The sequence below is a fragment of the Castellaniella sp. S9 genome (assembly GCF_027257175.1).
In the GTDB taxonomy this organism is placed as follows: domain Bacteria; phylum Pseudomonadota; class Gammaproteobacteria; order Burkholderiales; family Burkholderiaceae_B; genus Castellaniella.
In genome coordinates this window covers 1-55081 of record NZ_JAPFGD010000009.1, presented here as the reverse complement: position 1 = coordinate 55081, position 55081 = coordinate 1, and the positions used below count along the sequence as shown (strand labels likewise).

Sequence of the window (55081 nt, the reverse complement as noted above, 5' to 3'; positions counted from 1 at the left end):
TTCGCCGCCCAGGACCGCCTCGGACAAGGACACCGGCAACTCCACGATGACGTTGGCGCCATCCAGCCGGAACCGCGGATCGGCAAGGACCTGGACCTGGATGAGCGCATCGCCCGGCCCGCCGGTGCCGCGCCCGGGCGCGCCCTTGCCCTTCAGGCGCAGCATCTGTCCATCGAGCAGGCCGGGCGGGATCGTGACGTCCAGCGTGCTGCCATCGGGCAGCGTGATGCGCTTTTGCGTCCCCGTCACGGATTCGACGAAGGCAATCGACAGGCGATAGAGCAAGTCCTCGCCCCGCTGGTTGGCGCGCGCCTCGCGGCCGCGGCGCAGGATCTCGGCAAAGACATCGTGATCCGCGAAGTCGGCGAAATCCGCATAGCCCGCGTCGCTGGTGTAGGGGTTTGCACGGTCCTCGGACGCGAAGTCGCGGTAGAACCGGTGCTGGGGCTGCTCGACCCCGGCGGCGTCGATTTCGCCCGCGTCGAAGCGCTTGCGTTTTTCCGGGTCGCCGAGCAGGCCGTACGCCACGGAAACCTCTTTGAATTTTTCCTCGGCCGCCTTGTCGCCCGGATTCAGGTCTGGATGCAGCTTTTTGGCCAGGTGCCGATACGCCTTCTTGATCTCGTCGATCGTCGCTGTCCGCGCCACGCCCAGAACCTCGTATGGATCGCGCATGATGAGCCCCTATTTCGCGTCAGCCTCGGCGGACATCGCGGCACGCCGAACGCAGACGCATCGAACGCAGATCCATAGTGTACCCCGGCCCACAGGCGCCCCAGGCCGCGCCCCGGCAGGCCGGCCGGCGTATAATGCACGTCGGCATTTCCCCTATGGGTTCCCTCACCCCATCCATCAAAAAGGCCTCCATGTCATCCGTATCCCTTCCGCGTTCGCGCGCGTCCTTCCACCTGGCCCTGCTGGTCGCCTTCCACATCCTGGTCATCATCGCCAGCAACTATCTGGTGCAGCTGCCCATCGACCTGTTCGGCTTCCACAGCACCTGGGGCGCCTTCAGCTTTCCCTTCATTTTCCTGGCGACGGATCTGACCGTGCGCCTGATCGGCAAGGCCGAGGCGCGCCGGGTGATCCTGCGCGCCATGATCCCGGCGCTGTTCGTCTCCTACATCGTGTCGGTGCTGTTTCACGACGGCGCCTTCAACGGCTTTGCCGCGCTGGGCGAATTCAACACCTTTGTGTTTCGCATCGCCTTCGCCAGCTTTGCCGCCTACGTCCTGGGCCAGTTGCTGGACGTGCAGGTGTTCGACCGCATGCGTCGCGGCTACGCGCAGTGGTGGGTCGCGCCGGCGGCCTCGTCGGTGGTCGGGCAGGCGCTGGACACGGCTGCATTTTTCAGCATCGCCTTCTGGCGCAGCGACAATGCCTTCATGGCGGCGAACTGGGGGGAAATCGCCCTGGTGGACTACGTCATCAAGCTGACCGTCAGCCTGCTGCTGTTCGTGCCGATGTACGGCATCGCCCTGAACGCCCTCGTGCGCGCCATGAAGCGGCGCGAGGCCCTGCCCGGCGCCGCCTGAACCCGCCTCCGCCTCAAGGCGCCTGCCGCAGTTTCCGCACCGTGTCCGCCGTCACGGCGGGCGCCTGCCCGCCCCATTGCGCCCTGGCCCAGTTCGCCAGGCGGGCGATGTCCTCGGCACTCAGTGAATCCGCGAATCCGGGCATGGCATCCATGCGCTGGTCGCCGGCAAACCGCTGCGTGGGAATGCCCCGCAGCACGACCGCGATGAAGTTGCGCGGGTCGTCATTGATCAGTGTGGCATTGCCACGCATGGCGGGGGCGACGTTGGGGATACCCTCGCCGGCCACGCCGTGGCAGCCCGCGCAGGCGGACAGGTAGTTCAGCCGTCCCGCCGCCAGGCCGGCGCTGTCGGCCGATGCCGCCGCGGCCCGCGGCTGCGGCGGCGGGGACGCCGATACGATCCGGCCGTCCTCGCCCGTCAGCAGGTACACGGCCATGGCCTCGAGATCCTGCGTCTGCAGATGGCTGGTCGAGGCATGCGTCACGGTGTACATCCCGGCAAACGAGGTGCCCTGTGGCGAGATCCCCGTCCCCAGGAACCGCGCCAGGGACTCGACGTCGTAGCCTTGCGCGCCCAGGGTTGCGGCGCGGATGTCGGGCGCCTGCAGGCCGTCGATGACCGCGCCCTCGAAGTGGCGCGCGACATCCGTGCCCATGGTGAGATTCATGGGCGTGTGGCAGGCGGCGCAATGCGCCAGGCCCTCGACCAGGTAGGCGCCGCGCACCCACTGCTGCGCGTGTTCCGGCGCGGCCGCGGCAACCGCCGGCGGCGGGGCGGTCACGGCATCCTCGCGGGGGAAGTTCAGCAGGTTCCAGAAATTCATGAAGCCGCGCACAGGGAGCCGATAGACGCCGGTATGGGGCACGTTGGCCACGGCGATCGGCGGGATGCTCATCATGTAGGCATACAGGGCGTCCGCGTCGGCCGCGGTCGTGCGATGCGTGAACACGTAGGGCATGGCCGGATACAGGTTGCCGCCGCGCCCGACGCCGTCCAGCAGTGCGCGATGGAAATCGGCGCGGGTGTAGCGGCCGATGCCGTGTTCGGGATCGGGGGTGATGTTGGTGGAATACAGCGTGCCGAACGGCGTGTCGATCGGCACGCCGCCCGCCGCCCGGGGGCCTTCGGGCCTGGAGTGGCAGCCGAAGCAGTCGCCGGCCATGGCCAGCTGCCGACCGCGCGGCAGCAGTTCGCGCATGTCGTCGGCGGACAGGGGACGATCGACGGCGTCAGTGACGCTGGAGCCGCGGAACGCGCCCAGGAAGACCGCCAGCCCCGACACGAGGAGCAGGGCCAGGACCAGCCACAGGACGCGCTGCGGACGTCGGGATCCGTGCATGGCGTGCCCCTCCTCAGCCGATGACGCAGCCCGGCGTAGCCAGGGCGACGTCCTTGACGGCCTCGTAATAGCGCACATAGCCGGTGCAGCGGCAGATGTGCGCATTCAGCGCCGATTCGATGGCGGATTCCAGTTGGGCGCGTGGAACGGGCTTGTGCTTCAGTGTCTCGATGAAAACCGTGGCCCCGGCGACGAAACCCGGCGTGCAATAACCGCACTGGAACGCGAAATGATCGATGAAGGCCTGCTGTACGGGCGACAGCGACTGCGGTTCGCCCTGCGCGTTGAGCGGGGCATGGCCCTCGATGGTGACGATGGACTTGCCGTTGAAGAAATGCGCATCGAATATGCAGGTCCGATGCTCGACGGGCGGCGCACCGTCGCGCTGTACCATGACCACGCAGGCGTGGCAGACACCCTGGCCGCAGCCCAGGCGCGTGCCGGTGAGGTCCAGGGTTTCGTGCAGAAAATCGATCATGGGCATGCCGACCGGCACCTCCACCGGGCCGACGGCCTGGCCGTTGATCGTCATGGACACGGGGCGCTTTTCAAGCGTCATGCCAAAGCCCTCCTGATTTTCTCGGCCGTGATGGGAAACTGATAGAACCGCCGGCCGATGGCATGGTGAACCGCATTGGCGATGCCGGCGACCACGGGAATCATCACGACCTCGGCCACGCCCTTGGGCGGCGAGGTCTCGGTCGACGGCGGCAGGTATTCCGCAGTCTGCCGCCAGACCGCCACGTCGCTGGCACGCGGCAGGACGTAGCGGTTGAAGTTCCAGGTCCCGTTGCCCGGGCCGTCATCGTACAGCGGCAATTCCTCCAGCAGCGCATGGCCGATACCCATGGCCAGCCCGCCCTGCTGCTGGCCCGACACCAGCTGGGGCACGATGACCGTGCCCGTGTCCAGCAGGCTGTGCAGCTGCAGGATGCGGACCTCGCCCGTATGGGTGTTGACGTCCAGCTCGACGAAACAGGCGGCCGGTGTATAGGTGGTGACCCCGGCATTGTTGCGCTCGGCGGCGGGGAAATGCACCTGGCGGCGCGCGATGAAATCATAGCCGCCGGTCGTCATGCGGCGCTGCAGCGCCTCGGGGGCGCCGTCGCCATAGCGCACGGCCAGGGCATCCAACGGCAGCTCCAGCCGGCCCGCGCCCGGCACCTCGAACTGTGCGCGGGCCCATTCCCAGCGGCTGAAGCAATGCAGCGCGACGCCCGTGACCAGACCCATGGCGTGCGCCTGGCGGGCGACGTCTTCGAAGGGCAGCGGCGCCATCCCGCCGCCGCCGATGCCGCCGGGCACGGCGCGCAGGTCGGTGGCCCGCATGGCGCCGCTGGCGATCTGCCCGCCCCCGGGGCCGGCGCTCCAGAGGGCGCGTGCGGCCGGCCACAGACTGTGCTCCAGCAGGAACCGGGCCGCCTGTTTGGTGCCGAAACCCAGGAAGTACGCGCTGTTCGAGGCGCTCATGGCCGGCAACAGGCTGGGGACCCAGTACGGGTTTCCGGACAGCGCGTCCTGCTGCGCCTGGTCGATGGTGAACGGCAGCTCGTTGCTGACCAGCGGCAGCTGCTCGAATTCAGTGACGCCAAAGACCGCGACATCCGGCGCCTTGCCGAGGAGCCGCTGGATCAGGATCTGCTGCGCGGTGGTGGCGCCGGTGCCGATTTCCTGCGCGCAGTGGCGCAGGGTGATCGTGCCCCGGGCATCGAATTCCAGCACCAGGGCGCTGGTGTCGGCGCCCGACCCATAATCCTTTTGCACCTGCGCGAAACCCAAGCCATAGCGATGGCCGGGATGCTGCTCGTCGTAGGCTTTCTTGTGGGCCTCGCGGTTGCGCCACAGCGGGTTGCGGGCGGCGCGCGCCAGCATGTCGAGGTTGCGCGGATCGCCCATCGGCACCGCGCCCTGGGTATTGGGCTCGCCGGGACGCAAAGCATTGCGGCGGCGCAATTCGATGGCGTCGATGCCCAGTTCGGCGGCCAGCTCGTCGACCATCGCCTCGGTCATGCTCATCGACTGCAGGGTGCCGTAGCCACGCATCGAACCCGCCTCGACGGCGGTCGACGAGACGGCGACGCCGGCCAGGTCCGAGCGTGGGAAATAATAGATGGACTGCGCCGCGGTCGCCGCCACCTGGGCCACGGAAAATGAAAAATTGGCGCGGCCGCCGCCATTACAGGTGTACTCGCCCTTGAGGATGTCGAATTTGCCGCTGTCGCGATCGGCCACGAGGGTGACGTCCATGTCGACCGAATGCCGCTTCATGCCCATCTGGAATTGCTCGTAGCGGTCGTTGGCCAGGCGCACCGGCCGGCCGCCGCCATAAAAGGCCGCGGCGATGGCATACAGCGGAAAAATGGAATGGTCCTTGGAACCATAGCCGACGGTGGTGCCGGTCAGCAACTGGATGCGCTCGACCGGAAAGCGCGCGTTGTCCTTGACCATCAGCGCCGCCAGGCGCGCGACCTCGTAGGGCGATTGCGTGGCCGTGATCAGGTGCAGGGTGCGCGTGCCCGCGTCGTACCAGGCATTGCCGTTGTCCGCCTCCATGGCGCAGGGGTCGATCGATTGCGAGAATCCCTGGCGCCGCAGGACGCATTTGGCCGGATCGGCGCGCGCATCCTCGATGGCCCGCGCGATGGCCTGCGCGGCGTCCATGCCGCGGCGCATGGCATCGCCCGTGTCGCGAGCGACCTGGGCGGGATCGCGCGGGGCGCTGCCGCCGCGGTGCTTCAGCGTCACGGCCTGCGGCAGGAAGGGGTTGTCCGGATCCGCGGGCGGCCAGACCGGCCCGCGATCGTCGAAGGCGCCCCAGATGACGGCGTCCTGCATGGGCGAGAACACCGGCGGCGCGCCGGGGGATTCCCCGGCAATACGGACATAGCGCGCCGCCCCGTAGTCCGCGGGCGGCCGGGGCCCGGTCTGCGCCCCATAGCGCACGGCCTCGGGGGCAAACCGCAGCCGCCGCTTGGCCGCCTGGAAACGTTCGAAATCCTCGTACACCAGCAAGGCCACCGGCTGGCCCAGCATGGGCGGCGTCTGGCCTTTCGGCGTCAGCAGCGTGCGGCCATAGAAATCCGGACCCAGGTCGTCAGGCTGCGGGACCTCGATGCCGTCGCGGACCAGGTCCTCGTGCAGCACCAGACGGTCGGGCTGCAGGTCCGCGCCCAGCGGCGACAGGTCAACCCCTTCGAAACCGCGGTCGGCGCGCGTGGCCTTGATGAAGAACGCATGCGCCTGCTGGCGGGGCCAGCCGGGCAGGTCCTGCGCGCGAAAGTCGCGCGCAAAGACCTTCTGGCCGGTCACCTTGCGCACCGCATCCCAGCGGTAGCGCGCCGTGCCGTCGGCGGCCAGCCAATCTCTGGCGTGGCGGCCGGAGTCGACCTCGACCACCTGGGCATTGGACAGCCGGCCCAGCACGACCGTAATGCCGCTGAATACACCAAGCTTGATGAAGCCGCGCCGAGAAAAGCCACCGCCCATGTCCCCCTCCTGTTGATCAGCCCCCAAGACCTTAACCCAAACTTAACGCAAGGTCACAAAAAGTGAGTCGGCAAGGGCGGCCGACTGGCCGATAATCAAAAACAGTTCGGCATGGCTGTCCCGCAAGGCGCTTTTCCCGAATGCCCGCGCCGGGCGCACCGCATGTCGTTTGGGTTTCTTTCACGAAGGCACAAAGTATCGACATGAACAGTGATCGCACACTGGGCCTGGCCGTTGCCCAGATGGGGCCGGTGCACCTGGCGGACTCGCGCGAGGCCGTCGTCCGCAGACTGATCGAGATGCTGCGCGAGGCCAAGGGCCGCGGCGCCGGATTCGTCGTCTTTCCGGAACTCGCCCTGACCACGTTTTTCCCGCGCTACTGGATCGAGGACCAGGACGAACTGGACCGGTTCTATGAACGGACCATGCCCAATCCGCAGGTCCAGCCGCTGTTCGACGAGGCCCGGTCGCTGTCAGTCGGCTTCTACCTGGGCTATGCCGAGCTCACCCCCGAAGGCCGCCGCTTCAACACCGCCATCCTGGTGGACAAGGCCGGCGCCATCGTCGGCAAATACCGCAAGATCCACCTGCCGGGCCATTCGGACCACAAGCTCGACGCCCCCTTCCAGCACCTCGAAAAGAAATACTTCGAGGTCGGCGACCTGGGTTTCCGGGCGTTCGACATGGACGGCACGCGCTTTGGCATGTGCCTGTGCAACGACCGGCGCTGGCCCGAGACCTATCGCGTCCTGTCGCTGCAAACCGCCGAGATCGTCGTCCTGGGCTACAACACGCCTTCGGTCAACATCCACTGGAACGAACCGCTGCACCTGCGCACGACCACGCATTTGATCTCGCTGCAGGCCAATGCCTACCAGAACGCGCTGTGGGTCGCCGCGGCCGCCAAGTGCGGCTCCGAGGACGGCTTCCACATGATCGGCAGCTCGGTCATCGTCGCGCCCACCGGCGAGATCGCCGCCCGCGCCCTGTCCGAGGACGACGAGGTCATCACGGTCCAGGCCGACTTGCGCATCGGCGACAATTTCCGCCAGCACGTGTTCAACTTCGCCAAGCATCGCAGCCCGGAACACTACCGCCTCATCGTAGAGCGCGTCGGGGCGGGCGAGCCCCTGGCGTAAGAGCATCGGGACAGCCATGGCACAGCCTTTCGACCTGACCATCCGCCACGGGCGCATCGTGACCGGCGAGGCCATCGTCGAGGGCGACGTGGGCGTGCGCGACGGCCGCATCGCCGCGATCGGGACAGACCTGGCGCCGGGTGCACGCGACGTCGATGCGGCCGGGCGCTGGGTGCTGCCGGGCGGTATCGACAGCCACTGCCACGTCGAACAGCTCTCCGGCATGGGGGTCATGGGGGCGGATGATTTCTACTCGGCCACCGTGTCGGCCGCCTTCGGCGGCACCACGACCATCATCCCCTTTGCGGCGCAGCATCGCGCAAAGGCGGTGCCGGACGTGGTGCGCGACTATGCCGAGCGCGCACGCGCCAAGGCGGTCATCGATTACGGCTTTCACCTCATCCTCGCCAATCCCGACGAGCGCACCATGGCCCACGACCTGCCCGAGGCCATCCGCGGCGGGATCACCTCGCTGAAGGTCTACATGACCTACGACGCCATGCGGCTGGACGACTACCAGCTGCTGGACGTGCTGGACCTGGCCCGCGAGCACGGCGCGCTGGTCATGGTGCACGCCGAGAACAACGACATCATCAAGTGGCTGGCCAAGCGCCTGATCGCGCGCGGCCACACGGCGCCCAAGTTCCACGCGGTGGCGCACGACCCGCTGGCCGAGGCCGAGGCGGCCAACCGCGCCATCGCGCTGGCTCGCCTCGTCGACACGCCGATCCTCATCGTCCACGTGGCCGGCGGCAGCACCGTCGAATTGATCCGCAGCGCCCAGAACCTGGGCGCGCACGTGCTGGCGGAAAGCTGCCCCCAATACCTGTTCCTGACCGCCGACGACCTGGACCGCGCGGGCCTCGAAGGCGCCAAGTTCTGCTGCTCGCCGCCGCCGCGCGACGCCGCGTCGCAGGAATCGGTCTGGCAGGGTTTCATGGACGGCACGCTGCAGACCTATTCCTCCGACCATGCGCCCTACCGGTTCGACGAAACCGGCAAGCTGCCCAAGGGCGACCAGACCACCTTCAAGGACATGGCCAACGGCGTCCCGGGGCTGGAGCTGCGCATGCCGCTGCTGTTCAGCGAGGGCGTGCTCAAGGGCCGGATCGACATCCATCAGTTCGTCAGGCTGACCGCCTCGAATCATGCGGACCTGTACGGCCTGTCGCCGCGCAAGGGCCGGATCGCGGTCGGCGCTGACGCCGACCTGGCCATCTGGAACCCGGACCGGGAAACCCGCATCACGCACGCGGCGCTGCACGACCAGGTGGGCTATACGCCCTACGAGGGCAAACGCATCAAGGGCTGGCCCGAGGTGGTCGTCTCGCGCGGACGTGTGGTCGTCGAGGACGGGCAACTGCACGCGGAACGCGGCAGCGGCCAGTACCTGCGCCGGGACGCGCCGCGCCTGGCCTGGCCGCTGCGCCGCCCCGGCACGTCGCAACGATCGACCAACCCCCTGTCCAAGGCGCTGGCCGACCATGGCTGTCTACCTGACTGACGACGCGGTTGCCGACCTGTTGCCCATGGCACAGGCCATCGACTGCGTGGACGCGGCGTTCCGCAGCCTGGCGCAAGGCGAGGCCCTGAACGCAGTCAGGACACGCATGGCGGCCGATCCGGCGGTGCTGAACGTCATGTGGGCCTGCGCGCCCTCGGCGGGCGTGATGGGGGTCAAGAGCTACGTGACGGCCGGCCGTGGAACGACCCGGGGAACGTCCCTCGCGCTGACCCTGTATTCGATGCGGACCGGCGAGATGCTGGCCCTCGTCGAGGCCAATCGCCTGGGCCAGATCCGCACCGGCGCCGCGACCGCCGTCGCCAGCCGCGCGATGGCCAACGACGCGCCGGCCGCGCTGTCCGTCTACGGCACGGGCTTCCAGGCCGAATACCAGATCCGCGCGCTGCTCGAGGCCCTGCCCACGATCGTCGAGGTGCGCGTGGTGGGCCGCGACGCGGCGCGGCGCGATGCCTTCATCGACCGATTGGCGGGCGAATACCCCGGCCTGCGCTTTTTACCGGCCGACGCGCGGGCGGCGGCGTCCAGCGCCGACATCCTGGTGACGGCGACCAACGCGGCGACGCCGCTGTTCGAGGCGCAATGGCTGCGGCCCGGCACCCATATCAACGCCATCGGATCGAACGATCCGCGCAAGGCGGAAATCGGCCGGCCGGTCCTGGAACGGGCCGGCCTGATCCTGGTGGACGACCTCGAGGTCGCCCGCCGGGAATGCGGCGACCTGCTGGCCAACGACTGGGACCTGGACGGCGTCGGGACGCTGGGCGAGCTGCTCGTCGGCGCGCGCCCCGGGCGCACCAGCCGCGATCAGGTCACCGTTTTCGAGTCCCAGGGGCTGGCGGTGCAGGACGTGATGTGCGGCGCCGCCCTCGTGGCGCGAGCCCTGGAGCACGGAGTGGGAATCCGGTTGACGCGCTGATCCGCGGCGGCGGACAGGTCGGCGCAGACCGGTCGGAGCAGGAAAAATGCGGTACTGCATTTAACCGGGGTGTTTTTCACCTCAACAGGAGACAAGATCATGGCGAAGACAATATTCAGAGTACATCGCGACACCGGCCACCGGCTGAAGCTCGCGGCGGCCGGCCTCGCGGCGGTGCTGGGGCTGGCCTGCCCGGCCGCCAGCAGCCTGGCCGCCAACCCGGAGACCATCACCATCGGCACGATCCTGCCGCTGACCGGGGCCACCGCGCAGAACGGCGAAAATTCCCTGCGCGGCATCCAGTTGGCGGTCGAGCAGATCAACGCCGAGGGCGGCATCAAGTCCATGGGCGGCGCACAGTTGAAGCTCACCATCGCCGATGCCACCAGCAACCCGGCCAAGGCGGCCTCGGCGGCCATCAACTTCCTGTCCAAGGGCGACAAGCCCCTGGCCATGGTGGGCGCCTACGCCAGCGGCCTGACCGAGACCATCGCACGCGTCACCGAGCGCGCCGGCATCCCCTTGCTCAGCACCTCGTTCGCGGACACCCTGACGCACCAGGGCTACAAGTATTTCTTCCAGTTGCCGGCCGCGGCCTCGAAGATGGGCACGGCCCAGTTCCGCTATGCCTCCGAGGTCGCCAAGGCCAACGGCCACCCGGTGCAAAAGGTCGCGATCGTCTACGCGAACAACGCCTATGGCGCAAGCCAGGCCGAATCGCTGAAGAAACAAGCCGAGGAAAGCGGCGCCACCGTGGTGCTGTTCGAAGGCTATTCGCCCGAGATCACCGACGCCAACCCCATCGTCGCCAAGATCAAGGCGTCCGGCGCCGACAGCACGTTCTCGATCGCCTACGTGACCGACGGCGTCCTGCTGATGCGCGCCCTGAAGTCCGCGGGCAGCACCCTGCCGATGTTCGGCGGGACGGGCGGCTACGTGACGCCCGACTTCCTGAAGGTGCTGGGCCCCTCGGTCAACGGCGTCTTCAGCGTCACCACCTCCAACCCGGATGGCTACGGCGCCATCGGCGAGGCCTATCAACAGAAGTACGGCCAGTTCATGCCCCAGGAGGCGCATGACAACGCCGCCGCGGTCTATGTGATCGCCCAGGCCCTCGAGGAACACCCGACGACCGATCCGGCCGAACTGGCCAAGGCCATCCACGCGGGCAAATTCACGCGCGGCGCGGCGGGCTCGATGCCGGGCGGCGTGGTCGAATTCGACGCCTCGGGCGTGAACATCCACGCGGCGCCGCTGATGGTGCAATGGCAGGACAGCAAGCTCGTGGGCGTCTGGCCCGCCGACCTGGTCAAGGGCAAGCCCCAATGGCCGGCCCAGGCCAAGTAGGGTGAACAGGCCCTAGAACGCCGGACCGGCCGCCGCGCCCGTCGATGCGCGCGGCAGCCGGTCCCCGTCGAACGGTCCCGGACGCCGGCAACGGCACGCGCCGCCGGCGTCCGGCGACACCCGCATAGGATGGCCACGATATGCTGCAACTGATCCTGCAGTCGGTCGCGAACGGAGTCCTCATAGGCAGCGTCTATGGGTTGATCTCGGTCGGGCTGACGCTGATATTCGGCGTCATGAACATCGTCAACTTCGCCCAGGGCGAATACCTGATGATCGGCATGATGGCCGCGTACTTCCTCAGCACCTACCTGGAGCTGGACCCTTTGCTGCTCGCGCCGCTGGTCGGGGTGGGCGGCTTCCTGTTCGGCATGCTCAGCGAACGGCTGGTGATCGAGCCCATCATCAAGGCGCCGCAATCGGCCCAGATCATCGCCACCGTGGGCCTGAGCCTGATCCTGGCCAACGGCGTCGCCGTGCTGTCGGGGAACAACTTCCTCAGCGTCAACACGGCCTACCAGAACCAGACCTTCCATGTGCTGGGCCTGTCCTTTCCGGCCAGCTTCGTCTATGCGGCGGCATTCGCGCTGGTCATGGCGATCCTGCTCAGCCTGTTCCTCAACCGCACCCGCTACGGCAAGGCCATGCGGGCCACCTCGCAGAACCGCGCGGCGGTGCAGCTGATGGGCATCAATCCGCGCTGGATGTACATGCTGGCCTTCGGCATCGGCTCGGCGCTGACCATGATCGCCGGGGCGGTGATATTGCCGTACACCCTGACCTACCCCTACATCGGCCAGCACTTCATCCTCATCATGTTCACCGTCGTGGTGCTGGGCGGCCTGGGCTCGGTCCGGGGCGCCATCATCGCCGGCCTGGTGGTGGGCGTGATTCAGTCGATGTCCACCCTGGTCCTGCCGATCGAAATCCAGAACCTGCCGGTGTTCGTGGTGTTCTTCTTTGCGCTCGTGCTCATCCCCGGGGGCGGATTCAAACGCATTTTCCGGCGGAGGACGACCTGATGGCCACGCACAAGACCCTTCACGCGCCGGCTGCGCGCCTGCCCTCGGCCGTCGGCTGGATCGTCTTCCTGATCGCGGTGTTCACGGCACCGATCTATCTGGACAATCAATACGACCTGCGGCTGGCCGTCCTGGTCTGCCTGCTGGGCGGCGCCTCGATCGGCTGGAACCTGCTGGGCGGCTATGCAAACCAGATTTCGCTGGGCCACATCACGTTCTTCGGGATCGGCATGTACACCGTGGCGATCTTCCAGACCTCGCTGCAGCTCAGCCCATGGCTGGCGATCCCGGTGGCGGTGCTCCTGTCGGTGGCCGTCGCGGTCCTCATCGGCTGGCCCAGCTTTCGCCTGTCGGGCCACTATTTCGCCCTGGCCACGCTGGCGCTGCTGCCCGTGTCCGAACTGGTCGCCAGCGGCTGGGAAAGCCTCACCGGCGGCGCCCGCGGCCTGTCCGTGCCCATCCTGCCCTCGGGCCTGGCGACGCTGCAGTTCGACACGCCAGAGCCGTTCTTCTACGTGGCCGCCGTGTTCCTGGTGATCGTGCTGGTGATCGCCCGGGTCGTGCGCTTTTCCACCCTGGGCCTGCGCCTGTCGGCCATCCGCTCCAACCCCGAGGCCGCCACCCTGGCGGGCGTCAACCAGTTCCGCTCGAAAATGACGACGCTGATGATCAGCGCCGCCATCGTCGCCGTGGCCGGATCCCTGTACGGCGCGTTCCTGCAGTACGTGGATCCGCGCACGGCATTCTCGTGGGACACCACCTTGAGCCTGGTGCTGTTCGCGATCGTGGGCGGGCTGCAGTTCTGGTGGGGGCCGCTGCTGGGTGCCGCTATCCTGATTCCCATCAATGAGTACGCCTCGCTGCAGCTCAGCGGCAACCTCTCGGCGCTGGGCCAGCTGGCCTACGGCGTCATCCTGCTCGTGCTAATCATCTTTCAGCCGCGCGGCCTGGGCGGCCTGCTCCAGGCGCTCTTCCAGCGGTTCGACGGGGGATCCCGGACATGAGCACAGCCATCCTGAAAGTGGTCGACGTCGACCAGCGCTTCGCCGGGCTGCATGCCCTGAAACACGTCAGCTTCGAACTGATCGAGGGCGAGATCCTCGGCATCATCGGGCCCAACGGCGCGGGCAAATCCACGCTGTTCAACGCCATCGTCGGCACGGTGCCGCCCGCCTCGGGCTCCATCTGGTTCGACGGTCGCAACATCGTCGGCCTGCCCACGCACCGGATCGCCGAACTGGGCATTGCCAAGACCTCGCAGACCGTGCAGGTGTTCGACGAAATGACGGCGCTGGACAACGTGGCCGTGGCGGCCCTGCTGTCCCAGACGACCGTGGCGGCGGCGCGCGCGGCCGCGCGCGGGGAACTGGAATTCTGGGGCCTCGACGGCCATGCCGGCACGCTGGCCCAGGACCTGCCCCTGGCCCAGCGGTCCCTGCTGGAGCTTGCGCGGGCCATGATGCTGCATCCGCGGGTGCTGCTGGTCGACGAAGTCATGGCCGGCCTCAACGAAATCGAGGTCGACGACATCCTGGACCGCCTCATGCGCGTGAACCGCGAACGCGGCGTCACCCTGATGGTGATCGAGCACAACATGCGCGCGCTGATGAAGATCTCGTCGCGCATCCTCGCCCTGGACTACGGCGCGGTCCTCGCCCTCGGCAAGCCCGAGGACGTCAGCCGCCACAAGCAGGTGATCGAAGCGTATCTGGGAGTCGAATAAATGGGCCTCGAAATCAAGGAACTGCATGCCGGCTACGGCAAGATCGAGGTCCTGCACGGCATCTCCCTGGAGGTCGCCGACGGGGACTACGTGGCGGTGGTGGGCGCCAACGGCGCGGGCAAGTCCACGCTATTGAAGGCCATATCCGGCACGGTGCGCTCGTTCAGCGGCACGGTCTCGTTCGACGACAGGACGCTGACGCGCATGCCCGCGCACCAGATTCCCGTCTGCCGGATCGCCCACGTGCCCGAGGGCCGCCAGATCTTTCCGGGCCTGAGCGTCCTCGACAACCTCATGCTCGGCGCCTGGCTGGTCAAGGACGAGGACCAGCGCGTGCAGCGCCTGGACCTGGTGTACGACCTGTTTCCCCGGCTGAAGGAACGCGCCACCCAGATGGCCGGCACCTTGTCGGGCGGCGAACAGCAGATGGTCGCGGTGGGCCGCGCCCTGATGCTGGGACCCAAGCTGCTGATGCTGGACGAACCCTCCCAGGGGCTGGCCCCCAAGCTCGTCAACGAGATGTACGAGCAGCTGCGCCAGGTCCACCAGCTGGGCACCAGCGTGCTGCTGGTCGAACAGAACACGACCTCGGCGCTGAAGTATTCCACCCGGGCCTACGTGATGGAGCGCGGCAAGATCATCCTCAGCGGTCTGTCCGAGGAACTGCGCGACAAGGACGAGATCCGGCGCGCCTATCTGGGGATCTGAAGGAGGAACACATGTCGCAGCCAGCCCTACTGGATCGCGCGGTCGGCATTGCGGCCGACATCAACCTGGCCCACGTCCCGGCGGCCTCGCTGGAACGCGCCGGACACATCATCGCGGACACGGTCGGCGTCAGCCGCGCCGGCCAGCGCCAGGACGAGATGCGGCGCCTGGTCGACATCGAGTCCCGCCGCGGCCAGGCGGGCGAAGGCCCGCGATACGGATCCACGGTCTTCGGCGAGGCCGCCGTCCGCGCCGAGCCCGAGCGCGCGGCCTTCCTCAATGCGACCGCGGGCAGCTTCGTCGAACTGGACGAGGGCATGCGGCCCACCGGCCACCCGGGGATGCAGGTCGTCATCCCGGCGGTCGCGACCGCCGAGGCCGAGAAAGCCCACGGCCAGTCCCTGCTGCGCGCGGTCATCGCCGGCTACGAGGTCACGGCGCGGCTGTTCACGGCCTACCGGCTGCGCTATCCCGCGCATCCGCACGGGCATTTCGGCGCCGTCGGCGGCGCGGTCGCCGTGGCCATGATCCTGGACCGCGACCCCCTCGAAGCCGCCCGCATCGCGGCCACCAGCCCGATCCTCTCGGTCTGGGACGCCTGCTTCGAAGGGGCCACGGCCCGCAACACCTGGATGGGCAGCGCCGCCGAACTGGCGGTCCGCGCGTCCCGGCTGGCCGAGGCGGGCTTTGCGGGTTCGCCGACCAGCCTGGAGTCGGCATTCGGCCTGCTGGCCGGCACCCTGGCCGACGCGGACGCGCTGTCCGCCCCCCTGGACTACGCCGGCCTGGGGCTGACCCGCAACTACTTCAAGATCCACAGCGCCTGTGCGCTCAGCCACGCGGCCGTCGATGCCGTCGGCCAGCTGCCGGCCCTCGACCCGGTGCAGATCGCGCAGGTCGACGTCGAGACCGTCAACAACAACATGAAACTCGCGCGCCAGTCGGCGCCCAATGCGCTGTCGGCGCGGTTCTCGCTGCCCTACGTGGTCGCGGCCGCCCTGCTGGGCCGCGCCATCGAGGCGGACAGCTTCCGCTACGAGGCGGACGTCGCGCAGCTGGCCGAGCGCGTGCAGGTGCGCGTGGCCGACGACCTGGAGGCCCAATGGCCGGGGGCCTCGCCCGCGCGGGTCACCGTGCGGACCACGGACGGGCACACCTACGGTGCGCAGGTCGACAATCCCCACGGCCATTACCGCGATCCCCTGACCGCGGACGAGGTCCGGCTGAAGTTCCATAGCCTCGTCGGCAACGAGGCGCTGGCGCGGGCCTGGTGGGGCCGGATGACGAATCTGTTCGACGTGCCGGATTGCTCGCGCCTGTTCCTCGGGGCCGACGGCCATGCGCATTAGCCTGCTCGCCACCGGCGGGACGATTTCCAACCAGGCGGGCGCCGGCGGCGCCACGCCGGGACGCGATGCGCAGACGCTGGCGGCCGCCGCGCAGGCCGCGGGCCGGGACATCGTCTTGACGACGCGCGACGTCTCGCAGCTGTCCAGCCGCAACATGACGCCGGCCGCCATGTGGACGCTGGCGCGCGCGGTCGACGAGGACATCCAGGCCGGCGCCGAGGGGATCATCATCACCCATGGCACCGACACCCTGGAGGAAACCGCCTACGCGCTGTCGCTGCTGGTCCCCACCCCGGTTCCCGTCGTGCTGACGGGCGCCATGCGCGTGCCCGGCTCGCCCGGCGAGGACGGCCCGGCCAACCTGGCGGCGGCCGCCGCCGTGGCCACGACGCCGCGGTTCGCGGCCTACGGGCCGCTGGTCGTCCACCAGGACGAGATCCACCTGGCCCGCTGGGTCGCCAAGGTCCACAGCACCCGCGTGGCCGCCTTCGGCTCGCCGCCGGCCGGCCCCGTGGGCATGGTGGCCGAAGGCCGGGCGCTGGCGTTTTTCGGGCCGCTGCCCTCGGAACGCCTGCCGCACGCCGCCGCACCCGGCAAACGGGTCGAGATCATCTGGGCCGCGGCCGGATCGGACGGCCTCCTGGTCGAGGCCATCCGCGACCGCGTCGACGGCCTGGTGGTGGCGGCCCTGGGCGGCGGCCACGTCCCCGCCCCGCTGGCCGAGGCCCTGGTCCGGGCCGCCGCCGACGGCCTGCCGGTGGTGCTGGCCAGCCGCTGCGCCGCCGCCCAGATCCTGCACCACACCTACGGCGGGGTCGGCGGCGAAATCCATCTGCAGGCCGGCGGCCTGGTGTCCGCCGGCGCCCTGTCGGCGGCCAAGGCGCGCCTGCGGCTGCTGTTCGGGCTGTCGGCCGGCCTGAGCGCGGCCGAGCTGTTTCCCCCCGCCGACTGAATTTCCCTTGGACGAACCCTCATGAGCACAGCACCAGACATCCGCATCGACAGCCACAGGCGCTATCCGTATTCCGCCATCGACGACCGGCCGACCTATGAATGGCCGGGCGGCAAGCGCCTGGCCGTGCACCTGAGCCTGAATGTGGAGCATTTCCGCTTCGGCGCGGGCATCGGCAACGACTATGCGGTCCCGCAGCCCGGCCTGAACGTGCGCAGCTACGGCTGGCGCGACTACGGCAACCGGGTCGGCGCCTGCCGGCTGCTGGACCTGGCCGACGCCTACGACCTACGCTACGGCCTGCTGGTGAATTCGGACGTCTACGCCTACTGCCCGGGGTTGGTCGAGCGCTTTTCCGCCGGGGGCCACGAGATCGTCGGCCACGGCCGCACGAATTCGGAGCGGCAGATCGACATGTCCGAGGAGGAGGAGATCGCCTGCATCCGCGAGGTCACCCAGACCATACGCGACCGCGAGGGCGCCCCGCCCAAGGGCTGGCTCGCGCCCTACATCTGCCAGACGGCGCGGTCCCTGGACCTGCTGAAGGAACACGGCTATGACTACATGATGGACTGGCCGATCGACGACCAACCCGTGTGGCTGCGCACCCGGCACGGCCGCATCCTGTCCATCCCCTACTCGCACGACCTGAACGATTCCATCGAGTGCGTGTCGCGGCGCACGCCCTCGCAGCTGTACTGCGACAACCTCATCGACCAGTTCGACGAGATGCTGGAGGAATCGCAACGCCGGCCGCTGGTCATGAGCCTGGTCCTGCACACCTTCATACTGGGCCAGCCCTATCGCCTGCGGCAGTACCGCAAGGTCATCGAGCACATCGTCCGCCACCGTGGCGACATCTGGATCGCGACCCCGGGGCAGATCGCGGACCACGTCAAGACCCTGCCCGCGGGCACGCTGCCGGGCGACCAGGATTGAGGCGCCTCAGGCGACGACCGGGGGTTCGAGGCCGCGCTCGGCCAGCACGCTGTTGAACGCCTTGACGAAGGAGGCCGCCGCGGGCGACAGCGGCTCGGTGCGCAGGTATACGAGGTCGGCCACGATGGGCGGCGCGTCCCTGACCGGCACGACGACGAAATCGGCCGCCGGCCAGGCCTGCAGCGAAAACTCATCGACCAGCGCAACCCCCGCGCCCGCGCCGACCAGCGAGCAGGCGTTCTGCGGCGAACCGACCTCGATGGCGATCTTCAGCGGCACGTTCGCCTGGACGAACAATTGCTCGATGCGCGCGCCGAACGGCGTGTCGGGCGGATAGGTGATCAGCGGCCAGGGCCGCAGGTCGCGGGGCGCGACCGATGCCTGTCCCGCCAGTGGATGCTCGCGCGGACAGATGCACAGCAGGCGGCCCCTGGCGATGGGCACCGTGGTCAGGCCCGGATGATCCACCGGCAGGATCGACACGCCCACCTGCGACTGGCGGCTCAGCAGGCGTTCCTTCAGCAATTGATACTGCAGGCAATGGAAATGCACGCGCACGCCCGGGTACTTGGCGTGGAAACGGGCGATGGCCAGCGGCACCAGGATATGGCCGATGCTGGGGCTGCTGACGATGCTGAGCATGCCGTGGCGGCGCTCGGCCAGTTCGTGGGTCAGGCGGTCGATGCGCTGCACGCCGCGATAGACCAGTTCGATCTCATGGTACAGGCGGCGCGCCTCCTCGGTGGGGTACAGGCGGCCCTTGATGCGTTCGAACAGCAGGAAATCCAGCTGGCTTTCGGCATGCGACAGGACCCGGCTGACGGCCGGCGCCGACACATGCAGCAGGCGGGCCGCATCGCTGACCGATCCGGTCACCATGATGGCCCTGAAAACCTCGATCTGCCGTAGATTCATGCGTTTCCTCTGTGCCCGCCGGCCGGGGCGCCGGGCGACGCGGGCGCCAGCGCCAGCGCGATCGTCGCCAGGGCCAGCGGCGCGAACGAGACCCACAGCACCATGTCCCAATCATAGACCGCCAGCAGCCCGCCCGAGGCGAACGAGCCGAACGTCATCGTGCCGAACACGATGAAGTCGTTGAGCGACTGCACGCGCGTCTTTTCCTCGGGGCGGTGGCATTCCAGGACCAGCGCGGACGCGCCGATGAAGCCGAAATTCCAGCCCACGCCCAGCAGGATGAGGGTCAGCCAGAAATGGGCGATGTCGATGCCCGTCAGCCCCACGGCCGCGGATATCCCCGTCAGCGCCAGGCCGGCCGCGACGATGCGCTTGGCGCCAAAGCGCGTGATCAGCCGGCCGGTGAAAAAGCTGGGCGCGTACATGGCGATCACGTGCCATTGCAGGCCGAGGTTGGAGTTTTCCTGGGAATGGCCGCACAGCTGCATCGCCAGGGGCGCGGCCGTCATCAGGAAGTTCATGAGCAGGTACGACACCGCGCCGCAGATCACCGCGGTGACGAACAGCGGCTGGCGCACGATCACGCCCATCGGCCGGCCCCCCGCCACGTCGGCCGCCGAGGGCATGGGCAGCCGCACCCCCAGCAGCACGAGGCCGGACAAGGCGGCCGCGGCCGCCTGTGCGATGAAAGTCGCCGCGAACATGTGCGGCGGCCACAAATGCATGGTGTAGGTGACCAGCTGCGGGCCGATCACCCCGGCCACGACGCCGCCGCCCATGACGAAGGACAGCGCGCGCGGACGCAGCGCCGGGGTCACGCCGTCCGCCGCCGCGAAGCGAAACGACAGCACCACGGCCGCATAGGCGCCGCCAAAGAACGTGGCCAGGCAAAACAGCCAGAACGAACCGAGGATCACCGCGGGCGCCGCCAGCAGGCCGGCCAGGACCCCGCAGGCGGTGCCGGCCAGGAAGGCCGCGCGCCGGCCGTGGCGCCGGGCCACCGCGCCGGCCGGCAGGATGCAGGCGGCCATGCCCACCACGAAAATCGAAATCGGCAGGGTCGCCAGCGCCTTGTCGGGCGCCAGCATGTGGCCGATGATGGCGCCGGTCGCGTAGACCACGACGGAATTCGCCCCGGCCAGCGCCTGGGCCACCGTCAGGCGGGCGATGTTGCCGCGCTGCTCGCGCGCGGACAATGCGGGTGAAGCCGCCTGGGACGGCGAGGATTCGGTGACTGGCAAGATGGTCCTCGGTCGATGGCCGGGCCGGCGGATAAAGCGGCCCGCCCGCCGCCCCGGCAAGGATGCCGCAGGCTGGCCATGCGGATCATTGCGGGGAGTGCTGGCTACTGTAACCCGATGCCGCCCGCTGCGGGAATTCTTGCAACCGAAGCCCTTGCTAACATACGAGGTCCCAAGCAACACGCTGTATCCAAGGACCTCATGCTGCCTTTCATCACCGGAGCCATCTGGCTGTACGTCGTCTGGCGTTTCGTCTGGCCGCTGCCCTGCGGATGGGCCGGCCGGATCGGCCTGGCCCTCGTGCTGCTGCTGGTGGCCCAGCAGCACCGCATCACGCGGCGGTTTTTCGGCTCGATGGCCTCGCCCGAGCTGCCCTACGAGGTGCTGGCCGGCCTGAATTGGATTTTTGGCGCCTTCCTGCTGCTGGCGCTGTTGCTGTTGCTGCGCGACGTGGCGGGCGGGCTGGTGTATCTGGCCGCGCCCGGCGCGGGGCGCGCGATCCTGGCGGGCCCCGCCGTACTGCTGTCCCTGGGGCCGCTGGCCCTGCTGCTGTCGGCGATCGGCGTCTGGCAGGCCGTGCGGGTGCCCGACGTCAAGACGCTGGAAATCACCGTGCCGGGCCTGCCGCAGGCCTTCGACGGCTATCGCGTCGTGCAGCTGACCGACCTGCATGCCAGCCGGCTGTTGAACGGCGCCTGGATGGCGGCCGTCGCCGAACGGACGAATGCGCTGGATCCCGACCTGACCGTCATCACCGGCGACATCGCCGACGGCACGCCCGAGGCGCGCGTCGCCGACGTGCGTCCGCTGGGCGAGCTGCGGGCGCGCGACGGCGTCCTGGCGATTCCCGGCAACCATGAATACTATGCCGACTACCGGCGCTGGATGATCGCCTACCGCGCCCTGGGCCTGCGCATGCTGGAAAACGAGCACGTGCGCATCGAACGCGGGGACGCGGCCCTCGCGGTCGCGGGCGTCACCGACCGCCAGGCGGCCGCGTTCGGCCAGGCGCAGCCCGACCTGGCGGCGGCGCTGGAGGGCATCGACCCGGACATCCCCGTGATCCTGCTGGACCACCGCCCAGGCAACGCGGGGGAAAACGCCAAGGCGGGGGTGAAGCTGCAGTTGTCGGGCCATACGCACGGCGGCCAGATCCTGGGGCCGCACGTGCTGACGCAATGGGCCAACAACGGGTACGTGTCGGGCATGTACCGGGTCGGCGACATGCAGATGTACCTCAGCAACGGCACGGGGCTGTGGAACGGCCTGGCGATCCGCCTGGGACGGCCGTCGGAAATCACGCTGATCGTTCTACGGGCGCGCCGCTGAGCGCGATTTCTTATATAGTGTGGCAGGTTACAGCGTCCACCGGAAACACAGCATCGACACCCCAGCCGAACATTCGCCCGCGGCCCCCGCATCCCAGGCCGCCATCGCATGGCTGCTGGGCGCCTGCTGTTTCGCCAGCATCGCCTCGATGCGGGCCTGTGACACGCTGCTGCCCGCGCTCGCTGCGGAATTCTCGGTCACGGTGGGCCAGGCCGCCCGGGTGATCTTCGTCTTTGCGGTGGCCTACGGGGTGTTCCAGCTGGGCTTCGGCCCCCTGGGCGACCGCTACGGCAAGCTGCGCATCATCGCGCTGTGCGCACTGGCCTGCGTGATCGGCAACGCCGGCGCGTTCTTCGCCTCCTCATTGGACTGGCTGGTGGCGGCGCGCACGGTATCGGGCGCCTTCGCGGCGGGCATTTTTCCCTTGGCGATGGCCTGGCTGGGCGACAACGTGCCCTACGACCAGCGCCAGGTCGCCCTGGCGCGGCTGGTCAGCGCCGGGGTCACGGGCATGCTCGCCGGGCAATGGCTCAGCGGCCTGATCGCCGAATGGATCGGCTGGCGCCCGGTGTTCGCCCTGATCGCCGTTGTCTTTCTCGCCGCCGGCGGCCTGCTGCTGCGCACCGCGCGCGGCGACGCGCCGCCCACGACGGCCGGTCGCAAGGGGCGCCCCGCAATGCTGGGCATCCTGGCCTTGCCGCGCGCCCGCTGGCTCCTCGCCGTGACCACGATCGAAGGGGCGTTCGCATTCGGCGCCATCGCCTTCGTGCCCAGCCTGCTGCAGGGCCACCATGCGGTGTCGCTGTCGATGGCCGGCGGCATCGCGGCGTGCTATGGGGTCGGCGGATTCCTCTACACGCGGGTGGCCGGGCGGCTGCTGCGCCGCATCGGCGAATCGGGACTGGCGCGCCTGGGCGGCGTGCTGCTGTGCGTGGGGTATCTGTCCCTGGCCTATGTCCCGGTGCTGGCCTGGGCGCCGGCGGCCTGTGTGCTGGCCGGCTTCGGCTTCTATTGCCTGCACAATACCTTGCAGACGAACGCCACCCAGATGGCGCCGTCGGCGCGTGGCGTCGCCATGTCGCTGTTCGCCTGCGTCCTGTTCCTCGGCCAATCGGTAGGCGTGCTGGCGGGCGCCTGGATCGCCGACCATCTGGCCGATTCGCTGATCTTCGCCACGGCCGGCGTGGGGTTGCTGGCGCTGTCATTGGTGGCCGCCCGGCGCTTCCAGACACGTGACAACAGGGGGACGTCCACATGAGCGATTTGCGGGACCGCTACGGCATCCAGGCCGTCCTGCTGTTGTCGATGGCGATCTGGGGACTGAACGTCACCATCGTCAAGCAGCTCACGAACAGCCTGGACCCGACGATGATCGCCATGCTGCGCATGCTGGTCGCCAGCGCCACCCTGACCACGATCTGGCTGATCCGCCGCCCCGTCCTGGCCCGTCTGGACCGGCGCCAATGGATGGGCCTGGCCGCCTGCGCCTTCCTGATGGTGTACATGAACCAGATCCTCTTTACCGAGGGCATGGTGCGCACCACCGCCACCAACGGCGCCCTGATCATGGCGCTCAGCCCACTGGCTTCGGGGATCATCGCGGCCATTGCCTTTGGCGAGCGGCTGGGGCCGGTGCGCCTGCTGGGGGTGCTGCTGGGGTTTGTCGGCGTCGCCATCATCATCCTGGGCCACGCCGGCGCCAACCTGGCGGAAATGGGTATGGGCGACCTGCTGGTGGTGGCCGGCATCCTCAGCTTTTCCAGCGGCGGCGCTTTCATCCAGGGCATCGCACGGCGGCTGGATGCCCTGACGATCAGCGGCATCATTTATGTCATGGGCGCGATGATGCTCATCGCCCATACCGGGCTGTGGGGCCCCGGATACGGCGGCGCCCTGCCCGGCAGCGCCTGGATCTGGTTCCTGATCATTTTTTCGGGCTCGGTGTCGACCGCCATCGTGAACCTGATCTGGAACAACGCGATCGCCCGCATCGGCGTGGCGCGCGCCGCGGTGTTCCTGTACTGGGTGCCGGTGTTCGGCGGCGCCTTCGCCGCCCTGCTGCTGGACGAGCACCTGGGCTGGAACCACCTGGTGGGGCTGGTTGCGGTGATGGCGGGCACCTACCTGGGCACACGGACGCGGAATCCCGTATAATTGCAGGCTTTCCCGTTCCTTAGGACGGGGACGTCAGCGCCCGGTCACGGGCACATGCACACCGGCGCAATGGCAGAGTGGTGATGCAGCGGACTGCAAATCCGTATACGTCGGTTCGATTCCGGCTTGCGCCTCCAGGATTCCTGCGGCTTTCCAGCCCTCAGTCGCCATCAAGAATTTCCGCAATTCTGGAACATTTCCGCAAAAGCCCGCGACAGCCCGCCCCAGCGCGGGCATTTTTATGCGCTGAACGGCATGGCGCCACCAGAGGTCGCCGCGGCCGCGGCCGTCCGCTTGCCGGTCTCGGTGAGCGAGCGATTCAGCGAGTCGATATCAGACGCGCCCTTCCGAGCATCCCTTCCGACACCGACAAGCGACTTGCCAGCCGCGTCGGTCGATCGTCCCGCCTTGCCTGCCGTGCTGACAACGCGCACGCCGGCCGTATCCATCGCATCGAGGGCCTTTTCGAGGTCCTTCGCCTTCTGCTCGGCGCTGCACGAGTCGATGACGATTGAGAGACGGGATTCGCTCATCTCTTGCGCCCATGAAAAAGGCCCGCTGTTGCGAGCCTGAAATCTTTCTTGTGTCTATTTATAGCTTAAACTATAATTAAGCTATACAAGTAAGGGAAAATCCATGTACGCGATCAACTGGTCCAATAAGGCGAAAAAGCAGCTTCGCAAGATCGACCGAAAGGAACAAGGAACGATCATTGGCGCAGTGGACGAACTGGAAAACTTCCCCAATGCAAAAAATGTGATCGCGCTCACAAAACACGAGTATGGATTCCGCATGCGAGTCGGAAACTATCGCGTGCTGTTCGATGCCGACACCACGGTCAGAATCATCGAAATCCAGCAGGTTAGGAAGCGCGACGAACAAACCTATTGAACAGCACCACGGACCCCATTATGAATACCTCTCACACCATCCTCGAAGCCAACGGCAAGCCGGCATTCGTCGTGCTGCCCTATGACGAGTACCTGAAACTCACCGGCGGCCAGAAGCCCGCTGGTCGTATCCCTGCGGATGGCACAACCCCTCACGAGGTCATGCGCCTGTATGTGAAGAACGGCTGGAGCATGATTCGCGCCTGGCGCGAACATCTTGGCCTAACCCAGACCGAAATGGCTCAACGACTGGAGATTCGGCAGCCCAGCTATGCCGCAATGGAAGCGCCCGACGCCAAGCCCAAGAAAGCGACCCGGGAACGCATCGCGGCCGCGATGGGGCTGTCGCAGGAACAATTGGACTCCTGACCTGGGCAGAGCCGCCCGTAGGCGGCTCAGTGGTTATGCGAACTATGTCTTGAGTATGTCACTGGCCTTGGTGATCAGGGCCTCAAAGTTTTTGGCATGACGCCAGCACGCACGCACCAGGCAGCCGGCGATCCACGACCGCACCATGCGCGTCGGCTACCCCCTGGTATTTGGTGATGAGCTTCAATGGCAAACAACCCGCACATGCTGACCTACCACTACACCCTGACGCCCGACGACAATGGCACGCTACTGATCCAGTTCCCAGACATGCCAGAAGCCGCCGCCGTGGCCGAAACGAAAGCCGAAGCTCCAAGCCAAGCCGCCGAGGGGCTGGAAGCCGCTCTACAGTTGTACATGGATGCGCGTCGCCCTATTCCCGCCGTTTCCTTCGATTCTGGGGCAACGGTCATGCTGGGTACGTCGGCTACGGCAAAGTTGCTCCTTGCCAATGAAATGGTCCGCCAAGGAATGCGCAAGGCCGACTTGGCCCGAGCTTTGGGTGTTCATCCGCCGCAGGTTGATCGGTTACTCGACTTGGGCCACGCATCTAAGATCGAGGCCGTCGATGCGGCACTGTCTGTCTTGGGACGACGCCTTGATGTCGCCCTGGCCTGACGGCTTTAATTAATCCATCGCCCGGTGATCAACCCGGGCGGCCTGCTGCGGCAGGACTTCGGCCGCACCCTAGTGTCGTGTCTCAGAAATACGCATCCATGAAATCGTGTCTTCGCGCCCGGGGCGGCGTTGCAAATGCTCGCGATAGCACGGGCTATCGCTGCGCTTTGCGCCTTGCCCCGGACACGAATCCACCGATTTCATCATGGCTACGTATTTCTGAGACACGACACTAGAAGGGCCGGAGATGAAAAGCCTCGCCCTTTCGAAGGCGAGGCACATTTTTACTTGCTGAGCGCTACCGCTTGGCGTGCTTGAATGCCGCCACTGTCAACTGAGCGGCGACCTCGTCGAGGTCGTCGACCTCATCGCCACCCGCCTCGGCTTGCTTCAGGCTGGCTCTGATCGCAAGGAACTGGCCCACGACATCGGCCGCTCGAGCGCGATGCTTCCTGGTGATCCTGCTTTCCTGGATCTTGCTTTGTGCCTCTGACATACAGACCTCCGATTAGTCGATGGAGTCAGTATGCCAGAAACGCCCCCCTCTCTTGACACGTTCTACGAAAGCCTACTGCTGAAAAAGGGGGATTACTCCTACCCTGCCAGGCCTCGATTCAATGTTGTGTATTATTGTGTATAATTTATAGATGAACAGCGCAGACCTCATCAGGAAGCTGAAGGCCGATGGCTGGTACCTAGTGCGCTGTTTGGCTAGTTCGCATACTTAACTTCGGCGCCTGAACTTGCCATGCGGCGTTGCAAATCCTCGGGATAGCCACGGCTATCCCTGCGGTTTGCGCCTTGCCTGACAAGTCCATGCATCCGAATTTAAATGCACGAACTAGCCAAACAGCACACTAGCGCACACAGTGGGCTCCCACCATCAGTTCAAACACCCAACCACGCCAGGCAAGGTGACGGTGCCGCATCCTAAAAAAGATCTCCCGGCCCCGACCGTGCGCAGCATCTTGAGGCAGGCTGGACTGCGATAAGCGCGCTGATCGTAAAAATGGAGGACTCAATGCTTTATCCAATCCATGTACACAAGGACCGTGACAGTGCCTATGGTGCGTCCTTTCCTGACTTCCCCGGCTGCTTCGCGGGTGCCGACGAACTGCAAGACCTGCCCCGTGCCGCCCAGGAGGCCGTCGAGGCGCACTTTCATGGCGAAACACACGCGATCCCCGGCCCTAGCGCGCCCGAAGCCTGGAAAGGAAAAAAGGACTTTTCGGGTGGCTTTTGGATGATGGTGGATATCGACCTCTCCAAGGTCAATACCAAGGCCGTTCGGCTGAACATCAGCCTGCCGGAGAACCTGGTGCATCGCATCGACGCGGTGGCCAAGGCCCAACGCCTGTCGCGCTCCGCCTTCCTGGCGAAGGCGGCAGAGCGGGAAATGACGGAAGCCTGAAACAGAAAACCCGCCCCGGATCAAATCGAGCGAAGACCCGCGCCGTAGGCGTGGGGGCACAGCTGGTCAGGGGGCTCAGCCCGTGCTTACTGGCCCGCCCCGCAGGGGCCTCTAGTAGCGTGCGGAACGAGGCGGGCGTCAATCTTGTCCGCACTGGCGTTCACGGCAGCGGCTGTTATCAAGTAAGCCAATACCTGCGACTGCCTCAGCGGCCCCGTATCCGCTTGCCCCGCCAGAACACCAGCAGGCCGATCATCACCACGATCCAGAATACGATGCCCTCCGCAGAGGCCAATAGCTGGAGGAACACTCTGAAGGCGCCCTCTGCGCAAGTGCCGCCGTCGGCTTTGCTTGCGCACACGTAGGACGCCCGCCAGAAGGCGGCCACCAGCGACCCGACAGCGATGTTCGCACCCAGTATCATCAGGATGGCGCCTAGCCTGTGCATTCTTCCTCCTCGGCCAGATCGGCGCCATGCGGCCGACGCCCATTCCGGCCGTGCGGCCGCCGGCTATTTGCGGCGCCGCGAACCCACCCCGGGATCCTCATCCGGGGCGACCTGCCGGCCCTGGACCAGGTTCGGATCGCTTTCATCGCCGGGGATGTTGTCGGATTCGTCCGGCAAGGGATCCTCGTCGGGATGGCGCTGCGGGTGGACGTCGGACTCAAGTTCGGGTTTGGGGCCCGGCCGCTCCACGAATATCGACTCCACAGACTCATCCGGCGGCTCGCCTGGCTGCTTTTGCTGATTCATTCCTGCCTCTCTTGAAAGGTGGACCCACCGTGCATGGCATCCAGACACCCTAACAAATAATCGCGCCAGCGCCCTGTCCGAATGGCTCGCGGTGTAAGCAGATGCTGCCCCGACGCCCATTACGACACACTCGCCTCCATCGTCTCGGGCTGCAGGACATCGCGCAAGGTCTTGGGCACTATGCCCTTGCCGCCGAAGTCGCAGGCCTGGCGATGATCGACTCGGCCCACGCAGTGCGCCATGCGGGGGCAGTGTTCGAACAGTTCGCTGACCCAGTCGACGAATACGCGGACTTTGGATGACAGGTGGCGGTTGTGCAGGTAGGCCTCGGAATCGTTGACCGAGACCACGCTCTTGACCGGCACGTCCACGACCTGGCCGTCCACCAGGAAACTCCAGTCCAGCCCCTTGCCCGAGGCGTCGGCGAAGTGATGCACGGCGCGGTGCCGGCATGGTCTTGCAGCAGCGGCGCGCCGCCGTGCACCTCGACGGCGAACGCGCACGGACGGTGGTGGACCTGATACGCACGATCGGCGGCGGGTGGGATGAAACGAGTTGACTTCAGATATCCAATTGGGCCAGGGATATGCCAAGCGCGACCGCGATCTTTATGTTTCGCTCCATGATTGCGGGTCGGGCGGCATGACGCCAGGCGTAGAATCCAGGGTCATGGATTCAGAAGTCATCGCCGCCATGGCCCGCTGGCCGGACGTGCCCGACGTCTATGGCTGGTTGTCGCTGTCGTCCCAGGGCGCCTGGCGCCTGCATCCGCGGGGGCACGGGTGGGTGGTGGACCGGGCAGGCGCATCCGGTGCCGCCGACGCAGCCGCATCGGCCAACGACGCTTCGGGCGCCGACGATGTTTCCCTCGACCCCGGCGAGGCGATCACCAATCCCCGGATCCTCGAATTCATCGGCCGCAATTACGCAGCCGACGCGCAAGGCCGCTGGTATTTCCAGAATGGGCCGCAGCGCGTCTACGTGAGGTTGGACGGGGCGCCGTGGATCCTGCGCACCGACCGGGACGCGGAACGCGGACTGGTGTTGAGGACCCACACCGGACAAATCTACGGGCCGGTCCTGCGCTGGTGGCTGGACGAGGACGGCCACCTGTACGCCCAGGCGGACGCCGGCGCCGGCCTGGTGGCGGGGCGGGACGTGGGCGAGGTCATCGATGCGCTGCACACCCCCGACGGGCGCGCACTGACCGCACTGCTGGAGGCCGACATACAGGCCGTCCCCGCCCTGCAATTCGGTGGAACGGAACCGTCGCCCGACGACGGTCGGACGGCCGATGCAGCGGGAAAATCCCCTGCGACAACTGCCTCTTTGGACAGGATACCGCCTGGCCGGCTGGAAGCTACACTCGGATTCGTTCGCCGGCCGTTGCCGTAACTACGCTATCGGATAAAAAGGTTTGCGCCTGCAACCGACCGATTCCCGCACATACAGCCTCTAGCGTCGTAATGTCGTGCTCCGGCTATTTTTCATTGCTAATGATACTATTTTTTAGTACCATATCATGAACAGAGGAAGAAATCGCAAAACGCTGGAATTGATTTTTTCCAGACCAACCCCCTCCGGTGTGAGATGGAACGACGCGGTTGCCCTGTTCATTGAACTCGGCGCAGAAATCACCGAGCGCGAAGGATCCCGCGTAGCGATCTTTCTATTTGGACAAGTGAAAGTGATGCACCGCCCTCACCCATCTCCGGATATCGACAAAGGCGCCGTTGCGTCGATCCGCCGATGGTTTGAGGAAAACGGAGTCAAGCCATGAAGAACATCATGTCGATTGACGGACACCGGGCTGTCATTCATTACGATCCGGACATCGAGATGCTTCGAGGCGAGTTCCTGGGCCTGAACGGCGGCGCGGATTTCTACGCTGCGGATATCGCCGGATTGCGGCGCGAAGGCCAGCTCTCGCTCCAGGCCTTCATCGACGAGTGCGCCAAGCGCAATATCGAGCCCCGCCGGCACTTTTCCGGGAAATTCGTGTTGCGGGTCGCACCCGAGATCCATGAGGCGGCCGCCGTTGCGGCCGCCGCCCAGGGGGAAAGCCTGAACCAGTGGGTTTCCGGTATCATCGCAGAGGCGGCCCACGCGTAGCCCGCACTGACAAAGCCGCGCGTCGTCATCGGGATCGCCCAGGCCGTGCAACCCACATCCTCCCCCAGAATCCTTCAAGGCGCCCTGCCGGGGCTGATCTGGCGCCACCGGCTGGCGCTGTTCTGCGTCTGCCTGGCGGTGTTCTGCTATGGCGTCTTCCGGCCCGAATCGCCGCCCGAGCTGTTCTATGAGTCAGACAAGGCGATGCATGTACTGGCCTTCATGGGCCTCGGGCTGTGCGCCGCACTGGCCGCCTGCGGACATCGATGGGCATGGGCAGTGTGGCCGGCGCTGATCGCGGCCGCGCCGCTGGTGGAATGGCTGCAGCACGCTCTGCAGCCCGCGACGCGGGACTTCAGCCTGGGCGACATCACGGGTAATTTGATCGGCGTGGCGCTGGCGGCCCTGGTCTGGGGGCTGGTGCTCCGGTGGCTGAAGCTCGCTGCGAACAACGACACATCAGATTCGTAGCAACCTGCAGCACCTACGCCAGCACCGCCTGCAGTTCCGGACTCACGCCCCGATACGCGATCGACACCTTCGGCCCTGTCGCCGAATCGACGGCTCCGGCGAGGCAACCAGGACCACCCCCCGCATCCAGGCACCGTCGCACCTCGGCCATAGCGGCCTCGAGGGGATCGATAAGGCGGGTCTTGCCCGACAGACGCGGTCCGAAACCCGCCAGGGCGGAGCCGCCCAGGATCACGGTGTCCGCGCCGGCCGCGGTTGCGGCGTTGACCGCCTCCTGCAAGACCTCGACAAAGCCGTCAGGATCGCGGGTGACATCCAGGCCGGTGGTCTGGATGGCGAACACGCCGCGCGACAGTGCGGCGTGGGGGCCCGAGCGGATGCGCTCGTCCAGCATGGGGACCCAGGCGGGGCCGGCGGTGACGATGCCGAAGGGGCCGCCGGCGCGCGCCGCCTCGGCGACCGCTGATTCCAGCAGGCCCACGACCGGAACCCCCGAGACCTCGCGCAGGGCCTCCAATCCGGGGTCGCCGAAACACGCCAAAACAATGGCCGCGGCGCCCCGCCCCACATGACAGGCATACGCATCCAGCGCGGCATGGGCGGCGATCGCGTAGGACGCCCGGGACGCGATGACCTCGCCGCCGAAGCGGGCGGTGACCGGCACCAGCGAGGCGCCGGGCCAGCCATGTCGACCGGCCTCGCGCACGATGTGCTCGGTCATGGCAAGCGAGGTATTCGGATTCAGCAGCACAATGTTCATTTCGCGCGCGCCTCATACGCCTCGATGGCCGCGTTCAGCGCCGGCAGCAGGTCCGCCTTGCCGGCGGGTGCCGCGCGCGGGTGCAGGCGGGTCTCGATCAGCGCCAGGTGCGCCATCATGGCGTGCGCCGCGGCCGCCGGGTTGCGGCTTTCCAGGGCGAGGAGGATTTCCTCGTGTTCGTCGACGGCGCATTCGGACGCGTTGCTGTCCTCGAAGAACGCGACCAGCATGGAGGTGCGGGCAACCAGTTCCTGCATGGTGCGGATGACGAATTCGTTCTTGGTCATGCGCGCCAGCAGGATGTGGAATTCGCCCGACAGGCGCACGGAATCCGCCCGGCTGCGGTGCTGGTGCGCCTGGCGCTCGCTGGTGAAATGCGCCCTCAGGACGGTCTGCTGTTCGTCGCTGAGACGCTCGGCGACGTGCCAGGCGATGCCGCCCTCGACGACGCGGCGCGCCTCGTAGATCTCGCGCGCGTCCTCGATGCTGGGATTGACGACATAGGCGCCGCGATTGGGGAAGGTTTCGATCAGGCGCTCGTGGCCCAGGCGCAGCAGCACCTTGCGGATGCGTTCGCGCGTCACGCCGAACACCGCCGCCAGGCGCTGTTCGCCCAGTTTCGCGCCGGCCATCAATCGGCCGGACAGCAGGGCCTCGGACAAAATGGCATGGATCGCCTGGTCATCGAACCGTCCCGTCATCGGCATGCCGCCCTAGGCGCCCGCGGGCGCGTTGTCGATCCAGTGGCGCGCGATCTGCTCGCGCGTCGCGATCCAGGCGCCCTTGCGCTGGGCCAAGTGCTGGAATATGCGCTCGAGGCCGCCCATGCGCGCCGGCCTGCCGATCATGCGCAGGTGCAAGCCGATCGACAGCATGCGGGGAAAGCGGTCGCCCTCGCGATGCAGCCAGTCGTATCCGTCGCAGACGTAGGCGGCGAACGAGGCGCCCGTATCGAAGCGGTTGGAATGCTGGAACTGCATGTCGTTGGTGTCGAATGTATAAGGCAGGACCAGATGCCGCGCCCCGCCCACGTCCACGAAATAAGGGGTGTCGTCATTATAGGCATCGCTGTCGTACAGGAAACCCTGCTCGCGCAGCAGCGCACGGGTGTTCCCGGTGCGCACCGAGCGCGTATGCCAGCCCACGGGCGCCTTGCCGACCGCGCCGCGGATGGCATCGACGGTGGCGGCGATGGCCCGGCGCTCGTCCTCCAAGGCCATGCCCGCATGGGTTTCCCAGCGGAATCCATGGGCCGCGATCTCGTGGCCGCGCCGGGCCGCGTCCTGCACCAGCCAAGGCGAGCGCTCGACCGCGCGGCCGCAGGCGCTGACGGTCATGGGCACGCCGTATTGCTCGGCCAGGTCCGCGATCCGCCAGTACGCGACCCGCGTGCCGTACTCGAAATGGCTGTCGATGCAGGGGTCCAGCACGCTCTGCTGGTCGATGACCTCGTAGACCGACTCGTTGAACGCGTCGCCGTCGGCGATGCTGAACTCGGCGCCCTCCTCGAAGTTCAAGACGAAAGACACGGCGACCCGCGCGCCTTCCGGCCAAGCCACCGCCGGCGGCCGGTTCCCATACCCCACCAAATCACGCATGTTCTTTTTCCTTAGCGCCCAATCATCGTCCTGGGCAGATACAACACAATCTCGGGAAACATCGCCAGCAGGACCACCGCCGCGATCAGCAACAAGAAGAACGGCATCGAGGCGCGCGCCACCAGCAGCAGGTCACGCCCGGTCAGGGCCTGCAGGATGAACAGGTTGAAGCCCACCGGCGGGGTGATCTGGGCCAGCTCGACCATCACCACCAGGTAAATGCCCAGCCACACGGGATCGATGCCGACCGCCTGCGCCATGGGCAGGACGATGGACGCCGTCAACACAATCATCGACACGCCTTCCAGGAAACATCCCAGGACCAGGTACATCACGGTCAAGGCGGCCAACAGCTGATATTGCCCCAGGTCCATGGCCAGCACCGCCTCGGCCGCCTGCTTCGGGATGCCCGAGAAATCCAGGGCCGTCGTCAGCACCGAGGCCCCGGCGATGATCAACAGGATCAGGGTCGAGGTCTTGACCGTGCCCGTCAGCGCGTTCCTCAGCATGGTCCAGGACAGCGAGCCGCCCATGCCGGCCAGCACGACGGCGCCCGCCACCCCGATGACCGCGGATTCCGTGGGGGTCGCCCAGCCGCCGTAGATGCTGCCGATCACCGCGAACACCAGGACGATGGGCGGCACGATGCGCCCCACGTCGCGCCAATGCACCTCGTCGTCGGCGGCCGTCGCCGGCACACCGTCGCGGTTCAGCAGGGACCAGACGATGATATAGCCCATGAACAAGGCGATCAGCATCAGGCCGGGCAGCACGCCCGCCACGAAAAGCCGCGCGATGGACGTCTGGCTGACGATGCCGTAGACGATCATCATGATGGACGGCGGAATCAGCAAGCCCAGTGTTCCCGAGCCCGTCAGCGTGCCGATGATCATGCTTTCGCGGTAGCCGCGCCGCGTCAGCTCGGGCACCGACATCCGCCCGATCGTCGCGCTGCACACGCCGCTGGAGCCGACGATGGCGGCCAGCACCCCGCAGCCCAGCACATTCACGTGCAGCAGGCGGCCGGGCAGCCAGCGCACCAGCGGCGCCAGGCCCTTGAACATGTTCTCGGACAGCTTGGACTGGAACAGGAGTTCGCCCATCAACAGGAACAGCGGCAAGGCCGTCAACGGCCAGCTGTCCAGGGATGCAAACACCGATGACACGACCAGCCCGCCGGCGTTGCTGGCGCCCAGCATGATCAGGCCGACGATGCCGACCACCAGCAGCGAGAAGCCCACCCAGAAACCCAGGGCCAGCAGCACCAGCAGCAACAGTCCCAGGAAAATGAACGTTCCGGTCATGGCGCGCCCCCCTGTTCCTTGGACGCGAGGGCGACCGCGTCCTCCTTTTCGCTGGTGCCGAAGCGCACCTCCTGTCCACGCAGCAGGCGCGCGCCGTCGCGCAGCAAAGCCAGCGTCAGCAGGCCAAAGCCCACCGGCATCGCACCCAGCGGAATCCACATCGGAATCGCAACCAGCCCGTCGCTCAAGTCATTGAAGCGAAACGCCATCCATGCGATCCCCGCCGAATGGTAGGTGATGAAGGCGCACAGCACCGCCGCCCCGAAATGGCTGACCACCTCGATCCAGCGCCGCGGCACCGCCGGGATGCGCCGATGCAGCGTGTCCACGCGGATGTGCACGCGTTCGGCATAGGCGTAGACGAAGCCGAACAAGGCCATGCCCACCATCAGGAAGGTGGCGATGATCTCGGACGAGGGTACCAGGATCCCGACGGGGCGCAGCACCAGGGTCGCCGCCAGGACCAGGACCATGCCGCACAGGCAAAGCACGGACAAGGCCCCCGCGCAGCGTATCAGGCGGTCCATGGACGCCACCCTACTTCATGCCCAGGTAGGCATCGAGGACCGCGCGCTGCCCGGCCGAGGCCTTGGCCTTCCAGTCGTCCTCCATCTGCACGCCGACCCGCTTGAGCTGCTCGATGAATTCGGGCGAGGCCTGGGCGACCTGCACGCCCTTCTCGGTCATCAGCGCCAGCTGTTCGGTCGTCAAAGCTTTCATGCGCTCGAAACCGGCCTGCTCGGCGGCCTTGCCCGCCTCGACCAGCGCATCCTGCTCGGCCTTGGACAGCTTGGCGAACACGTCGGCGTTGATGACGACGACCTGCTTGGTGAACAAGGCGCCCACCATGGTGAGGTGCTCGACGAAGTCCCAGGCCTGGGTGTCGATCCCCGTCTGCGGCGAGGTGAACATCGCATTGATCAGGCCCGTCGAAAACGCCTGCGGGATCTCGCCGAACTGGACGATCAGCGGCTCGGCCTTCAGCAGCTCGCCCATGCGGCGGGTCTCGGTGCTGTAGACGCGCATCTTCAGGCCGGCCAGGTCCTCGGCGCTGGACACGGGCTTGAGGGTGTAGAAGGCCTGCGGCGGGTTCCACATCGCAAACAGCACCTTCATCCCGCGCTGGGCAAAGGAATCCGTGAGGTACTGGCGCGAGGCCTGCCACAGCTTTTGCGCGCTGTCATAGTCGCCCGCCAGGAACGGGATCGCATCCAGGATGTACACCGGGTCCTGGTTGCCGTAGTTGCCCAGGCGGACGTCGCTCAGGGCGACCTGGTTGGTCTGCACGGCCCGCATCATGTCGGGCAGCTTGACCAGGGTTTGATTGTTGTGCAGCTCGATGTTCAGGGAGCCGCCGCTGCGCTGGCCGGCGTCGGCGATGAAGTCCCGGACGGTCTGGGTGAGGTAATTGGCATCCGGGTAGCCGGAGGCCATCTTGAGGTCGGCGGCCGGCGCGGGGGCCGCGACGGCGAACAACAGGGCGCCCACAAACGCAACGATGCCCAGCGGGTTCCTGAAAGCAAGGCTTGTCTTGAAAGTCTGCATGATCGGTCTCGCAAAGTCGTGGTGGTTCGAATGAATCTGTCGTCCAATCTGTGTTGGATTGTGCACAAATTACATCGGATTGACGACAATGAACAAGCAAAACACGCAACGTTCCCCCGGAAATCAGGGAAAACGTGAAGATTGGATGGTAAAAAAAAGATCGGCCAGCGGGTGGCTGGCCGATGAGCGAGGACGCGGTCGCCCGACAGCGGCCGCACAAGGGCCCGCTATTTATACGAGTAATAGTACTTGTACGAGGCCCCGTAGCCGATGCGGCCGCCGCGCACGCCGTTGAAGATCGCGCCCTTGACGGGGTCGCCGACGCCCGAGTGGCGCAGCTTGGCCAGGGCGTCGCGCACTTCGCCGACGGTGCTGTATTCGGCGCGCGCGACGATGAAGGCGGCCGAGGCGTGGCGCATGACGGCCAGCACGTCCGCCACGGGCAGGATGGGCGAGGTGTCCAGCACGATGAGGTCGTGCGTGCGGCCCAGGGCGTCCAGCAGTTCGGCGAAACGGGGGCTCAGCAGCAATTCGCCCGGGTTGGGCGGCACGACGCCGGCGGGCAGGACGGACAGGCCCTCGACCGGCCCCGTGCGCAGCAGGTCCTCGAGGGGCGCGGTGCCCGCCAGCACCGAGGACAGGCCCGGGGTCTTGCGGTCATAGCCAAAGGACTCGTGCAGGCGCGGGCGGCGCATGTCGGTGTCCAGCAGGGCGACGCGCTGGCCGGCGCCGGCCAGCAGCACGGCAAAGTTCGAGGCGACGAAGCTCTTGCCCACGCCGCTGGTGGCGCCGGTGATGGCCACGACCTTGCCGGGCGCACCCATCATGGCAAAGGTCAGGCCGGTGCGCAGCGACCGCAGGGCCTCGACGGCGGGGTCCTCGGGGTGGGTGACGGCCAGCAGGCCGCGCAAGGCGCGGCGGCGGCGCCCGGGGCGGCCGCCGCGCTTGACGCCGCCGCGGCCGTCGGATTCCGGCACGGTGACGTAGGTGGACAGGCCGGTGGCCTGCTCGATCTGCTCGGAACGCTGGATTGCCGGCCGCATGAAGTGCGCGAGGAACGCCATCAGCAGGCCCAGCATGGCGCCCAGGGCGGCGGCGATGGCGACCACCAGCATCCGGCGCGGCTCGACCGGCTTGTCGTTGCGCACGGCGTAGTCGATGATGCGCACATTGCCGATGGTGCCGGCCTCGGCCACGCGCAGTTCCTGCGCATTGTTCAGCAGGGAAATGTACAGCGCGGTGTTCACGCGCGCATCGCGCTCGAAGGGCAGCAGCTCGCGCTGGGCCTTGGGCAGGCGATTGATGGTCTTGTCCAGGTCGGCGATGGCCTTGTCGACGGCGGCCAATTGGTTGCCCAGGGCCTTGACCTCGGGATGCTCGGGCTTGAAGCGCTGCAGCAGCTCGTCGCGCTTGAGGCGCAGCTCCAGGCGGCTGTTTTCCAGTTTGATCGCCTGCTGCAGCAGGCCCTCGGCCTCTTTGTCCACGGCGATGGTGCTGCTGCGCGAGCGGTATTGCGACAGGGCGTCCTCGGCCGCATCCACGTTGCGCTTCAGTTCCGGCAGCTGCTGTTCCAGGAACTTCAGGCTGCTGCGCGCCTCGGCGCTGCGCCGCTCTACATTCTGGGCCAGATAGGCGCGCGCAATGGCGTTGACCATCTCCGTGGCAAAGGCCACGTCGTGGTTCTTGAAGCTCATGCGGATGATGTTGCTCTGCTTGCCCGCCTCGGAGACGCTCAGCGCCTTGCGCAAGTCCTCGACCGCCTGGATGGGGGATTTCTCGACCACCTCAAAGCGCGTGCCGGGGCGCCCGGCCAGGTCCTTGACCGCCACTGAGGCGTCCTCGCCGGCGATCTGGAACTGAACACGCTCGCCGACCACACCGGCGGCCAACTCCTGACCATCGTCATCCAGCAGCACATAGCCGGCGTCGGTGGCCTCCAGCACGAATGCCTCGCCCCATTGGCGACGCGGCAGGTCGAGTTCGGCGAACACCAGCCGTTCGCCGCCCCAGGCATAGCCGTCCAGGCCCCACAGGGGCTCGGCCAGACCCCTGGACTCGCGTTCGTGGCGGCGCGCGAACCAGCCGCCGATCAGGGGAAAGCGGCTGTCGACCTCGACCTCGACATTGCCCTGGGTGGCGCGGATGGCCTTCATCAGGACCTCGCGCGAGCGCAGGATTTCCAGTTCGCCGGCGACGGAGCTTTGCTGCATGCCGATGAATTCGGACAACTGCGACAGGCCGCTGAGGGCGGATCCCTTTTGATCCTCGACCTGGATCAGGGCGTCGGCCTGATAGACCGGCCGCGCCAGCAGGGCGTAGGCCACCCCGGCGACCAGGACCACGACGAACACGCCCAGGATCAGCCAGACGCGCTGCGCCAGCACATTCAGCAATTCACCGAGGCTGATCTCGTCCTCGTCCGCCAGGCCGCCCGCCTGGATGGCCTGGTTCCCTTGTCCTGATTGTTCCATCATTGTTCGATTGTCTTTTCTGGTTTGAAGCACCGATCAATCGGCGATGGTGCGCACGTTGGCCGCACCGCCCACCGTGGGCAGCAACTGGTTGATCACCCGCGACCAGCGGGTCACCGAGGCCGCATCCACGAACACCACGTCGCGCGCCTGCAGGTCAAATCGATCGGCCAGGACCAGGGCGTCCGGGGCGTTGGCGTTCAGGTGCCAGACCTGCGGCCGACCGCTGTCGGCGGCGCGCATTACATAGACCTGGCCGCCGTTGGCCGTCACCGGATTCAGGCCGCCCGCGTCGCTCAAGGCCTCGGACAGCGTGTATTCACCATACGGCAATAATACAGACTGCGGCTTGGCGACCTCGCCCAGAACAAAGACCTTGTTGTACCGCTGTTCCGGCACATTGAGGACGTCGCCATCACGCAGCAAGAGGTTTTGCGACAGGTCGCCGTCGTGATACAGGGCGTACAGATCAATGCGGCGCGCCACGCCGTCGCGCGTCAGGATGGCCTCGCGCTGGTCGGCCTTTTCCGTCAGGCCGCCGGCCTTGGTCACCAGGTCGGTCACGCGCAGAGGCACATCGCTGATCGCCTGCGGACCGGGCTTGTCGAATTCGCCCACGGCAAAGGCCTTGCGGCCGCGATACTGCAGCACCGACACGTCCACCTGGGGCTCGGTCAGGTATTCCGTCAGCCGCGAGGCCAGCTCGCGGCGGATCTCGTCGACCGAACGTCCCGCCGCGCGCACGCGACCGGCGTAGGGATAAAAGAAATAGCCGTCGTCCTTGACCGTGCGGCCCGCCAGGTCGGTGGACAGCTGGCCCGCCGGATTATTCAATTCCGGGTGGTTCCACACGGTGATGTTCAGCACGTCCTGCGGCGCCACCAGATAACGGTAATGGCCGGTTTGCGGCGCCTGGGCGCGGCGCGCATCGCGGCGGGCGGTCTCCAGTTCGCGCGCGGCGTCGCGCTCGGCCCGCAGGCGGTGCACGGTTTCGGGCGTGATGGTGTGGATGTCGACCCGGGCGGTAACGCTTTCGTCCAGCGCGCCGCTGCTGGTCGGGCGCTCCCCCTGGACCCCCATGTACATGCCGGTGCAGGCCCCCAGCGCCAGCAGGGCGGGCCCCAGCAGCGCCAGGCGCAGGCGACGGATCCAGGTGTCAGCAAGAACAGTTTTCATATCGGCCTTCGCCTCTTTTTATGGATTTGCAAGCGGGTTTGCAAACATTACGCGCGCCATCAGGCCGGCCTCGCCGCCAGCATGCCGGCACGCAACAAGTGATCGATCCAGTCCTCGCAGGCCTCGGCCATCACCGGCCACTGGGCCCGGAAGACCTCCTCGGGTTCGTGCAGGGGATCGGGGATCTGAAGCTGGTTCCGCCAATGCCCCAGCAGAAAGGTCTTGCCGCCCGCGGCGGGATAGCGCTGCTGGACCTGGTGGCGATGGCCCGTGTCCATCACCAACACCACTGATGCCAGGCGCAAGTCTACCTGATTCACCTGGGCGGCGCGCTTGGCCGGGTCGATCGGCACCCCGAAATGCCGCGCCGTCGCCACCGCAAAAGCATGCGGTTCGCGCCCCACCGGCGCGGCCAGGCCGCGCGACAGCACCTCGGCCGCCAGGCCGCGCGCCGCCAAGCGATCACGCATCAAGGCCTCGGCCATGGGGCTGCGGCACATATTGCCGGTGCACAGGATGAGGATCACGGGATCTACGGACATGGCAGCCATTCCGTCAGGATCTCCCAGCGCGGATTCAGGCCGGGATCGGGCGAACGCGCCAGCACGGCGGGGCTGTCGATGCGCACCAGCAGGCGGTCCGACAAGGCATCCAGCACCTCGCCGCGGGCAATGCGCTCCGGCCCGGCGCCCTGCGTCGTCACGGAGCACACCCGCGCGCCAACGCGGCCGATGACCGGCGCCAGGACCTCCAGGGCCTGCTTGCGCCGCGTCACCGTGGTCGTGCCGACCGTGTCGGTCGCTCCATCGACCCAGTCCGCCTCGAAGCGGTCCCCCGAGGGAGAAAAAATGTACACCCCGTGGCCGTGCTGCTGGTCGGCGCGCCAGCCGCCCTGGTACACGTCGCCGCGCCAGGGCGAGTGCGGGCCGTACTCATAGCGGCCCTCGCCCTCGCGGCGGTCGGCGCGCCAGCCGCCGGCATAGGCATCGCCATTGGGATAGATCTTGACCCCATGGCCGGTTTTCATGCCGGCCTGGAAATCGCCGCGATACCAGGCCCCGTAGGCGCCGCGCGCCACGCCCTGCCCTTGCGCCAGGCCCTCGGCACAGCCGCCGGTGTAGGACAGCTGCAGCTCCGGATCCAGAACCCGGCAGGCCGCATGCTGGTGGCCGGCCCCGCCCCCCGTATGCGCGGCCGCCACGGTGTCCGACGCCACGGCTGCGGACCCCACCGCCGCGCCGGCCAGCAGGCCCGCGGCCAGCGCCGCACGCACCGCGATCATGCGCCTCATGGCCCGTCCTCGGTGGGAATGTCGCCGAACCCGCGCAGGCCATCGCCGTCCAGGGCATTGTCCAGCCAGCCGTGCTCGGCCATGTCGTACAGATCGGTGGGCGAGGCCACCATCTGGCCCACGTCACGGTTCCAGGGCGCCAGCGAAAAGAAGGTCGTGCCCCCAGTGTCGCGCGTCAACAATGGCCCCAGCGGGATACGCACGAACAGCCCCTTGTCGAAATAGGGGTTGCCCGGCGACCCGGGGCTGGTCTCGTCCTTGCCGTTGGTGCGGGTGTACCACAGGCCGAACTCGATGCCGGAACGGAAAGTGCGCTTCAGCTCGAAGCGCGCGCCCAAATCGCCCGCCAGGAAACGCCCGGCGCGCACCGTGGCCGTGGCCCCCTCGATCCAGGGCAGGCGATAGTGTGCCGACCCGATGATGGTGTGCGTCTTGTAGTCCAGGAATCCGGTGCCCTTGTAGTCGCGCTGGCGCAGCACGTCCACCGCCGCGTCGAAGGCCCAGCGCCCGCCCGGCGCCAGGTACAGGGCCTGGCCGCCCGCGCCGGCGAACATCTCCTCGTACAGGCCGGCGGAGGCGCGCAGGTAGACCCGCTCGGCCGGCTGCCAGAACTTGTTGATCAGCAGGCGATCCAGCTTGACCTTGGCCGCCTTGCGGTATTCCGCCAGGTCGGAGCGCACGTGCGGCAGTTCCGAATTCGAGGGCTGGGTGATGTCGCTGATGTTCTCCAGCACCGAGGCCTGCACCGCCCCGGCCAGCCACAGGCCGCGCGCCAGGTTCAGGTTGGCCGAGGCCCGCATGCCGATGTCGTACTTGAAGGCGCCGCTGGGGTCGTTCAGGATCGTGCGGAAGGTCGGTGCCACCCCGAACGAGGACTGGCGGTGGGACTCGACACTGAAGCGCGCCATGCCCCAGTTCCATTCCGTGCCGCCGCCCGCGCCTTCCAGCGCGATGGCATCCAGCACGGCATCGATGTCGTTGGCGCGGCTGGCCGCCGTGCGCCCGGCCGGATCCGCATACGACAGCGTCACCGACTGCGCCAGGTCGGACCGCGTGGCCGTCCCAGAGAAATAGCGCTGCAGGGTCGCCACGTCAAAGAACGTCCAGGTCATGCCGGCCACGCCGTTGACCTCCCAGGTGATCTCGAGGGTGTGGGTCTCCAGCGGCGCATAGGCCATGGCCAGGCGCGCCGTGCGCCCCACCGCGCGCGAGGGATAGCGATAGCGGCCGGCCGACACCGACAGCGACATCACCCCGTCCACCCAGGCCATGCGCACACTGCGCAAGCCCTCGGCCTGCAGGGCCGCCAGCAGGGCCTGGCGATAGCCGCGATCGTCGCGCCACATGCGGGCGGTCGGACGCGCCTCGGCGCTGTACCAGGCGCCGCCCGCAAACGGTCCCACCTCGTCGACCTTGGGGATGAATTCGCGCTGCTGCAGGGGGATGGCCAGCGACACATTGACCGAATTGCCATGCCGCTGGCGCGCCAGCTGCAGGTTCAGGGGCCCCCAGGCGTATTCCAGGGCCACGTTGAACTGCCCAGGCTTGCGCTGGTCCACGCCGGTCTGGGACGCGCCCGTATCCTTGCGATAATCGGTGCGGTCGTATTCCGCCACCAGCGCCCAGGACGGCAGCGCGGCGGGCCGGAACCGCAGGCCGCCGTACAGGCCATCGATGCGGTGGCGGCCATAGCCGATGGTCGCCTCGGCCTCGCCCAGGGATCCCAGGCCAAAGCGTTTCGACATCGCAATGAATTCACTGCGAAAAATGCGCGTGCCCTGGATGTCGTCCATGCCCACGGCCACGTCCGGCAGCCAGTCCAGGCCAAAGGCGCCCTCACGCAGGATGCGCAGCTTGAACCCGGCCGCCTTGTCCTTGTAGTCGCCATAGCTCGTGGTCGGATCGGAAAACCCCTCGACACCCGAAATCCGCGTATACCGGCCGCTGATCTGCACGTCCGGCAGGAACTGCAGGGTGCTGTAGGTGGTGGCGTAGGGTTTGTCGTAGCTGTAGCCGACGAACCAGGTGCCCTCGGCCTCGGCGCGCGCCGTGGGCATGTTGACGAGGCCCGTCAGGCCGATGGAAGTGGGTGTATCCGCCCGGGCGATCCCGGGGATAGCCATCCCGACGCCCAATACCGCCGTCGCACACAAGGACAGCCATCGGACGGACGCCAATCCGCCCAGGATCACACCCAGCATGCCATCAGTCGGATTTCAGTGAATGGTGAAAAGACACGCGCGCCATTGCGGCGCGCGGTCGAAAACGGGACGTCAGGACGCGATCAGTGGTGGGACGTCGTCGAATGGCTGGGGGTCGTGCCGCTGCCGTCCGAGGAACCCGAGGAACTGGCCACCGCGGCCGCCACGCCGGCCGCCACCGCGACCCCGGCGGCGACTACGCCGACGGACAAACCCGCAATACCGCCCACGGCGGCACCACCCGCGGCGGCGCCGGCACCTGCCGCGCCACCGGCGACACCCGCCGCACTGCCAGCACCGGTGCCCGCCCCAGCGCCGGCAGCGCCCGCACCGGCGCCACCCGCACCGCCACTACCGCCAGCGCCCGCACCGGCCGCACCAGGCGTGCCCTGGGCCGCTACGCCAGCGGAAAACGCCAGCGCCGCCAGCAGCAAGGAAATCTGTTTGAAAGTCATGACGCCCCTCCGCAATCCAAAAGCCTTTGTGGGATTACACACCGAAACCATTCATCGGTCAATCCATGCACCCTGTCCGTTAGGCTCCACCCATCTGTCGCATACAGCGCCCTCATTCATGCGAAATACACATGGAAACACCTAGTATGCGGGGTTTCATTGTGGAAAAAGCATTGTCCAAAGCTACATTCCGTAGCATACTCTGGCTGCCAAGAAACAGAAGAAACGCCCTCGAAATGCCCGCAGTAATTGAGATTAAAGCCCCTAATAAGGAGACCGCGTATGCCGCGTGATTCTGTCGGGGAACCGCGCATCATCGACTTGCCCGTCACCCGGCCAAGGCTGAATAGCGCCTTGCGGTTGCCGCTCGTGCGTTGCGCCCAGGCGCTGGCCGACTTCATCGCCCTCATCCTCGGTCCCTGGATAGCAGCAGGCATCCTGCTGCTGGCACAAGGCAGCACCGCGCCCTACTTTCCCGACAAGAACATTCCGTCACTGGTGGTGCTGCATCTGGCACTATCGGTAGGCTGCATCGGCTGGTTCTGGCTGCGGCTGCGCCACTACACGTACCGCAAGACCTTCTGGGCCGAGTTGGGCGAGATCCTGCACACCATTGCCATCTGCTCGCTGATCCAACTGGTCGCCATGGCCTTGCTGAAGGTTCAGGTGTCCCGCTATGGCTGGATCCTGACCTGGGCCGCCATTCTGACCCTGCTGCCCCTGATGAGGTTCGGGCTAAAGCGCGTGCTGACGCACCTTTCGCTATGGCAAAAGCCCTGCGTCATCATCGGCACCGGCCCCAATGCACTGGACGCCTTCGAGGCCCTGAGTCATGAACGATCATTGGGATTCCAGTTCCAGTATTTCTACACCTTGGATGAGCATGCGCCCAGCCACATCCACGGTATCCCCGTCATCCGGGACGAGACCGTCTTGTGGGCCGACACCGATCCCGAGGATGCACACTATTTCATCGCCGTCGAGGACGCCCGCGAGGAACAGCGGGATCATTGGATCAAACTGACCACCATCCATCATTGCCGCGCCGTGTCCGTGATTCCCACCACCCGCGGCCTGCCCCTGAACAGCATCGACGCCTCGTTCATCTTTAGCCATGACGTGCTGATCCTGCGCATCAATGAGAACCTAAGGAAACGTTCCGCCCGTACGATCAAGCGCACCTTCGACATCGCAGGTTCACTGGCGCTGTTGATCCTGCTGGCGCCGCTGTTCGCCTACCTGATGGTCCGCATCGGACGCGACGGCGGACAGCCGATCTACGGACACGAACGCGTGGGCCGGGGGGGCCGGCGTTTCAAATGCTTGAAGTTCCGGTCTATGGTGCGGAACTCGCAGCAGGTCCTGGCCGACCTACTGGCCAACGACCCCGCCGCACGGGCCGAATGGGACGCCGACTTCAAACTGCGAAACGATCCCAGGATCACGCCGATCGGCCAGTTCCTGCGGCGCAGCAGCCTGGACGAATTGCCCCAATTGTGGAATGTGTTGCGCGGCGACATGAGCCTGGTTGGACCACGACCCATCATCGAAGCCGAGTTGGCCCGATATGGCGGCAAGGCCGATTATTACCTGATGGCAAAGCCCGGCATGACCGGCCTATGGCAGGTCAACGGACGCAACGACGTCGATTACGATACCCGGGTGTACTTCGACGCCTGGTACGTGAAAAACTGGTCACTGTGGCACGACATCGCAATCCTGTTCAAGACGATCAACGTCGTATGCAAGCGCAACGGCGCTTACTGAACTACGCCCGCCCGTACCGAGCCTGCGGCCGCACGATATCGTCCTCGCCCAGGTAGGCGCCGGACTGCACCTCGATCAGCTCCCTAAGCCACCAGCTTGTCAGCCGCCCCCTGCAATCCATCCAGGATGCTGTCGGCCAGGTTCTGCGGGAAGTTTTCTGGCAGCAGGGCCCGTACCGCACGTATGACCTCGGGTGTCCGTGCCAGCAGGTCATCGATGACGAAATCCGCGCCGCGGCCATCAGGGGTGAGGACGCCATGTTCAGCGCCGACCGCCAACCAATGCCTGCGCAGGATTTCGTGCATCTTCCAATGCGTGTTCCTGGTCCGCACCGCCATGGCCATTTTTGCCTTGAATGGCGACAGCTTATTCGCGCCGGTGCCCATGATCGGGTAGGCCGAGAGCACATCGTAGAGCGGCGCCAGTTCGTAGGCGCCACCCGGGCGCAGGAAAATACTGAAATTCTTTGCGTGGCCATCAGTCGCACGCAGCATCCAGAACAGGACCTGTGCCTGAAAGAATATGCGCCTGTCACGATCAGGCGCCGTGGAGGTGGCCAAGACCTTCATGATGGCGCGCATGCCCGGCCCGCCATCGGCTTCGTACTTCAGGTGGGGCGGGGTGCCCGTCGCCTGGCACATGTCTTCCTGGGGCAGCCGGACGAGCCAACGACCGCCATCCGGTTCTTGCCTCCACATACGGTCGAACCGTTCGACCGCCAGCACTTTCACATCCTCGAACTGCAAAGACTGCGTGCGCGCCACCGGCAGGCCATAGGCATGGAGGATTTCCGAGCACAGCCATTCATTCTCGACGGAATCGCGCATATCGAACTGCAGGTTCCCGACCAGCCCCAAAGGCAGCTTGAAAATATGGGTGGTCGGGATCGAACCCTGCGGCATGTGCCACCGGCCATCGAGCCACAGCAGCGCGGTTTTCTCTTGGGCGCCCGCAATAGAAATACGGAAAGCATCGTCCCGCCCGCCGCCTGGCGCCGCAGGCGCCAGAGCGTTGCGCAGTACCTGGGCGACCTCGGCATCGCTCAAGGGCACCGCGTCGACCAATCGGCCCGCCTGAGGCGCCGCTGTGCCGGGCAGGATCTGCAGCGCGCCTGCGCAATCCCTGCCAATTTCCGCCAGCAATGCGAACGCATCCGTCGAGGCGGCCTGGAACCGACGTGCCAGCCGCTCGCGGATGTCCTGGCTGTCGGGCAGCAGATTCTCGAAATAGGCGCGGACCGCCTCACCACGATGGGCCTGATTGCCCGGGGTGAAGGGCAATGATAGCGACAGCGGCCGCCCTTGCCCGGACACCACCCACGCGTCGTCATATTGCAGGGTCCCACCAGGCTGGGGCCGCATGCGCCAGGTGCCGACGAAGGCACCGTTCATCCACAGCCCAAGGCCCTGCGGGCGGGAGCGCCGGACCATGGCTTACCAGATCGCGCTGGAGGCGGAAGGCGCGGGGGACTCGCCCGCCTGGCGCAGCACCAGTTCCACGCCCAGGATGCTCAGCAGATGCAGCAAGCGGTCAACGCCGACCTTCCCGGCATTACGTTCCATGGCGGAAAGTGTCTGCTGGGTAATCCCAAGACGCAGCGCGGCGGCGGCCTGGGTCAAGCCCGCCTGCTTGCGAAACCCTTTCAGCAGTGCCGGCAATTGTTCCGCAGTACGAACGGTGAAATCAGACATACATATTCCATACTGTATTTATGATTTACTCATTATATACAGTAAATTGCAAATACAAGATAAAATTTGTATAAGTGGCTCGCCTCAGACCCCTACACCCGTCCGTATCGATCCTCCAGCCGCACGATATCGTCCTCGCCCAGGTAGGCGCCGGACTGCACCTCGATCAGCTCCAGCGGGATGACGCCGGGGTTTTCCAGGCAATGCACCGTACCGACCGGGATATAGGTCGACTCGTTCTCGGACACCAGATAGGTGCGATCCCCATTGGTGACGCGGGCGGTGCCGCTGACCACCACCCAGTGCTCGGCGCGGTGGTGGTGCATCTGCAGGGACAGTTTCGCGCCCGGCTTGACCGTGATCTTTTTCACCTGATAGCGAGGCCCATTGCCGATGGAATCGTAGGCACCCCAGGGCCGGTAGACCTCGCGGTGCTGGATGTGCTCGGTACGGCCGGCGTCCTTCAATTGCTGGACGATGCGCTTGACGTCCTGGACTTGGTCCTTGTGGGCGACCAGGACGGCGTCCTTGGTCTCGACAATCACCAGGTCCCGTACCCCCACCGCCGCCACCAGGCGGCTGTCGGCATGGACCAGGGTGTCGTCCACCTGTTCGACCAGCACGTCGCCGCGCAGACAATTGCCCCGGCCGTCGCATTCCAGCACGTCGGCCAGCGCCCCCCAGGCGCCCAGGTCGTTCCAACCCGCGTCCAGGGCCACCATGGCCGCGTCCCGGGTATGTTCCATCACCGCATAGTCGATGGAATCGGCCGGGCAGGCGGCAAAGGCCGCCGCATCCAGGCGCACGAAATCCATGTCGTAGGCAGCGCCCTGCAGGGCCTGGCGGCAGGCCGCCAGCATATCGGGGCGGCAGGCCTCCAATTCCTGCAGGTAGCGGCTGGCCCTGAACATGAACATGCCGCTGTTCCAATAGTGGCGCCCCGAGGTCAGGTACTGGGTCGCGCGTTCGGCGTCGGGCTTTTCGACGAAGCGCCCAACCTGCCAGCCGTCCTCGAGCGGTTCGCCGCGTTCGATATAGCCATAGCCGGTCTCGGGCCGATCGGGCACGATGCCAAAGGTCACCAGCCTGCCCTGCGCCGCCAAGACCTGTGCCTGGCCCACCGCCCGATGAAAGGCCTGCACATCCTGGATCACATGATCCGCCGCCAGGACCAGCAGCAAAGGATCCTCGCCCTGATCCACCGCCCGCAATGCCGCTAGGGCAATCGCCGGTGCGGTATTGCGGCCGACCGGCTCCAGCAGGATCTGGGCACCCTCGACACCCAGCTGGCGCAGCTGCTCGGCCGCCAGGAAGCGATGCTGTTCGTTGCAGATCAACATCGGCGCCCGGCACGGCAAGCCGTGCAACCGGCCCAGGGCCTGCTGCATCATGGACTGGTCGCCCGCCAGGGGCAGGAACTGCTTGGGCTTGTGCTCGCGCGACAGCGGCCACAGGCGTGTGCCGGAGCCGCCGGCGAGGACCACGGGTTGAATCGGCTGAGCTTGCACTTATAATTTCCCAGAGATGAACTGTTGATACTTTTCCTCGACGAAAGCCTTCATCTGAGCGCGGAACCGTTCGGAGGAAAATTGCTCGGCATGGAACCTGATACGCACGGGGTCCGCCACAAAATTTGACTCGAAATCCGATACAGTTTGTTGAATCGCCGATTCGGACTGCTCACGGAAAAACATCCCTGTCACGCCATCCAGCACGGTTTCCAATGCGCCGCCCTTGCCGAAGGCAATGACCGGCGTGCCGCAAGCCTGGGCCTCGACCGGCACAATACCGAAATCCTCCTCAGCCGCAAAAATGAATGCGCGCGCCCTCTGCATATGATCGCGAAGTACCTCAAAGGACTGGTAGCCCATCATAGTGACATTCGCAGGGGCCTGTGCCTTGATCCGCGCGTACTCGGGCCCGTCGCCGATGACGACCAGCTTCCTGTCCGGCATCCCAGCAAAGCTGCGCACGATCAAGCCGATCTGCTTGTAGGGCACCAGGCGCGAGGCCGTCAAATAGAAGTCCGACTTTTCAGACACCAGCGGGAAATCCTCGACCGCGACGTTGGGGTAGATCGTCGTAGAGTCACGGCGGTAGACCTTTTGGATCCTGCGGCCGATGTAGTCGCTATTGGAGATAAAAAAATCAACCCCATTCGAGGTTCGATGATCCCAATTGCGAATCCGGTACAACATCCAGCGCGCGAGAATGCCTTTGAGGCCAGAATCCAGTCTGCTTTCCCTCAAATACTGATGCTGCATGTCCCAGGCGTAGCGGATGGGAGAATGGCAATAGCAGATATGTAGTTGATCAGGGCCGACCAGAATTCCCTTGGCTACTGCGTGCGAGCTGCTGATTACGACATCATAGCCGGACAAATCCAGTTGCTCGACTGCAAATGGCATTAATGGCAAATAGAGCCGATGTCTATGTTTTGCCCCCAAAAGGCGCTGAATGAATGTCGTTTTTGCATACTTTCCTAGAAAATGAGTTCTATCAGAATCGGATAAAAAATCCACAACCGAAAACAAATCAGCATCAGGCCAAATTCTCAGAATATCTGCAGACACTCTCTCTGCTCCAGCGAAAGAGATCAGCCAATCATGCACAAGAGAAATCTTCATTAGCCAATCCTAAATTTCACCCTTCCGAGAAAAGCAAAATTTCCGACAATCCACGAGCCATGAATAAGCAAGATAATCGCCAAAAATCAACACGAAAATCACACCGGCAAATAGGCAGAGATGCACATTTTGATGACAATCGTTAACAATCATTCCTCACAAACATCCGATATCACACTAATTCCACACGGCGACACACATCGCATAGGACACGTATTCAAAAATATTAAAAATAACTATCCCAGGCCATGGCCACCTCAAAAACACCCAACATTCAGCACCGCTTCCATTTTATCGAAATATCATACAATCAGACGAGATTAATCAATAAATCTAGATATAGCACGAATAACCTCAGAAACAGAAATCTCTACAACATCATCAATAAAGCAGAGACGCTTATAATTGTCGCGCGACATCTGCCTTTGCTCCTTCGTGACTACCATATTTTTATCACCTAATGGCCCCCATCTCTTTGGAGATGTTCCACCTGAAAATATCACAACCACAGGAACATTAAGTGCGGACGCGATATGTGACGCAACCGTATCTACCGTAACAACCAATGTAGCGTCCATTATCGTCGCGAGAAATTTATTCCAATCCCCGATTCCGGCATAAACAAAAACCCCCTCTCGCATCTCAATATACTTTAGGATTAAGTTCCTATCAGCCTCCGTGCCAGTAAAAACAACATTTATTGATCTATCAATAAAATAGTCAACGAGATCGCACCATTTTTGCATATCCCAATTCTTTGATGGATGACCTGATATTGGATGGAAGACAACATATCTACCGGCTAACAAAATCTCTGAATTATTATTATCGTGACGCGAGAGTCCTAAATCATATCGAATAGCTTCTTTATCAAAGGCAGGAAGCAGTCCAGCGAACCGCAGTAATTCAAGATGGACCTCCGCCTCCGGCATAGTATCTTTTGTATCATCAAAAAAATTTGCAGATAAAACAAAAGAAGGGAAAACACGAAATCCCAAAATATAACCTATCTTTGATATCCATAAAATAATATGCGCATTTCCAAAAAATGACCTTAGGTCTATACCGATATCGTATTTTTTCTCCAAAATAGCACGCCTGACAAAGAAGCTTTGTCGTATATAATTTAAAATCTTAACCCAAATAGGCCCTTTCCCTCTATTCAGTGACCAATGATCCACAACGTGAATATCAGAAATATATTCTAACTTTGAAAACACCAGTCGACCCGACTCGGAGCAGAGCACCCCCAATTTAGCATCGGGATATATAGAATGAAAACGAGAAATCACTGCGGTCGAAATTACGCAATCACCTAGGTGTCCAAGATTAGCAAATAATACTGCCTTAGGAGGGGGAGCCACACGTAAAGATTCACGCGAAAATAGCGAGGATAAGATCCAATCAGAAAATATTAGAAATCGTTTAAAAACGGCCCGCCAGATCATGTTATTTAAGTTCGAATTAGAATCAGAGCCATTGCCATAAAGGGAAGATCATATTAAACCACACCTGACCTAAATGCGAGATATGGCGGATTTTCGACGCAGACCCCTGATAAATAAAGTACCATTTATATATAAATAAATAATTCCAATGATCACATAAGTAGATCTGGAGGTGGAGAGATAAGAAATCCTAAATATTTCATACAGGGATAATATACCAACGGGGAAGATAAAGATGGCGAACAGCGCCTGACGTCTATAGCCAACAAAGAGGGCGCCCAATACTGTGCCATATACGAAGTACAACATAGAAGATATAAGAAATCCGAAGTCCGCGACAATTGAAAACAATGCCGTTTGATTTGTATACTCAGGTCTGGCAAATAGATATAAAAAAGTCCCATATGATTCTGCTATTCTCTCATACTCATTCCTAAAAAAATTAAAAAATGGCAGCTTATACAAAAAGTCGAAAGAATATGCCCCTATAAAGTAGGGCCATTCATTATATTCCTCTAAAAATCCAATTCCATTATTTATAGAGATGGAATAATAAGCCGAGAACCTCTGGAGCAAAAAAGATAGATAACTGTCATATGAATCCTTATAAAAATTCCACGACCTAAAATATTCGAAAATTCCGAATAGTAAGATAACGGCGGGAATTAGAAGAATTGCCCCTTTCCTATACCACCATTGTAGGCAGCTAGAGGCACGCACAAACGGATAATATGCCACAACATACGGGATAATTATTTCAAGCAACGCGAGGCGCTCTGACCACAGAACGGTCCGCATCAGCACCAACAGAATAAACAGAAGAATATAAAATCTGTGGCGCTTCTTCTTTAATAATTTGAAGCCGTTTAGCAACGCGATGTTTATCGATAAAACGGGTCCAAATTGAGTTAAGGTACTGACTCCAGGAATAGTGCTCACTGAGCCCCTAATGTTATAAGCATGTTCCGAAAACATCGTCACAATCTTTTGGGGATCAAGAAAAACCGGCATAAACCATATCAAATATCCTGCCAGAGTCAAAAACATCAATACACGGAATGATCTCATCAGCATCAATTTTAGTGTTTCAATAGAAAATCTATCGATAGTTATAAAATTATGCTTGTCTAAGAACCAACAGCCGCACAACATCCCCGCAAACAAGGAGACCAATACCATGAATCCACCTATATAATACTCACTATCAGCATACGACTTAACCCCATAATGGGAATAATCTTGAAATTGATAAGCTATATATACAGGCAGTAGAATATAGATTAGCACCTTACGTGGATCCAACCACAAAGGGATCCTTCTATTCGAGACAGCAGTCTTTCCATACTCATGTTGTGCAGGCATATTAATCATGGGAACTTAGAGGATCGCTACTAAAAGCCAATTTCTTCGAAACCTAAAGGAATTCTGGTTTGCCGAAGAGCTATAAAATATACAGGACACTCACATTCCTTGAGCTACCTATATTGACTCAACGGAACTTTTGCCCAGATCGGACAACTAATGCGAGGGCCTCGGCCGGGATTTTCATGTTCAGTTCCTGGTGTTGACGCCGATGGTTGCAAAAAGCGGATCCAGTCGTCAACGACACGGCTGGCGTGCTGCAACGACTCAAAGCGGTGCTGGTGGGCACATTGCTCTTTCAGCGCCCCCCCTCGGACACAATAGATGTCCGGTTCCCCGAAAATAGAAATTGAGGGAACGATCGGAGTAAATTCATGTCCACCTACAGCCAGGAACTCAATGAGCAGGTCGTCAGGAAGATGATGCCACCGCACAACCACAGCGTCGTCCATCTACTGTGTCTCCAGAAAGCAGGTGGGGAATTTTTAGTGACCTTGAGGGCGTGCTGCGGACACCCTCTCGAATCGACGCAAGGGCGCTACCCGCCAAGCCTGTGCCCAGGCGCTGAGCGCCCATGAGAAGGAGCAGATGCTGGGGGTCTGCAGCAGCGCTGAACACCTGAGCCCGCTCAGCCAGATCGCGCCGCGCTTGGCCGATCAGGGCATCTATATGGCCAGCGAATCGGGCTTTTATCGGGTGCTGCGCGCCGCACGATCATGTTCATCATCGAGGCCGTGCGGCGACACCTCACGTGCCCAACAAGCCGAAGGCATGGATGGTGAACGCCCCCGGCCAGGTTTGGTCCTGGGATATCGCCTTCTTGCCTGCTGCCGTGCGTGGTGAGTTTTATCGGCTGTACTTGGTGCTCGATGTCTTTAGCCGCATGATCGAGGGCTGGGAAATCCATCATAATGAATCGGCGCAGCATGCCGCAGCCTTGATCAGCAAGGCCTGCCTGCACGGTATTCGCTATGAGCAACTGGTGTTCCACTCGGCTAACGACAGTCCGACGAAAGGCGCGACGATGCTCGCGACGCTGCATAAACTGGGCGTGGTGCCGTCCTTTAGCCGTCCGTCGGTGTCGCACGACAACCCGTACTCCGAGGCCTTGTTCAGGACGCTGAAATACAGACCGGGGTATCCCAGGAAACGCTTCGGCGATATCGATCGGGCTCGGGTCAGGGTCTAACGCTTCGTCGCCTGGTACAACACTGAGCATCGTCACAGCGCAATCCGGTTCGTCACACCCGCTCAGCGTCATGCAGGCCTTGACCGACAAATTCTGGCCAACCGCACTGCCGTCTTCGAAGCCGCAAAGCGCGCCCATCCTGCCCGCTGACGCAGCCGTGCAGTGCGCAACTGGAACCGTGTCGATACGGTCTCTGGCTCAATCCGGAGAAGCTGCATCAGGAATCACCTGAAAACATAAGACGTGCCGCATGATTTACCGGACATCTTCGTTGACAAACACCGGCACCCACCGCCGACAAGCTGCCGTCCTGGTACAGGTTACGCCAATGGGACAGCTGGTGGTTCGTGTTCACGTCGCGTCGACGCGCCACCATCGAAACCGTCTGGCCTGGCTCGTTGCTCTCGCGCACCATGGCCAGCTTCTGCTCCACCGACCAGCGACGCCAACGCTCCGGCTGGGTCAGCAATTCCATCACTCCCCGCTTGCTGTTGGTCATAAACCCAGTCGTATGCCTACCTGCTATTTTAAGTGGGCGACAATGTCCGGTGTTTCAGGCGCGTGGCACAGGGAATCTTCCGTAATTTATAGCCACCGTTGAACCAAAGACTTCCACGTACTAACGTGATGTCGAGCACTTAGATCTCTACTTCTTCCTAATGCAGAACGAAATGTCCTGCAAATTTCTACCACTGTCCTATCCTTATAACCATAGAAATTTCCCCATTTTGTATCTAGACATTCCGGCCCAAAGATCGGTAACCCAGCGTATGAATACTGTAAAACCTTTAATGAGTATTTAAACATATCGGTTTCGGAGACTCTTATAGTCTGCAACCCAATATCGGCATGAACTATATACTTAATTGTCTCCTCAAAAGACAGAACACCATATACAGTGCTATTAGGTGCGCCCTTTATTCCCACACACTCCCCAATAAAGTGAAAATTCACTTCTGGGAAATTTTCTATCAAAACATTGCATACCTCAGAATCAAACCGAGAAATACCTACAAATACAGCATTTTTCCTATTAGACAAAGAGCTGTAGGGATTATCCCATGGAATATCATAAAAATAATTATCTAGGCCATGCTGCTGAACTATTACTTTATCCGATAAACAATCAAATTTTCTCGCAATTACATCTACCGGACAAGATACAATGTCAAAAACATCTTTTTTAATTAAATTATACTCGGATCTCGTCAAAAGTCGATTGACACCCATGAATGTCAAATCATCACTCACTCTGTATATTATCTTTTTTCCCTCTAGATCGTTATTTTCGCTAATGAAGTCCAGCCAAACTAATCCTACACAGCTTTCAACAACTATCATGTCTGCTGTCAAAATTTCCGCACGAACGGCGGCAGGAGGAGCTTTGCGTACTAGTAGGTAATTAACTATATCTTCAATAAATTGAACACGGATCCCAACCGGATGGAGAACTTCTATTGGGGAGTAGAAATTCACACCACTTTCTTTATGAGATATAAAACCCAAGTCTGCGCGATAAGTCTTAGCTGACTTATATCGTTGATCTCCTTTTATCTTAGATAAAAGGCTCAGGCCCGCTGTAATAAAAAAAACTTCATGCCCTAGACTAGAGAGCTCCTTTGCTATGAAATGAAATCCAGCCTTTCTTCTGCTATTAAACGTGTGATAAGAAATTACAACTATCTTCAAACAAACACCATATAATTAGTCGGAGCTGAATAATTCAGCTTTTTCGTCAATGGAAGGCGGTGCTCACGCCGCCATTCGATGTTTTTCATTCAGTCCGCCCGTCAACCACACCAGCATCAAGGCGTAAAAAAGACGCAGCCGGCGCAGCAGCAGGCGAATGTTGTGGCCGGCGCCACACAGAATGGCATGGATGGCGTCGCCGAGCCGACCCTTGAGCCAGTTTCTGTCCAGCTTTCCGTCCGATTTCATGTGGCCAATCG

Annotated in this window: 55 protein-coding genes, 1 tRNA gene and 3 pseudogenes (1 of these 59 cut by a window edge); 27 read left to right on the top strand and 32 right to left on the bottom strand. The window is 64.1% G+C overall.

Going from position 1 to position 55081, the window contains the following annotated elements; genetic code table 11:
• Nucleotides 1-675: the 5' portion of a J domain-containing protein gene (locus OOZ48_RS14875; protein WP_269499678.1), read on the bottom strand. It extends 237 nt beyond the left edge of the window; 675 of the gene's 912 nt are visible here — the first part of the coding sequence; its start codon is at nucleotides 673-675; its stop codon lies beyond the left edge, outside the window.
• A gap of 191 nt (nucleotides 676-866) precedes the next feature.
• Between OOZ48_RS14875 and OOZ48_RS14870 the strand changes: the two genes are divergently transcribed.
• A complete protein-coding gene (locus OOZ48_RS14870; RefSeq protein ID WP_269499677.1) occupies nucleotides 867-1535 on the top strand; it encodes a 7-cyano-7-deazaguanine/7-aminomethyl-7-deazaguanine transporter in 669 nt (222 codons plus the stop codon).
• Nucleotides 1536-1548: 13 nt separating this feature from the next.
• Here OOZ48_RS14870 and OOZ48_RS14865 read toward each other — a convergent pair whose 3' ends face one another.
• Genes OOZ48_RS14865 through OOZ48_RS14855 form a run of 3 tightly spaced genes read right to left on the bottom strand, consistent with a single transcriptional unit; the run spans nucleotide 1549 to nucleotide 6363 of the window.
• Complete coding sequence (locus tag OOZ48_RS14865) at nucleotides 1549-2877, bottom strand: cytochrome c (RefSeq protein ID WP_269499676.1); 1329 nt, start codon at nucleotides 2875-2877, stop codon at nucleotides 1549-1551.
• Nucleotides 2878-2890: 13 nt separating this feature from the next.
• Nucleotides 2891-3436 (bottom strand): (2Fe-2S)-binding protein, encoded by a 546-nt coding sequence (locus tag OOZ48_RS14860; protein WP_269499675.1) that lies wholly within the window; start codon nucleotides 3434-3436, stop codon nucleotides 2891-2893.
• The gene (locus OOZ48_RS14855; protein ID WP_269499673.1) at nucleotides 3433-6363 is read right to left on the bottom strand and encodes a xanthine dehydrogenase family protein molybdopterin-binding subunit; all 2931 of its coding nucleotides are present in this window, start codon (nucleotides 6361-6363) and stop codon (nucleotides 3433-3435) included. Before OOZ48_RS14855 ends, OOZ48_RS14860 begins: the two co-directional genes overlap by 4 nt.
• A 203-nt stretch (nucleotides 6364-6566) precedes the next feature.
• On the opposite strand from OOZ48_RS14855, the gene OOZ48_RS14850 reads away from it, so the two are divergent.
• From OOZ48_RS14850 to OOZ48_RS14800, 11 genes are all read left to right on the top strand, one after another.
• The gene (locus OOZ48_RS14850; protein ID WP_269499670.1) at nucleotides 6567-7502 is read left to right on the top strand and encodes an N-carbamoyl-D-amino-acid hydrolase; all 936 of its coding nucleotides are present in this window, start codon (nucleotides 6567-6569) and stop codon (nucleotides 7500-7502) included.
• Between the two features lie 16 nt (nucleotides 7503-7518).
• Nucleotides 7519-9006 carry a dihydropyrimidinase gene (gene hydA, locus OOZ48_RS14845; protein WP_269499668.1) on the top strand — a complete coding sequence of 496 codons (1488 nt, stop codon included), beginning with the start codon at nucleotides 7519-7521 and terminating at the stop codon, nucleotides 9004-9006.
• Nucleotides 8987-9943: an ornithine cyclodeaminase family protein gene (locus OOZ48_RS14840; RefSeq protein WP_269499666.1), complete on the top strand. Its 957-nt coding sequence runs from the start codon at nucleotides 8987-8989 to the stop codon at nucleotides 9941-9943. The genes hydA and OOZ48_RS14840 overlap by 20 nt, the downstream gene beginning before the upstream one ends.
• Before the next feature lie 99 nt (nucleotides 9944-10042).
• Nucleotides 10043-11290 (top strand): ABC transporter substrate-binding protein, encoded by a 1248-nt coding sequence (locus tag OOZ48_RS14835; RefSeq protein ID WP_269499664.1) that lies wholly within the window; start codon nucleotides 10043-10045, stop codon nucleotides 11288-11290.
• A 140-nt stretch (nucleotides 11291-11430) separates the two neighbouring features.
• Nucleotides 11431-12312 carry a branched-chain amino acid ABC transporter permease gene (locus tag OOZ48_RS14830; protein ID WP_269499662.1) on the top strand — a complete coding sequence of 294 codons (882 nt, stop codon included), beginning with the start codon at nucleotides 11431-11433 and terminating at the stop codon, nucleotides 12310-12312.
• Nucleotides 12312-13316 carry a branched-chain amino acid ABC transporter permease gene (locus OOZ48_RS14825; protein ID WP_269499660.1) on the top strand — a complete coding sequence of 335 codons (1005 nt, stop codon included), beginning with the start codon at nucleotides 12312-12314 and terminating at the stop codon, nucleotides 13314-13316. Before OOZ48_RS14830 ends, OOZ48_RS14825 begins: the two co-directional genes overlap by 1 nt.
• Entirely contained in the window at nucleotides 13313-14035 is a 723-nt protein-coding gene (locus tag OOZ48_RS14820; RefSeq protein ID WP_269499658.1) for an ABC transporter ATP-binding protein, read from the top strand. Before OOZ48_RS14825 ends, OOZ48_RS14820 begins: the two co-directional genes overlap by 4 nt.
• Nucleotides 14036-14743, top strand: a complete 708-nt coding sequence (locus OOZ48_RS14815) for an ABC transporter ATP-binding protein (protein WP_269499656.1) — start codon at nucleotides 14036-14038, stop codon at nucleotides 14741-14743. It begins immediately after the preceding gene.
• A gap of 11 nt (nucleotides 14744-14754) precedes the next feature.
• Nucleotides 14755-16092: an MmgE/PrpD family protein gene (locus tag OOZ48_RS14810; protein WP_269499654.1), complete on the top strand. Its 1338-nt coding sequence runs from the start codon at nucleotides 14755-14757 to the stop codon at nucleotides 16090-16092.
• A complete protein-coding gene (locus OOZ48_RS14805) occupies nucleotides 16082-17044 on the top strand; it encodes an asparaginase (protein WP_269499652.1) in 963 nt (320 codons plus the stop codon). The genes OOZ48_RS14810 and OOZ48_RS14805 overlap by 11 nt, the downstream gene beginning before the upstream one ends.
• A 21-nt stretch (nucleotides 17045-17065) precedes the next feature.
• A complete protein-coding gene (locus OOZ48_RS14800; protein ID WP_269499650.1) occupies nucleotides 17066-17983 on the top strand; it encodes a polysaccharide deacetylase family protein in 918 nt (305 codons plus the stop codon).
• 6 nt (nucleotides 17984-17989) lie between these two features.
• Here OOZ48_RS14800 and OOZ48_RS14795 read toward each other — a convergent pair whose 3' ends face one another.
• Nucleotides 17990-18898, bottom strand: a complete 909-nt coding sequence (locus OOZ48_RS14795; RefSeq protein ID WP_269499648.1) for a LysR substrate-binding domain-containing protein — start codon at nucleotides 18896-18898, stop codon at nucleotides 17990-17992.
• Entirely contained in the window at nucleotides 18895-20139 is a 1245-nt protein-coding gene (locus OOZ48_RS14790) for an MFS transporter (protein ID WP_442867598.1), read from the bottom strand. Before OOZ48_RS14790 ends, OOZ48_RS14795 begins: the two co-directional genes overlap by 4 nt.
• Nucleotides 20140-20340: 201 nt before the next feature.
• On the opposite strand from OOZ48_RS14790, the gene OOZ48_RS14785 reads away from it, so the two are divergent.
• The 4 genes from OOZ48_RS14785 (at nucleotide 20341) to OOZ48_RS14770 (ending at nucleotide 23759) form a co-directional block, all read left to right on the top strand.
• A complete protein-coding gene (locus OOZ48_RS14785; protein WP_269499646.1) occupies nucleotides 20341-21468 on the top strand; it encodes a metallophosphoesterase in 1128 nt (375 codons plus the stop codon).
• A gap of 19 nt (nucleotides 21469-21487) precedes the next feature.
• A complete protein-coding gene (locus OOZ48_RS14780) occupies nucleotides 21488-22726 on the top strand; it encodes an MFS transporter (RefSeq protein ID WP_269499643.1) in 1239 nt (412 codons plus the stop codon).
• Entirely contained in the window at nucleotides 22723-23622 is a 900-nt protein-coding gene (locus tag OOZ48_RS14775; RefSeq protein WP_269499641.1) for a DMT family transporter, read from the top strand. The genes OOZ48_RS14780 and OOZ48_RS14775 overlap by 4 nt, the downstream gene beginning before the upstream one ends.
• Before the next feature lie 63 nt (nucleotides 23623-23685).
• Nucleotides 23686-23759: transfer RNA gene (locus OOZ48_RS14770), tRNA-Cys, on the top strand.
• A 102-nt stretch (nucleotides 23760-23861) separates the two neighbouring features.
• Here the strand turns inward: OOZ48_RS14770 and OOZ48_RS14765 are convergent.
• A complete protein-coding gene (locus OOZ48_RS14765; RefSeq protein ID WP_269499639.1) occupies nucleotides 23862-24155 on the bottom strand; it encodes a hypothetical protein in 294 nt (97 codons plus the stop codon).
• Between the two features lie 103 nt (nucleotides 24156-24258).
• Between OOZ48_RS14765 and OOZ48_RS14760 the strand changes: the two genes are divergently transcribed.
• The 3 genes from OOZ48_RS14760 (at nucleotide 24259) to OOZ48_RS14750 (ending at nucleotide 25499) form a co-directional block, all read left to right on the top strand.
• Nucleotides 24259-24513, top strand: coding sequence for a type II toxin-antitoxin system RelE family toxin (locus OOZ48_RS14760; protein ID WP_269499637.1), 255 nt, complete (start codon nucleotides 24259-24261; stop codon nucleotides 24511-24513).
• 20 nt (nucleotides 24514-24533) lie between these two features.
• On the top strand, nucleotides 24534-24881 hold the full coding sequence (locus OOZ48_RS14755; protein ID WP_269499636.1) for a helix-turn-helix domain-containing protein: 348 nt from the start codon (nucleotides 24534-24536) through the stop codon (nucleotides 24879-24881).
• Nucleotides 24882-25067: 186 nt separating this feature from the next.
• The gene (locus OOZ48_RS14750) at nucleotides 25068-25499 is read left to right on the top strand and encodes a type II toxin-antitoxin system HicB family antitoxin (RefSeq protein WP_269499634.1); all 432 of its coding nucleotides are present in this window, start codon (nucleotides 25068-25070) and stop codon (nucleotides 25497-25499) included.
• Between the two features lie 298 nt (nucleotides 25500-25797).
• Here the strand turns inward: OOZ48_RS14750 and OOZ48_RS14745 are convergent, their stop codons facing one another.
• The gene (locus OOZ48_RS14745; RefSeq protein WP_269499631.1) at nucleotides 25798-25995 is read right to left on the bottom strand and encodes a hypothetical protein; all 198 of its coding nucleotides are present in this window, start codon (nucleotides 25993-25995) and stop codon (nucleotides 25798-25800) included.
• 367 nt (nucleotides 25996-26362) lie between these two features.
• On the opposite strand from OOZ48_RS14745, the pseudogene OOZ48_RS14740 reads away from it, so the two are divergent.
• Together OOZ48_RS14740 and OOZ48_RS14735 are read left to right on the top strand one after the other, a co-directional pair.
• Nucleotides 26363-26491, top strand: a pseudogene (locus tag OOZ48_RS14740) (type II toxin-antitoxin system HicA family toxin); the annotation flags it as partial.
• Between the two features lie 29 nt (nucleotides 26492-26520).
• A complete protein-coding gene (locus OOZ48_RS14735) occupies nucleotides 26521-26910 on the top strand; it encodes a type II toxin-antitoxin system HicB family antitoxin (RefSeq protein ID WP_269499629.1) in 390 nt (129 codons plus the stop codon).
• Between the two features lie 205 nt (nucleotides 26911-27115).
• On the opposite strand, the gene OOZ48_RS14730 is transcribed toward OOZ48_RS14735, so the two are convergent.
• From OOZ48_RS14730 to OOZ48_RS14720, 3 genes are all read right to left on the bottom strand, one after another.
• Nucleotides 27116-27358, bottom strand: a complete 243-nt coding sequence (locus OOZ48_RS14730) for a hypothetical protein (protein ID WP_269499627.1) — start codon at nucleotides 27356-27358, stop codon at nucleotides 27116-27118.
• Nucleotides 27359-27421: 63 nt separating this feature from the next.
• Nucleotides 27422-27664: a hypothetical protein gene (locus OOZ48_RS14725; RefSeq protein ID WP_269499625.1), complete on the bottom strand. Its 243-nt coding sequence runs from the start codon at nucleotides 27662-27664 to the stop codon at nucleotides 27422-27424.
• Between the two features lie 119 nt (nucleotides 27665-27783).
• On the bottom strand, nucleotides 27784-28101 hold the full coding sequence (locus OOZ48_RS14720) for a hypothetical protein (protein ID WP_269499623.1): 318 nt from the start codon (nucleotides 28099-28101) through the stop codon (nucleotides 27784-27786).
• Between the two features lie 232 nt (nucleotides 28102-28333).
• On the opposite strand from OOZ48_RS14720, the gene OOZ48_RS14715 reads away from it, so the two are divergent.
• The 4 genes from OOZ48_RS14715 to OOZ48_RS14700 all read left to right on the top strand — a co-directional run bounded on the left by OOZ48_RS14715 (nucleotide 28334) and on the right by OOZ48_RS14700 (nucleotide 30247).
• Nucleotides 28334-29059, top strand: coding sequence for a DUF2946 family protein (locus OOZ48_RS14715; protein ID WP_269499621.1), 726 nt, complete (start codon nucleotides 28334-28336; stop codon nucleotides 29057-29059).
• 127 nt (nucleotides 29060-29186) lie between these two features.
• Nucleotides 29187-29444 carry a type II toxin-antitoxin system HicA family toxin gene (locus OOZ48_RS14710; protein WP_269499620.1) on the top strand — a complete coding sequence of 86 codons (258 nt, stop codon included), beginning with the start codon at nucleotides 29187-29189 and terminating at the stop codon, nucleotides 29442-29444.
• Nucleotides 29441-29776, top strand: a complete 336-nt coding sequence (locus OOZ48_RS14705; RefSeq protein ID WP_269499618.1) for a type II toxin-antitoxin system HicB family antitoxin — start codon at nucleotides 29441-29443, stop codon at nucleotides 29774-29776. The genes OOZ48_RS14710 and OOZ48_RS14705 overlap by 4 nt, the downstream gene beginning before the upstream one ends.
• A 45-nt stretch (nucleotides 29777-29821) precedes the next feature.
• Nucleotides 29822-30247, top strand: coding sequence for a hypothetical protein (locus tag OOZ48_RS14700; protein WP_269499616.1), 426 nt, complete (start codon nucleotides 29822-29824; stop codon nucleotides 30245-30247).
• 13 nt (nucleotides 30248-30260) lie between these two features.
• Here the strand turns inward: OOZ48_RS14700 and OOZ48_RS14695 are convergent, their stop codons facing one another.
• The 12 genes from OOZ48_RS14695 to OOZ48_RS14640 form a co-directional block, all read right to left on the bottom strand.
• Nucleotides 30261-31007: an aspartate/glutamate racemase family protein gene (locus tag OOZ48_RS14695; protein WP_269499614.1), complete on the bottom strand. Its 747-nt coding sequence runs from the start codon at nucleotides 31005-31007 to the stop codon at nucleotides 30261-30263.
• The gene (locus OOZ48_RS14690) at nucleotides 31004-31708 is read right to left on the bottom strand and encodes a GntR family transcriptional regulator (protein ID WP_269499612.1); all 705 of its coding nucleotides are present in this window, start codon (nucleotides 31706-31708) and stop codon (nucleotides 31004-31006) included. Before OOZ48_RS14690 ends, OOZ48_RS14695 begins: the two co-directional genes overlap by 4 nt.
• 12 nt (nucleotides 31709-31720) lie before the next feature.
• The gene (locus tag OOZ48_RS14685) at nucleotides 31721-32605 is read right to left on the bottom strand and encodes a polysaccharide deacetylase family protein (protein WP_269499610.1); all 885 of its coding nucleotides are present in this window, start codon (nucleotides 32603-32605) and stop codon (nucleotides 31721-31723) included.
• An 11-nt stretch (nucleotides 32606-32616) separates the two neighbouring features.
• Nucleotides 32617-33909 carry a TRAP transporter large permease gene (locus tag OOZ48_RS14680; protein WP_269499608.1) on the bottom strand — a complete coding sequence of 431 codons (1293 nt, stop codon included), beginning with the start codon at nucleotides 33907-33909 and terminating at the stop codon, nucleotides 32617-32619.
• Nucleotides 33906-34436, bottom strand: coding sequence for a TRAP transporter small permease (locus OOZ48_RS14675; RefSeq protein ID WP_269499607.1), 531 nt, complete (start codon nucleotides 34434-34436; stop codon nucleotides 33906-33908). Before OOZ48_RS14675 ends, OOZ48_RS14680 begins: the two co-directional genes overlap by 4 nt.
• A gap of 10 nt (nucleotides 34437-34446) precedes the next feature.
• Nucleotides 34447-35454 carry a TRAP transporter substrate-binding protein gene (locus tag OOZ48_RS14670; protein ID WP_269499606.1) on the bottom strand — a complete coding sequence of 336 codons (1008 nt, stop codon included), beginning with the start codon at nucleotides 35452-35454 and terminating at the stop codon, nucleotides 34447-34449.
• Between the two features lie 227 nt (nucleotides 35455-35681).
• The gene (locus OOZ48_RS14665) at nucleotides 35682-37928 is read right to left on the bottom strand and encodes a polysaccharide biosynthesis tyrosine autokinase (RefSeq protein WP_269499604.1); all 2247 of its coding nucleotides are present in this window, start codon (nucleotides 37926-37928) and stop codon (nucleotides 35682-35684) included.
• Nucleotides 37929-37961: 33 nt separating this feature from the next.
• Complete coding sequence (locus OOZ48_RS14660) at nucleotides 37962-39101, bottom strand: polysaccharide biosynthesis/export family protein (RefSeq protein ID WP_269499602.1); 1140 nt, start codon at nucleotides 39099-39101, stop codon at nucleotides 37962-37964.
• A gap of 59 nt (nucleotides 39102-39160) precedes the next feature.
• Nucleotides 39161-39643 (bottom strand): arsenate reductase/protein-tyrosine-phosphatase family protein, encoded by a 483-nt coding sequence (locus OOZ48_RS14655; protein WP_269499600.1) that lies wholly within the window; start codon nucleotides 39641-39643, stop codon nucleotides 39161-39163.
• Complete coding sequence (locus OOZ48_RS14650) at nucleotides 39634-40392, bottom strand: hypothetical protein (protein ID WP_269499598.1); 759 nt, start codon at nucleotides 40390-40392, stop codon at nucleotides 39634-39636. Before OOZ48_RS14650 ends, OOZ48_RS14655 begins: the two co-directional genes overlap by 10 nt.
• Nucleotides 40389-42593: a YjbH domain-containing protein gene (locus OOZ48_RS14645; RefSeq protein WP_269499596.1), complete on the bottom strand. Its 2205-nt coding sequence runs from the start codon at nucleotides 42591-42593 to the stop codon at nucleotides 40389-40391. The genes OOZ48_RS14650 and OOZ48_RS14645 overlap by 4 nt, the downstream gene beginning before the upstream one ends.
• A gap of 83 nt (nucleotides 42594-42676) precedes the next feature.
• Nucleotides 42677-43048: a hypothetical protein gene (locus OOZ48_RS14640; RefSeq protein ID WP_269499593.1), complete on the bottom strand. Its 372-nt coding sequence runs from the start codon at nucleotides 43046-43048 to the stop codon at nucleotides 42677-42679.
• Between the two features lie 282 nt (nucleotides 43049-43330).
• Between OOZ48_RS14640 and wbaP the strand changes: the two genes are divergently transcribed.
• Nucleotides 43331-44815: an undecaprenyl-phosphate galactose phosphotransferase WbaP gene (gene wbaP / locus OOZ48_RS14635; protein ID WP_269499591.1), complete on the top strand. Its 1485-nt coding sequence runs from the start codon at nucleotides 43331-43333 to the stop codon at nucleotides 44813-44815.
• Between the two features lie 83 nt (nucleotides 44816-44898).
• Here the strand turns inward: wbaP and OOZ48_RS14630 are convergent, their stop codons facing one another.
• From OOZ48_RS14630 to OOZ48_RS14605, 6 genes are all read right to left on the bottom strand, one after another.
• On the bottom strand, nucleotides 44899-46245 hold the full coding sequence (locus tag OOZ48_RS14630; RefSeq protein ID WP_442867597.1) for a type II toxin-antitoxin system HipA family toxin: 1347 nt from the start codon (nucleotides 46243-46245) through the stop codon (nucleotides 44899-44901).
• A 3-nt stretch (nucleotides 46246-46248) separates the two neighbouring features.
• A complete protein-coding gene (locus OOZ48_RS14625) occupies nucleotides 46249-46506 on the bottom strand; it encodes a helix-turn-helix domain-containing protein (RefSeq protein ID WP_269499587.1) in 258 nt (85 codons plus the stop codon).
• Nucleotides 46507-46598: 92 nt separating this feature from the next.
• Nucleotides 46599-48014, bottom strand: a complete 1416-nt coding sequence (locus OOZ48_RS14620; RefSeq protein WP_269499586.1) for a mannose-1-phosphate guanylyltransferase/mannose-6-phosphate isomerase — start codon at nucleotides 48012-48014, stop codon at nucleotides 46599-46601.
• Nucleotides 48015-49133 (bottom strand): glycosyltransferase family 4 protein, encoded by a 1119-nt coding sequence (locus tag OOZ48_RS14615; RefSeq protein WP_269499584.1) that lies wholly within the window; start codon nucleotides 49131-49133, stop codon nucleotides 48015-48017.
• Nucleotides 49134-49453: 320 nt separating this feature from the next.
• The gene (locus OOZ48_RS14610) at nucleotides 49454-50581 is read right to left on the bottom strand and encodes a glycosyltransferase family 9 protein (protein WP_269499582.1); all 1128 of its coding nucleotides are present in this window, start codon (nucleotides 50579-50581) and stop codon (nucleotides 49454-49456) included.
• A 69-nt stretch (nucleotides 50582-50650) separates the two neighbouring features.
• Nucleotides 50651-51943 carry an O-antigen polymerase gene (locus OOZ48_RS14605; protein ID WP_269499580.1) on the bottom strand — a complete coding sequence of 431 codons (1293 nt, stop codon included), beginning with the start codon at nucleotides 51941-51943 and terminating at the stop codon, nucleotides 50651-50653.
• A 751-nt stretch (nucleotides 51944-52694) separates the two neighbouring features.
• On the opposite strand from OOZ48_RS14605, the gene OOZ48_RS14600 reads away from it, so the two are divergent.
• Nucleotides 52695-53132, top strand: a complete 438-nt coding sequence (locus OOZ48_RS14600) for a DDE-type integrase/transposase/recombinase (RefSeq protein ID WP_269499578.1) — start codon at nucleotides 52695-52697, stop codon at nucleotides 53130-53132.
• A gap of 280 nt (nucleotides 53133-53412) precedes the next feature.
• Here OOZ48_RS14600 and OOZ48_RS14595 read toward each other — a convergent pair.
• From OOZ48_RS14595 to OOZ48_RS14585, 3 genes and pseudogenes are all read right to left on the bottom strand, one after another.
• A pseudogene (locus OOZ48_RS14595) lies at nucleotides 53413-53607 on the bottom strand (transposase); the annotation flags it as partial.
• A 110-nt stretch (nucleotides 53608-53717) separates the two neighbouring features.
• A complete protein-coding gene (locus OOZ48_RS14590) occupies nucleotides 53718-54821 on the bottom strand; it encodes a GumK N-terminal domain-containing glycosyltransferase (RefSeq protein WP_269499577.1) in 1104 nt (367 codons plus the stop codon).
• A 63-nt stretch (nucleotides 54822-54884) separates the two neighbouring features.
• Nucleotides 54885-55081 (bottom strand): annotated as a pseudogene (locus OOZ48_RS14585) (hypothetical protein); the annotation flags it as partial.

What these genes read in the sequence shown, in the direction of transcription:
- OOZ48_RS14735 (WP_269499629.1), top strand. Translation starts at nt 26,521, where the DNA reads ATGCTTTATCCAATCCATGTACACAAGGACCGTGACAGTGCCTATGGT.
- OOZ48_RS14755 (WP_269499636.1), top strand. Translation starts at nt 24,534, where the DNA reads ATGAATACCTCTCACACCATCCTCGAAGCCAACGGCAAGCCGGCATTC.
- OOZ48_RS14710 (WP_269499620.1), top strand. Translation starts at nt 29,187, where the DNA reads ATGAACAGAGGAAGAAATCGCAAAACGCTGGAATTGATTTTTTCCAGA.
- OOZ48_RS14750 (WP_269499634.1), top strand. Translation starts at nt 25,068, where the DNA reads ATGGCAAACAACCCGCACATGCTGACCTACCACTACACCCTGACGCCC.
- OOZ48_RS14685 (WP_269499610.1), bottom strand. Translation starts at nt 32,605, where the DNA reads ATGCGTGATTTGGTGGGGTATGGGAACCGGCCGCCGGCGGTGGCTTGG.
- OOZ48_RS14785 (WP_269499646.1), top strand. Translation starts at nt 20,341, where the DNA reads ATGCTGCCTTTCATCACCGGAGCCATCTGGCTGTACGTCGTCTGGCGT.
- OOZ48_RS14650 (WP_269499598.1), bottom strand. Translation starts at nt 40,392, where the DNA reads ATGAGGCGCATGATCGCGGTGCGTGCGGCGCTGGCCGCGGGCCTGCTG.
- OOZ48_RS14610 (WP_269499582.1), bottom strand. Translation starts at nt 50,581, where the DNA reads ATGATCTGGCGGGCCGTTTTTAAACGATTTCTAATATTTTCTGATTGG.
- OOZ48_RS14675 (WP_269499607.1), bottom strand. Translation starts at nt 34,436, where the DNA reads ATGGACCGCCTGATACGCTGCGCGGGGGCCTTGTCCGTGCTTTGCCTG.
- OOZ48_RS14855 (WP_269499673.1), bottom strand. Translation starts at nt 6,363, where the DNA reads ATGGGCGGTGGCTTTTCTCGGCGCGGCTTCATCAAGCTTGGTGTATTC.
- OOZ48_RS14705 (WP_269499618.1), top strand. Translation starts at nt 29,441, where the DNA reads ATGAAGAACATCATGTCGATTGACGGACACCGGGCTGTCATTCATTAC.
- OOZ48_RS14870 (WP_269499677.1), top strand. Translation starts at nt 867, where the DNA reads ATGTCATCCGTATCCCTTCCGCGTTCGCGCGCGTCCTTCCACCTGGCC.
- OOZ48_RS14795 (WP_269499648.1), bottom strand. Translation starts at nt 18,898, where the DNA reads ATGAATCTACGGCAGATCGAGGTTTTCAGGGCCATCATGGTGACCGGA.
- OOZ48_RS14680 (WP_269499608.1), bottom strand. Translation starts at nt 33,909, where the DNA reads ATGACCGGAACGTTCATTTTCCTGGGACTGTTGCTGCTGGTGCTGCTG.
- OOZ48_RS14765 (WP_269499639.1), bottom strand. Translation starts at nt 24,155, where the DNA reads ATGAGCGAATCCCGTCTCTCAATCGTCATCGACTCGTGCAGCGCCGAG.
- OOZ48_RS14605 (WP_269499580.1), bottom strand. Translation starts at nt 51,943, where the DNA reads ATGCCTGCACAACATGAGTATGGAAAGACTGCTGTCTCGAATAGAAGG.
- OOZ48_RS14835 (WP_269499664.1), top strand. Translation starts at nt 10,043, where the DNA reads ATGGCGAAGACAATATTCAGAGTACATCGCGACACCGGCCACCGGCTG.
- OOZ48_RS14630 (WP_442867597.1), bottom strand. Translation starts at nt 46,245, where the DNA reads ATGGTCCGGCGCTCCCGCCCGCAGGGCCTTGGGCTGTGGATGAACGGT.
- OOZ48_RS14820 (WP_269499658.1), top strand. Translation starts at nt 13,313, where the DNA reads ATGAGCACAGCCATCCTGAAAGTGGTCGACGTCGACCAGCGCTTCGCC.
- OOZ48_RS14815 (WP_269499656.1), top strand. Translation starts at nt 14,036, where the DNA reads ATGGGCCTCGAAATCAAGGAACTGCATGCCGGCTACGGCAAGATCGAG.
- OOZ48_RS14775 (WP_269499641.1), top strand. Translation starts at nt 22,723, where the DNA reads ATGAGCGATTTGCGGGACCGCTACGGCATCCAGGCCGTCCTGCTGTTG.
- OOZ48_RS14690 (WP_269499612.1), bottom strand. Translation starts at nt 31,708, where the DNA reads ATGACGGGACGGTTCGATGACCAGGCGATCCATGCCATTTTGTCCGAG.
- OOZ48_RS14800 (WP_269499650.1), top strand. Translation starts at nt 17,066, where the DNA reads ATGAGCACAGCACCAGACATCCGCATCGACAGCCACAGGCGCTATCCG.
- OOZ48_RS14670 (WP_269499606.1), bottom strand. Translation starts at nt 35,454, where the DNA reads ATGCAGACTTTCAAGACAAGCCTTGCTTTCAGGAACCCGCTGGGCATC.
- OOZ48_RS14715 (WP_269499621.1), top strand. Translation starts at nt 28,334, where the DNA reads ATGGATTCAGAAGTCATCGCCGCCATGGCCCGCTGGCCGGACGTGCCC.
- OOZ48_RS14665 (WP_269499604.1), bottom strand. Translation starts at nt 37,928, where the DNA reads ATGATGGAACAATCAGGACAAGGGAACCAGGCCATCCAGGCGGGCGGC.
- OOZ48_RS14865 (WP_269499676.1), bottom strand. Translation starts at nt 2,877, where the DNA reads ATGCACGGATCCCGACGTCCGCAGCGCGTCCTGTGGCTGGTCCTGGCC.
- OOZ48_RS14760 (WP_269499637.1), top strand. Translation starts at nt 24,259, where the DNA reads ATGTACGCGATCAACTGGTCCAATAAGGCGAAAAAGCAGCTTCGCAAG.
- OOZ48_RS14655 (WP_269499600.1), bottom strand. Translation starts at nt 39,643, where the DNA reads ATGTCCGTAGATCCCGTGATCCTCATCCTGTGCACCGGCAATATGTGC.
- OOZ48_RS14840 (WP_269499666.1), top strand. Translation starts at nt 8,987, where the DNA reads ATGGCTGTCTACCTGACTGACGACGCGGTTGCCGACCTGTTGCCCATG.
- OOZ48_RS14850 (WP_269499670.1), top strand. Translation starts at nt 6,567, where the DNA reads ATGAACAGTGATCGCACACTGGGCCTGGCCGTTGCCCAGATGGGGCCG.
- OOZ48_RS14805 (WP_269499652.1), top strand. Translation starts at nt 16,082, where the DNA reads ATGCGCATTAGCCTGCTCGCCACCGGCGGGACGATTTCCAACCAGGCG.
- hydA (WP_269499668.1), top strand. Translation starts at nt 7,519, where the DNA reads ATGGCACAGCCTTTCGACCTGACCATCCGCCACGGGCGCATCGTGACC.
- OOZ48_RS14725 (WP_269499625.1), bottom strand. Translation starts at nt 27,664, where the DNA reads ATGAATCAGCAAAAGCAGCCAGGCGAGCCGCCGGATGAGTCTGTGGAG.
- OOZ48_RS14860 (WP_269499675.1), bottom strand. Translation starts at nt 3,436, where the DNA reads ATGACGCTTGAAAAGCGCCCCGTGTCCATGACGATCAACGGCCAGGCC.
- OOZ48_RS14830 (WP_269499662.1), top strand. Translation starts at nt 11,431, where the DNA reads ATGCTGCAACTGATCCTGCAGTCGGTCGCGAACGGAGTCCTCATAGGC.
- OOZ48_RS14810 (WP_269499654.1), top strand. Translation starts at nt 14,755, where the DNA reads ATGTCGCAGCCAGCCCTACTGGATCGCGCGGTCGGCATTGCGGCCGAC.
- OOZ48_RS14640 (WP_269499593.1), bottom strand. Translation starts at nt 43,048, where the DNA reads ATGACTTTCAAACAGATTTCCTTGCTGCTGGCGGCGCTGGCGTTTTCC.
- OOZ48_RS14730 (WP_269499627.1), bottom strand. Translation starts at nt 27,358, where the DNA reads ATGCACAGGCTAGGCGCCATCCTGATGATACTGGGTGCGAACATCGCT.
- OOZ48_RS14645 (WP_269499596.1), bottom strand. Translation starts at nt 42,593, where the DNA reads ATGCTGGGTGTGATCCTGGGCGGATTGGCGTCCGTCCGATGGCTGTCC.
- wbaP (WP_269499591.1), top strand. Translation starts at nt 43,331, where the DNA reads ATGCCGCGTGATTCTGTCGGGGAACCGCGCATCATCGACTTGCCCGTC.
- OOZ48_RS14695 (WP_269499614.1), bottom strand. Translation starts at nt 31,007, where the DNA reads ATGAACATTGTGCTGCTGAATCCGAATACCTCGCTTGCCATGACCGAG.
- OOZ48_RS14745 (WP_269499631.1), bottom strand. Translation starts at nt 25,995, where the DNA reads ATGTCAGAGGCACAAAGCAAGATCCAGGAAAGCAGGATCACCAGGAAG.
- OOZ48_RS14625 (WP_269499587.1), bottom strand. Translation starts at nt 46,506, where the DNA reads ATGTCTGATTTCACCGTTCGTACTGCGGAACAATTGCCGGCACTGCTG.
- OOZ48_RS14660 (WP_269499602.1), bottom strand. Translation starts at nt 39,101, where the DNA reads ATGAAAACTGTTCTTGCTGACACCTGGATCCGTCGCCTGCGCCTGGCG.
- OOZ48_RS14825 (WP_269499660.1), top strand. Translation starts at nt 12,312, where the DNA reads ATGGCCACGCACAAGACCCTTCACGCGCCGGCTGCGCGCCTGCCCTCG.
- OOZ48_RS14615 (WP_269499584.1), bottom strand. Translation starts at nt 49,133, where the DNA reads ATGAAGATTTCTCTTGTGCATGATTGGCTGATCTCTTTCGCTGGAGCA.